The following is a 55260-nucleotide window of genomic DNA, read 5'->3' as shown; positions in this document are numbered from 1 at the left end:
TGGTAGCGCAACGGGCGCATACTTCGGAAATTCCGCGGAGTACTTCGGAGCCATCTCAAGTGGGCCAGAAGCTGTCCTCGGACAGGCACTGTTCCTGCTGATCTGTGTCGGTATCGTCGCAGTGGGTGTCGAGGACGGTATCGAGAAAGCGACAAAGGTGATGGTCCCCAGTATCGTGATTCTCATGCTCGGGATGGCGGCCTGGGTCACCACGCTTGAGGGAGCTGGGGCTGGCTACAGCTACTTCCTCTCACCGGACTTCTCCACGCTGGCGGCGAACGCTGGCGACCTGATTCCGTTCGCAGTTGGCCAGGCGTTCTTCACCCTCTCGCTGGGGATGGCGGCCATGATTACCTACTCCTCGTACATCGGTGACGACGAGAGCCTCCCGGTTGATGGTGGCATCATCGTCGTGACGAACACGATGGTCGGTGTGCTGGCCGGGCTAGTCGTGTTCCCGATTCTCTTCGCTATCAACGTCAGCCCCGACACCAGCGGTCCGTCGGCCATCTTCGTCGCGATGGCGTCGGCGTTCCCACAGCTCCCCGGAGGGCGACTCCTCGGCGTCGTGTTCTTCGGCGTTGTCCTCATCGCCGCGATCTCCTCTGCCATCAGCCTCCTTGAGGTGGCAGTCTCCTACGGCGTCGACAACACGTCATACTCACGGGTGTCACTGTCGGCGATGCTCGGGGTTGGACTGTTCATTCTGGGCCTGCCGTCGGCCTGGGACCTGGCGTGGTTCGGCTGGTTCGACACGCTCGCGTACAAGCTGTTCCTCCCGCTGTCAGTGCTGCTCATCCTAGTGTTCGTCGGCTGGGTGCTCTCCTCCAACGCAGTTGCCGAGCTCCGACAGGGGACGGGTGGGCTCCGGGCATTCGGTCCGACCTGGCTCTGGATGGTCCGAACGGTGGTCATCCTCGGCGTCGTCCTGACGCTGGCCCTCGGCCTGCAGACGCTGTTCCTCGCTGAGGACCCCGCGATCATCCCGCCAATATAAACGACGAACAGGGTCGGTTTCCCGCGGACCTTCTTCTCAGCAGTTCGCAGTGACCGCCCGGTGTGGGCGGTCGTCGCGGGATGTTTTTTCAGCCGTGGCAGACTAGACGGACGTAGAGGAGGGCTGCATGTCTCTCACGAATCGTGGAGGCGTAGATACACGCCACCAAAGAGACAGACCGTTGCTACCAGCAATAGACCACCGCTCAGCACGTCTCTGAGGAGCCCGGAAACACCGGGACGCTCCACGAGTCCGAAGGTACCCTCAAACGCTATCGACTGAAGCACTAGCGCCAGTCCGCCTATCGGTATCAATAGTCGCCGAATGCGTGTATTTTCGCCGATACTCATGTCCTTGGGGATACATAACGGTGGGCTGAATACTTTACTGAACCTCTGTGGCCGGCGGGCTCAGTGTACTATCCAGTCTAAATGGGGGTGATAGCAAGTATATGATGCCCTACGTCCATCTCAGTCAGACTCGAACCCGCGCGGCTCGTCCGCCATCCCGAGGCTTTCAGACACAGTGTCAGACTCGTCAGTAGTACCCGGGAACAGTGCCCGGATGTTGACCGACTCGCTTCCGAGTACCACGAACCCCGTGAAGATAGTCAGGAAGCCCGCCACTGCGGTCGGGGTGATCGCCTCGCCAAGCAGGGCCCACCCGCCGAGCGTCGACACGACGGGGACCACGTAGAAGATGAGGTTGGCCTGAATTGCACCGGTAATATCGAGCAGGCCGAAGTAGGCAATGTAGGCGATTGCCCCGGCGAAGATGCCGACGTACAGCAGGGCCGCGATCGCAGTCGGCGACCAGACCGCCGTGGCCGCCGATTCGCCCATGCCGATGCTCAGTGAGTGACAGAGCGCGGCGGCGACGGGGAGTGCCCACGCGGTCCGGACCGTGCTCGACAGGCCGCCACCGGACCACCGGATGAGGACGCTACCCAGCGCCGCGCTGGTCGCGCCGGCGAACAGGATGAGCTTGCCGATGCCCCCGCTCAGGAGCATCGCCGGATCGGGACTGACGACGAGACCGACGCCGAGCAGGCCGATAACCATCCCAAGACCGCCGCGGGCCGAAAGTCGTTCGTCGGAGAGCAAGAGAGCGGCGAACACCGGCGTCAGTATCGGGTTGAGACTGAAGATGATAGCGGCAACCGCACTGGTGGCGGACTGCTGACCCACGAATATCAGTGCGTTCGCGAGACCGAGCGCGAACAGGCCCGTCGAGAGAATCCCCAGCACGTCGCCGCGGGTCTGTGGGAGCAGTTCGTCTCGGGACCGCGTCACGACAACGTAGCCGAGGAGCACGACGGCGGCGATATCGAACCGTAGGGCGACGAACAGAAGTGGCGGGAGATACGACAGACCGGCCTTCGCGCCGACGAAGGTCCCACCAAGCAGAACACTGGCAACAGCAGCAAGGGCGAGCGTCCGGCGCGAAATCATACCGCCACCTCGTATCTTGTTTCTGATACGACTGCACAGCCGACAGAGAGAGCACGTGAAGAAACCTGAGTCATCGTACTCTACGGTACGGTATCGAGGCTTATAGGCCCGTTTAGAAAATATTACATAACGCGAAACGGCCGAACACCCGTGGCGGACATTCACGGTGTGAAATAATTTCACACTGCGAAAGCGCTTTAGGACGGACTCCCCAACGTGGCGGTATGGAATCGGCGCTCGAAGAGATCGAGTTCCTCGCACTCTCCTCGAACCGGGTCGAGGTGTTACGGCTCCTCGCATCGGAACCGCACTCACGCGGGGAACTGGCGGCAGAAACCGGCGCATCACAGGCGACGCTCGGGCGAATCATCGCTGACTTTGAGGAGCGGTCGTGGATTCGTCGAACAGGGGGCGAATACGTCGCCACGGCGACGGGTCGTATCGTCGCTGACGGGTTCACCGACCTGCTCGGCAGCCTCGAAACCGAGCGGCGGCTGCGCGACATCATCCAGTATCTCCCTACCGATGCGATGGACTTCGACCTGCAACACCTAGCCGACGCGAGAATAACCGTCCCGAGCCAGACGCGTCCGAACGCGCCGGTCCAGCGACTGCTCGACCTGCTTCGAGACGCCGAGGAAGTCCGGACGTTCTCCCATGCGTTCAACAATCAGGCGATTCGGGTCGTTCAGGAGCGGGTCAGCGCGGGTGAGCAGCGGTTCTCGGGCGTGTTCTCGCCCGGCGCAATCGACGCGCTGGCGGCAGATGACCGGCTCCGGAATCGGCTCGAATCGCTGCGTTCCGAATCGGACGCGTCGGTCCGGGTACGAAACAACGGTGTGCCGCTCGCCGTGATGATCGCCGACGACGTGGTGCATCTGCTGTTGCGGGACGACAACGGCGTCCTGCAGGCGTCTATCGATACGACCGCGCCGGCCGTCCGCGAGTGGGCTATCGAGACGTTCGACACATACTGGGCGTCCGCGGAGCCGCTTTCGGACGAGTGGTCGCTGTAACTGCTGTTTCGGCTCACTAGACTAGTACTGCAAGAAAACCAGTTGCGACGCAGCTACCGGACCAGATACGGGTCCTCGCCAGGCATGAACCGTCCGAGGTCCGCCTCGCGGCGATAGTCCGTTTCCAGTAGCGCCGTCAGCGCATCGATAAGGACATCCTCGTCGTTGTCGGTCCACTCCGCTGGCTCTTTGATCGGGTAGACAAGCCAGCCACTGCCAAGAACTTCATCTGCGTGCAGCGCGTCCATGTCGATCGACTCGGTTGGCTCCGATGTCGTGTTCGCGAACACGTGTCGCGTGGCGCGCTCGCCGACGGGCAGGAGGACGTGGGCGGTGATGGCCCGGAGTTCCGTGTCGAACAGCGGCTCCAGAGCCTCGTAGTCCGTGTCTGTCGGCGGATCGCCGCCGCACATGTATAGATACGACAGATACGTCTTTTCCACAGTCGGCGGAGTGCCAGTCTCAGCGAGCAGTCCGGCCTCGACAAGCACCCGCTGGAGGCGTTCACCCGCAGCGTTGTCGGTAAATGGGATGCCTGAGGTCGCGCCACCGTGGACGCCGGGGTGGTCACCGATGACGTGGAAGTGGGCGTTGGCGTCGCCGTACCCCGGCACAAACGGCTCACACGGTGCGTCGAAGCCAAAGGGGTTGTGCTGGCGGGCCGTGACGTTCTTCACGCGCGAATGCAACGGGCCATCGCTCAAAACTCCGCCGGTTTCGGTTATCGAATACGAGAAATAATGGTTAAGTTTGATAACGCTTTTCTCGGATGCCCGCAAGGAGTCGGATATGCTCCGGTCCGGGAGAAGTGATATCGCGTGAGCCACGATGACCGTGTCGAGGACCTTCGGGAACGAAAAGCCGAGGCCGAACGTGGCGGTGGTGAGGAACGAATCGAGGCGCAACACGACCGCGGGAAACTCACCGCGCGTGAGCGCATCGATTACTTCCTCGACGACGGCACCTTCGTCGAGATTGACTCGCTCCGTGAACACCGCTCGACGAACTTCGACATGGCCGACAAGAAAGTACCGGGAGACGGCGTCGTCGTCGGCTACGGCCAGGTCGACGGTCGGCGTGTCTACGTCTTTGCCCACGATTTCACCGTCTTTGGCGGGTCGCTGGGCGAGGCGTTCGCACAGAAAGTCTGCAAGGTGATGGACAAGGCCATCGAGACGGGCGCACCGATCATCGGCCTGAATGACTCCGCCGGCGCGCGGATTCAGGAGGGGATCGACTCGCTGGCGGGCTATGCCGATATCTTCCACCGCAATCAGCAAGCCAGCGGTGTCGTCCCGCAGATCTCGGCCATCATGGGGCCGTGTGCCGGTGGCGCGGTGTACTCCCCGTCCATTACGGACTTCGTCTACATGGTCGAGGAGACCAGCCACATGTTCATTACCGGGCCGGACGTCATCGAAACGGTGACCGGCGAGGAGGTTGGCTTCGACGAACTCGGCGGGGCGAAGACCCACGCCTCCGAGTCCGGGGTGGCCCACTTCACGGCCGCCGACGAGAAGGACGCGATGGACGACATCCGCTACCTCCTCTCGTATCTCCCGCAGAACAACGTCGAGGATCCGCCGCGGGTCAAACCCTGGGACGACCCCGAGCGCCGGGACGAGGCACTAAAGACCGCAGTTCCCGACGCGCCACAGAAACCCTACGACATGACGGATGTTGTCGGGCGTATCGTCGACGAGGACTCGTTCTTCGAGGTCGCCGAGGACTTCGCGCGCAACATCGTCATCGGGTTCGCCCGCATGGACGGCCACAGCGTCGGCGTCGTCGGCAACCAGCCGCGGGTCAACGCCGGCACGCTCGACATCAACGCCTCGCGGAAGGGCGCGCGCTTCGTCCGGTTCTGTGACGCGTTCAACATCCCGATTCTCACGTTCGTCGATGTGCCCGGGTTCATGCCCGGCAAGGATCAGGAACGCAACGCCATCATCAACCACGGCGCGAAGCTCCTGTACGCCTACTCCGAGGCCACTGTGCCGCTGGTGACCGTCATCACGCGGAAGGCCTACGGGGGAGCCTACGACGTGATGGCCTCAAAGCACATCGGCGCAGACATGAACTACGCCTGGCCGACCGCCGAAATCGCCGTGATGGGGCCGAAGGGCGCAGTCAACGTCCTCTACGACGACGAACTGGAGGACGCCGACGACGTGGAGGCCCGCCGGCAGCAACTCATCGACGAGTACCGCGACGCCTTCGCGAACCCCTACACCGCGGCCAAGCGCGGCTTCGTCGACGATGTCATCGAGCCTCAGGAGACCCGCCCGCGGCTCATCGACGATCTGGACCTTCTCCGGGGGAAACGCAAGGACCAGCCCGACCGCAAGCACGGCAACATCCCACTGTAACGATGGCGGCTGACACTGACTCGGCTGTCGATGCGGATTTAGTCGCGGAGATCGCTGCCCAACTCGACGACGCGTCGGCGGACGAGGCGGCTGCTATCGCCGTTGCTATCGGCGCACACCTCACGGACCGCCAGCGCGCGGCAGCGGCGGCCGCGGCGGCTGCGGCGGCAGACGACGGTGACTCCTGGGACGGCAAGCAGTGGTCGTTCTCCGGGCGCGTGGAAGCCACGCAGAAGCGTTCTGTTCGGGTCCGTGCTGACGCTCCAACCGATCCCTGGAGCGCCGCTGGCCGCGCCAAACGGTTCTAATCGCGGACAGTTTTTTCTCAGTTGATTGGCGACGCCGTGACTAGGTTTGTGGTCATGTTCCATACTAACATGATTATATATGTAAGTTTGGCCGCTATCTGCGCATAGTTTTATGAGGCGACTCTCAGTATGAGGGCGTATGTTCGATAAGGTGCTCGTCGCTAATCGCGGGGAGATAGCGGTGCGCGTGATGCGCGCATGCGAGGAGTTGGGCATCGGCACAGTGGCCGTCTACTCTGACGCCGACAAGCACGCCGGGCACGTCCGGTATGCGGACGAGGCGTACAACGTCGGCCCGGCCCGTGCCGCAGACTCCTATCTCGATCAAGAAGCGATTATCGACGCGGCCAAGCAAGCCGGAGCTGACGCCATCCACCCGGGGTATGGCTTCCTCGCGGAGAACGCCGACTTCGCCGCGCGCGTCCAGGAGACGGACGGCGTCACCTGGGTCGGCCCCGAGAGCGAGTCGATGGAGGCACTGGGCGAGAAAACAAAGGCTCGCAAGATCATGCAGTCGGCCGACGTGCCCATCGTCCCGGGGACGACCGACCCCGTCGAGGACCCCGAGGAAGTCGTCGAGTTCGGCGAGGAGAACGGCTTCCCGGTTGCGATCAAGGCTGAAGGCGGTGGCGGCGGCCGCGGGATGAAAATCGTCCACGACCCCGAGGAAGCCGAGGAGCAACTCGAAAGCGCAAAGCGGGAGGGAGAAGCGTACTTCTCGAACGACTCTGTTTATCTCGAACGCTATCTGGAGAACCCCCGCCACATCGAGGTCCAGATCATCGCCGACCACCACGGCAACGTCCGGCATCTGGGCGAGCGTGACTGTTCGCTCCAGCGCCGCCATCAGAAGGTCATCGAGGAGGGGCCCTCGCCGGCCCTGAACGATGCGCTCCGCGAGAAAATCGGCGATGCTGCCCGCCGTGGCGTCCGCGAATCAGACTACTACAACGCCGGGACTGTCGAGTTCCTCGTCGAAGAGGACACCGACCGCGAGCAGGGTGAACTACTCGGCGAGGAGGCAAACTTCTACTTCCTCGAAGTCAACACCCGTATTCAGGTCGAACACTGCGTCACCGAGGAGATCACCGACATCGACATCGTCAAGTGGCAACTGCGGGTGGCGATGGACGAGGAGATCACCTTCGATCAGGACGACGTGGAAATCGAGGGTCACGCGATGGAGTTCCGCATCAACGCCGAGAACGCCGCCGACGACTTCGCGCCCGCAACCGGCGGCAGCCTCGACACATACGACCCGCCGGGCGGTATCGGCGTCCGCCTCGACGATGCGCTCCGGCAGGGCGACGACCTCGTCACCGACTACGACTCGATGATTGCGAAGCTCATCACCTACGGCGAGGACCGCGAGGAGTGTATCGAGCGCGGGAAACGGGCGCTCAAGGACTTCGACATCGAAGGCATCCCGACCGTCATTCCGTTCCACCGCCTGATGCTCACCGACGAGAAGTTCGTCACCGGGACACACACCACGAAGTACCTCGACGAGCACCTCGACCGCACGCGCATCGAAGAAGCGCAGGAGCAGTGGGGTACTGTCACTGAACCCGGCAGCGACGAAGACGAGGAGGTCGTCGAACGCGAATTTACTGTCGAGGTCAACGGCAAGCGCTTCCAGGTCGACCTCGAAGAGCGCGGCGCACCCCCAATCAACGTCGGCGATGTGGACGCCGACGGCGGGAATCAGCCACAGCGGCCACAGGGCGGCAGTAGCTCTGACAGCGGAGGTGGCAGTGCCACCACCGCCGAAGGGCAGGAGGTCGCCGCGGAGATGCAGGGAACGATTCTGGAGGTCAACGTCGAGGAAGGTGACGAGGTCGAGGCCGGCGACGTTCTCTGTGTGCTGGAGGCGATGAAGATGGAGAATGACATCGTCGCCGAACGCGGCGGCACTGTCAACGACGTGGCCGTCGGCGAGGGCGAATCCGTCGACATGGGCGACTTGCTCTTTGTGATCGGGTGAGCTAGCGGACTGCCCGCTGCGCGCTGCAGACGCCTTTTATTCCGGCCGGTCGAAGCCCCGCCTATGAACGACACACGTCACCGGGTACTCGATGCACTGGCCGACGGTCCTGTCTCGGGGCCGACTCTTGCCGACGAACTAGATATCTCCCGCTCCGCGGTCTGGAAGCACGTCGAAGCGCTCCGCGACGAGGGGTTCGAGATCCGCAGCGACGACGCGGGCTACGCCCTCGATTCGGTACCGGAGTTCGGGGCGAGCGCGGTCGAATACGGCCTCGACGCACCCTTCTCGGTCGAGTACCACGACAGTATCCCGAGCACGAACGCACGCGCCAGAGATCTGGCCGCGGAGGGGGCGTCGGACACTGTGGTGCTAGCCGACGAACAGACCGGTGGCCGGGGGCGACTCGACCGTGATTGGAATTCGCCCAGTGGTGGAATCTGGCTCTCCGTGCTGTTCCGGCCCGACGTGCCGATGGCCCACGCGCCGGTGTTCACGCTCGCGGCCGCTGTCGCGGTGACACGGGCGGCCCGTGAGGCCGGCGTCGAGGCCGGCATCAAGTGGCCCAACGACGTGCTGGTCCGTCACGGTGACGAGGAGCGTAAACTGGTCGGCATCCTCACCGAGATGGAGGGAGAGGCCGACCGCGTCTCCTGGGTCGTCGTCGGGATCGGTGTCAACGCGAACGTCGACCCCGCCGACTTGCCCGACGAAGCAAACCCGACGAGCCTCTCGGCCGAACAGGACGAACCGGTCGACAGACGGCTGTTCACGCAACGACTGCTAGAAGAATTCGACGCGTTGCGACAGGATACGGATCACGTCGTCGAGGCATGGCGGGAGTACGCGACGACGCTGGGCAAAAAAGTCCGGGTCGAGACACCCGGGGGCCCCATCGAGGGCGAAGCCGTGGATGTCCAGTTCCCGGGCGCGCTCGTCATCGAAACAGAATCAGGTACAGAGGTCGTTTCAGCGGGGGATTGTGAGCATCTCCGCCCAGTTACGGAGTGATCGCGACGACAGGAGAGACATCACTGTGGAACGCCGGCAGGCTGTTCGTCTTCCGAGACGTCTTGCATCGCTGTCTCCACCGGAACAGTGACGACTGGAACGGTGGCTGACCGGACGACCCGTTCGGCGACGCTGCCCAGCAACAAGCGGTCAATGCCGCCGCGTCCGTGGGTCCCCATCACGATGAGATCACAGCCGTGCTGGCTCGCATAGTCGACGATTTCCCGACTCGGGCTGCCCTCGGTCGTGGCTCGCGTGACAGCCACGTCGTCGGCAACGAGACGTTCCACCATGTCCAGCGCCATCTCGCCTTCGCGGTGGAGCGAGTCGGTGACGCCCTCCCACGTCGGTTCGTGGGGGAGCGTCGAGAACCGACCGATGTCGACGACGTACAGCCCATGAATCTCACTGTTGTGGGCCGTTGCAAGTGTTTTAGCGTGTCTGAGAACGTCTTTCGACCCCGCCGACCCGTCTGTTGGTACCAGTATTCTGTCGTACATACTGTACTATTGACTGGCTGAACGGATATAGTTTGGTAAGAGATAACATTCAACAATCAAGCCAGAGATGGTTCAGTTCAACTCTCGGTCCCGTTCGAACTCCGTTGTCCCGGAGTTATCCACGGACGGGCCGTCAAGGGCCTGTTCGAGCCGGCGTTCCAGTTCAGCCTCGGTAATCTCCCCGTTAGCGTAGCGCTCGGAGAGTCGGTCGACGGGGTCTGTCTCGCTGGCCTCGTCAGTCGTGTGTGCGGCCTGTGCTCGTGACGCGCCAGTCGTTGACGCCGTTGCCTCGTCCTGACCGAATACTTCCGACACGACCCAGTACACGGCATAGCCGACAGCCGCCAGAAACCCGATGGTAGCGGCCAGAGAGAGCAGCCCCAGTATGATGCCGATGAGACCGAAGAACAGTCCGAACGCAAGTCTCACAGCCGCGATGACGACAAACAACGAGACAAGCCCTAACACGCCATACAGGAGTATTTTCAGGGAGGTGCTCTGAGCGCGGTCGGTGGTGGAGGGCATTGCCCAAGTATACTATTTCCGCAGTGATAAGAATTATTCCGTCATCGGCTGGATGACTCGTCGAACGTCAGCCGTTCCCGCCCGGCGAACGACCGCCCGAACGGGGTTCTGTGCGCCGGCAAGGTTGTCCGAATCTCCATCGAGCACCAGCAGGCGTCCCGGCTGCCCGGTCTTGATGAGTCCGCCGCCAAGCCCCGCGATCTCGGCCCCGTTGACCGTGGCCATGCGCAGCACCTCGCGGGCCGAGAGGTCGTACAGCTTTGCGGTGAACTCCATCTCGCGGAACATCGACGGGCTGTTGAGCATGACGTTGTCCGTCCCAAGCGCGACTGTCGTCCGGTCAGCCAATTCCTCAACTGGCGGGCGGCCTACGTCGGTGACGATGTTCGACCGGGGACAGACCACTACTGGGATCTCGCTGTCAGCGACCCGTTCGAGATGCAGTGACTCGGCGTGAACCATGTGGACGAGGAAGTCCGGGTCGAGGTCGAGCGCGGGGTTGATATCGGAGCTATCGACCTCGCCGGCGTGGATGCCGAACAGCTTCCCGGCCTGCTTGGTCGCGCGCCGTTCCGCCCCAAATTCGCTGTCGTTGGCTCCGCTCGCGCCGAACCCATCAGCCAGCTCCATTGCATCGGTCGTCTCGCGTCCGAGAATCACGCTGTCGAGGTTTGACCCCGCTAGCGCGTCCTGTATCGCGCGGACGCCATCAACGCCGCCCTCCCGAAACTCGATAAACGCACCAGTCCCGGCCTGCTCCATGAACGACAGCGACCGCTCCATTGCGGCCACTAATTCGTCTCGACTCGCATCGCGGAGCAATCGGTGTTTCAGGCCGCCCGGTGGGGCAACGAGTTCTTCGAGCGAGAGCCCCTCCCCGGCCTCCTTGGCGATTGAATCGCCGATGTGGGTGTGAGCGTTGACGAACGCTGGCACCACGATGTCGTCGCTGTCGACCGCAGTTTCCTCGATAGCGACTATCTCCCCGTCTTCAACGACGACGCGGCCCTCGATAGCCTCGAACGACCGTCCCGTCAGAATCGTCCCTTCAAGAATCATGTTCCCTGTTCGCCCGCTCTCTCAGTTAAACTCATCGAGGGTCGCATGGATACCAGTCCGCACGTCCCGGACCCTAGCTCCGTCGAGGTCGAGTCCCAACTCGCGGATCGCCGCCGCACCGACCCGTTCGCTCTCAGATTCGGGGGCATAGACGCCGAGCCGCCACTGGTCGCGCTGGGCGGCGCGGATGGCGTTGACCAGCGTCGACTGTTCGCCGAGACGGCGGACCTCGCCGTTGACGAGGACGCGGCTGCTGGATTCGGTCATCGACGGTTCGGGCGGAATGTCGAGTACAACGGCGTCACTATCGACGTTCGCTTCGTCGGCGATAGCCTGCTCCATCGTCCCGACAGCGTTGTGATCGGCCGCCAGCACCTCATCGGGCACGGCCTGCCACTCCGCCCAGACGGCCCGCTTGTACAGGTCTCGCTGGGTCAGCCGCCGTGCGTACGCCGCCGTCGCCTCGCACTGCCTGAGCGCCACGAGCAGGTCGTTGTCGTCCCACCTGCGAAGCGTCTCGGCTGTCGTGTCAGTCGCAGCGAGTAATTCCTCGGTCCCGCGGCGCAGCATCGACTTGGCGATGCGGGCGACGTGGTGCTGGTAGACGGTGGGATTCATCAGTGCCCGCGCGAGCAGGAGCGATTCGGCCGTCTGGACATTGCCCTCATCGAGGACAAGTTCCCCGTCGACGAAACACAGCTCTCGGACCAGCCGCTCGTGGTCGATAGTACCGTAGGGAACGCCCGTGTGGTGGGCGTCGCGGACCAGATAGTCCATCCGGTCGACATCCAGTTCGCCGGAGACGAGCTGCCCCAGTTCGCCCTCGCCAGCAACGAGGTCAGCCACGCGGTCCGGGTTGAGGCCGTGCTCTGAGAGCACCCGCGCGACAGAGCCGTCACCGAGCAGTTCGTCCACGTCGTCGTGGTACTTCCCCGTCCGGCGGTGGATGAGCGCCTCGACGTTGTGGCTGTACGGTGAATGCCCCACGTCGTGGAGCAGCGCCGCGGCTCGGACCCGTTCGGCCTGCTGGCCCTCAATGCCAAGATGGGACAGTGCCCGGTCCGCGAGGTGATAGACGCCCAGCGAGTGCTCGAATCGAGTGTGGTTCGCCGAAGGGTAGACGAGCGTCACCGTGCCGAGCTGGGAGATGTGCCGAAGCCGCTGGACCGGTGGCGTGTCGAGCAACGCCGCCGCGACGCCCTGAACCTCAATGTGGTCGTGGACGCTGTCCTTGATTGTGGTCATTGCCGTGGCCTACGGCGGCGGCCGGCAAAATCGTTCGCCACCCGACACGCGAAACCCGATACTAGCGAGGGACCCAGCCGTAGATGTGGTTCAACATGACGTAGGTGACGAGCCCGAGGAACAGGCTCAGCCCCCAGGCGGAGACCGCGATACGACCCACACGGGCGTGGATTGTTTCTCTGAGTTCGGCGGGAGAGTGGGTCAGCCCGAGGACGACGGCGTGAACGACGACGGGCACGGACACCGCGGATAGCAGGATGTGGATAGCGAGCATCACGATGTATGCCGTCCAGACGAACCCGTCGACGTCGATTGCCTTCTCGAAGCCGCCGCCGACCTTGAGGATGTACAGGGCCAGAAACACCATGATGAGCGTGAACGCGGTCAGCATGGCCGCGCGGTGTTTCTGTACCTGATTGTTCTTGATGAAGTAGACGCCGACGATGATTGCGAGCAGGGCGATACTGTTGACGACGGCGATTGCATCACCTAGCAGAATAACGGTGTCATTCGAGAACTCTGGCAACGGTAAGACGCCACCAAACGCGCCGAACACGAGCGCGTAGCCAACGACCGAGACGACGGCGGTGACGAGCCGCGGACGAGCGCGGGCACGCGACTGGAGTGTGTCTGCGACGGCCATGCCCATGATTCAGGACCGGAATGGTAACTGTGTTCTGAAACGGGCGAGCACGACAGCGAAATTGCAGGTCGAAGCGGTGACTACGGACCTACAAAAGCGCGGAGAATCGGAGAGAAGCGCTACCGAAATCAGGCGAACGTCCGGGAAACGTCCTCGTCGTCGGTCTCTTCCTGCTGAATCTTCTCCCAAGCGTTGTGGAAGTCCGCCATCGTGACCTCGGTCCGGTCGTCGCGGATGGCGAACATCCCGGCCTCAGTACAGGTGGCTTTCACGTCAGCACCGGAGGCATCCTGAATGTCCTCGGCCAGCGTCTCGAAGTCCACGTCATCGGCGACGTTCATGCTTCGGGTGTGGATCTGGAAGATCTGCTTGCGCCCTTCGATGTCGGGGTTCGGGACTTCGATGAGCCGGTCGAAGCGGCCGGGGCGGAGAATGGCCCGATCAAGCATATCGAAGCGGTTCGTCGCGGCGATGATACGGATGTCGCCGCGGTCGTCGAAGCCGTCCATCTCCGAGAGCAGTTGCATCATCGTCCGCTGGACCTCGGCGTCGCCGGAGGTCTTCGACTCCGTTCGCTTGGCCGCGATGGCGTCGATCTCATCGATGAAGACGACGGCTGGCTCCTCCTGACGGGCCAGTTCGAACAGGTCGCGGACGAGCTTCGCGCCCTCGCCAATGAACTTGTGGACCAGTTCGGAGCCGGCCATCTTGATGAAGGTCGCGTCGGTCTCGTTGGCGACGGCCTTCGCCAGCATCGTTTTCCCGGTGCCGGGCGGGCCGTGTAGCAGGACACCGCTCGGTGGGTCAATGCCGACATCCTCGAACATTTCGGGGCTCTTCAGCGGCATCTCGACGGTCTCGCGGACCTCTTCCATCTGCTCCTCGATGCCACCGATGTCAGCAAAGGTGACATCCGGCGACTGGTCGACCTGCATCACGCGAGCGCGAACGTCAGTCTCGTCGTCGAGTTGCTTGACGATAGAGAGTGAGTTGTTGACGGCGACGCGGTCGTCGGGCTCAAGGTCCTCGCGCATCTCGTCAGTGACCTCTGTCAGGGCCTCCTGGTTGTTGCCGTGCTGCTTGATAATCACGCCATCACTGGAGAGCTCCTGAACGGTCGCGACAAACAGCGGTGACTGCTTGAGCTTCTTGTTCTCGTGCGTGAGCCGTTCGAGCTTCTGCTGGTACTTGTTGTTCTCCGCGTTCGCGTCCAGCAGTTTGTCGCGCATCTCCTCGTTCTGCGATTCGAGCACCTCTAGCCGCTCCTGCAGCGCCTCGATCTTCTGTTGCTGAGACGCGTCATCGTCGTACGGCATATCGACCTCGTCGACGGTGTCGGTCATTACGACGCCTTTAGTAGGTGTATCGTTATGAGGCTTCGGGTAGTCTCAGAAACTGTATCGCCCGGCATGTGCCTTGAGGGGGCCGTTACTGGCCGCTCTCCGTCTATAGGTATCAAACCGGCACGTTTCTTGGTCCCCGCTGGAAACATCCGTCCATGCCAACCGACCGCGAAGAAGTCATTATCGTGGGCGGCGGCGTCGCCGGACTGTCGGCGGCGATCTACACCGCTCGGGCCGACCTGTCGACACGCATCATCTCGACCGGTGAGTCGATACTAAACCGCAACGCACATCTCGAAAACTACCCCGGATTTCCAGCGGGAATCAACCCCCGGCTCCTGCTCGAACTCATGCGGGCACAGGCGCGGCGCGCCGGCGTCTGGTTCATCGACGGCGAGGCCGAACAGGTGACGGAAACTGAGGAGGGCTTCGAGGTAGCCTGTGCTGATGATGAGTCGTATGACGCGACGTACCTCATCGCCGCGTCCTGGTCGGACCCGTCGTATCTGGAGGGGCTGGATCTATCGTTCATCGACCGGGGGTCGAAACAGTTCATCTCGACCGACGAACAGGGTCGGACCGACGTCGAAGGGCTGTACGCGGCCGGCCGCCTGGCCGAGCAGCACCACCAGACTATCGTCGCTGCGGGCCACGGCGCACAGGTCGGGCTCACGCTGCTCGAAGACGCCGACATCGACTTCTATCACGACTGGACCGCGCCAGAGGGGTATTTCACCGATCGGGACCGCCCGGTTCCGCCGGGCTGTGAGGAAATCGACGAGGCGGAGCGCAAGAAACGCGAACAAGAATCGCTTGAGGTCATGCGGCGGTACTTCGAAGAGCCGATGCCGGGCGAGCCGACGATGCATCCGAGCGTCGATCAGGATTCAGACTGATAGGGATTGCTGTAACAGTTTCCCGGGTCGACCGTACGGCGGTCGATGCCGAAACGGCTTAGAGCAGTCGCTATGGCCCGGTTTCGAGCGAGCGTGCGACTGACTGCAGTCGCTCGATCCGCTCGGCTGTCGGTGGATGGGACCGCGTTTCGATAGACAGCGAATCGCTCGACGCCTCTGTATCGAACCCGTAAGGAAGGAAGCACAGTCCACGGACGCCCGCGTACGCGGAGCGTTTGTCTGTTCCCGGACGACCGTGGCCCCCGCCGTCGAGTGTCTCTAACGCCTCGACGAGCGCGGCAGGGTCTCCGGTCAACTGGGCCGCGCTCCGGTCAGCGGCAAACTCCCGAGCGCGTGAGAGCGACCGCCCGAGGACGACAACGGGGGCAGTAAACACACCCAGCGCGACGCTACCCAGCAGGACAGTCACCGCAAACAGAAACAGGAACCCCAGCGTGAACGAGAGGCTTCCGAAAGGGGCTGCAAGCACCCGGGCGCTGAACACGTACGCGAAACCAAGCGCGACCAGTCCGAGCGCGTATCGGCTTCCGCCCGGGAGCAGGTCTGCAAGCGGGTCATACTCCCCGTTGGTCAGCGACGGAAGGAAGCTGGCCAGCGTCATGACAGTCGCGTCGCGGTTGGCGACGTGCATGAGTTCGTGGGCCAGTACGGCGTCAAGTTCGTCGCCGTCGAGCGTTGAGAGGAGCCCCTCGCTGACAACCACCGTCGCGCCGCCAAGCGTCCCGATAGCGAAGCTGTTCGGTACGTCGGTATCCGTGACGGCAATCCGTGGTGGCGTGAGGTCAGCCAGTTGTGCGAGCCGCTGGACTCGTTCGTAGAGTTCGGGGTACTCCTCGGGACCGACGATACGAGCGTCAACCTCGGCCATCGTCTGGGCGCTGGTGTACCGGAGCTGTGCCCAGACAAACGCCACGAGGGCGGGGGCAAGAACGGCCACCCACCAGGCGATACGTGCCGATGCTCCACCGAACGGGAGGTGAGACGCGACAACATCCCGCACCGGCGCAAGCCAGGGCGTCAGGAGCACCGCTGCGGTCGCGACCACAGCGATGTCGACGGCGAGGAGGAGCAGGAGGGTCCACAGCATACGGCGGGTCAGTGTCCGCATAGCGGTGGTTCTGCTATACCCACAGCGAATGAAAGGTTTTCTGCTCGGACAGTCCGGTAGTGAGGGAAAATATTTACTCTACCGCCGGAAACGGTGCCGTAGTGTCAACAAAGCTGGTGCGTGCCGCCCTCGCCCTCCTCTGTGCAGTCGCTGTGCTGTTCGGCACGGCGCTGTTTCCCGGCGCAATCGGCGTCAAGTTCGAGTCGAGCGGCCCCCTCGACAGCCGAGCGAGCGGGCCAGCCACACCCGACGGAACAGCGCCCGACGAAATCGACGGTGGGCCGACGCCGGTAGCGACAAGCGATGGGGTAGAGACGACACCACGGGTAACGAGCGATGAGCCGGCGGCGACAGCGACGCCAACACCGACAGAGACGGCGACAGAAACGCCGGCAGCCGGCGACGGCGAAGATAGTGGGTCCCCTATTCTGGTGAAACTGTTCGGGCTGGCGCTGATCGGCGGGTTCGGCGTTGTCGCAGTCGGTGTCATCCGGGCCGCATCGAACGCGGAGAGTGATGGGTCAACAGACGCTGGACTCCAACTGCACCCGATTCTGGATGAGCTGGTCGGGACGGTCGTCTCGGCGATTTCGAACGGGACGATCGGGCGGACCATCGGCCGGATTCCGCAGGTAACAACCGCCGCGTTGCTCTCGGGGTCGTCGGCGCTCTCACGAGTCGGGGCCGGTATCAGTGCCGTCTCAGGCGGTATCCTGACCGGATTGGCGACAGGAGTCGGATCGGTCGGCACAATGTCACTGCGGGGCGTCGCCGGCCTGCCGAGTGCGCTCGGATCGCTCTCAGTCGCGCCGTTCAAAGCCCTCAGCGGCTTCGGCGGGACTGGCGGCTTCCTTACCTCCGTTCGGAGTGGTGTCGACAGCCCGTCGCTGTTTGGCTCATCAGATTCGAAGGCCAGCGGGTCAGCGGCCGCCGAATCGACAGCCGAGGCAGACGACGGGCCGGACATCGATTCATTATCGGTGCAAGAGGCCTGGGCGCTGCTAGCTGACCGCGTGTCAGTGTCAGACCCCGAGACGGCGACGCCCGGGGAGTACGCTCGCCGGGCTATCGACAGCGGGCTCCCGGCCGAGCCCGTGCGCCGGCTAACTGTCCGCTTTCGGGAGGTCGAATACGGCGGGAGACCGGCGACCGGTGACCGAGTCGAATCGGCTCGGACCGCCCTCAGACAGCTCCTCAACGGGGGTGACGACTGATGACTGACGCAGAGTCACGACAGGGAGAAACTGCCAGCGCAACCATCGATGTCAGTGTCGACCGCCCAACACCGGGGCGCAGGTTCGTTCGGTACACCCTGCTGGGACTCGCCGCGCTTGCCGGGGCAGTGTTCGTCGTTACTTTCCCCTCGGTCCTTCCGGATGTCGGGAGCAGAACGGCCAAGCAACTACAGCTTGTTGCAAGCGTCAGCGCCGCCGTTGTCGGCCTTTTCGGCCTGTATTCTGTCGTTCGGACACAGGACTCCGCTCTGCCGCCGGTAAAGGGGCGTCAGCCGCGTGACCCGTATCATGACGACGAGACAGGCGACAAGTCGACGGAACTGCTCGATGAACTGCTAGAACCGGAAGCAACCCAGACAGAATCCGACGATATAGTCGGTGACGATATCGACGAGTTGCTCAGAAAAATCGACGGGCGCGTCGACCCATACAACGGCCTCGAAGCGAGCTATGCGTCGGAAATCAGGAACAGGCTCCGTGAGGCCGCGCGACAGATGCTGGTCGAAACAGCAGATCTGTCGGTGGAGGCGGCGGCCCGGGAAGTCCGAACTGGTTCGTGGACAGACAACCGCCGGGCAGCCACCTTCCTTGGCGGCCCGGACGCGCCCGACCCGCCAATCGAGATGCAGCTACGGGACTGGGCCAGCGGCGAAGGGTTCGACCGAAAGGTCGAGGCGGCGACGGCCGAGATACGCCGCCTCCAGCGGGGTGAGCACGCGTGAGAACACGCGAGACCACACAGCGCAACGTCGGCGTCTCGGCCGCGCTAGTGGCCGGCGGGGCCGGTATTGTCACCGGGAACCCGGCGGTTTTCATGGTCGCAGCGGTGGCGCTGGTGTACGCAGCCTATCAGGCGGCCATCGGTGACCCAGAGCCGACGCTCACGGTCGAGCGCCACGTCGAACCGACCGACCCGCTCCCCGGCGCAGAGGTGACAGTGACGCTGACGCTCACGAACGACGGGGACGCGACGTTACCCGACGTTCGCGTCCTCGACGGCGTTCCGGAGCGGCTGGAAGTCATCGACGGCACCCCGCGGTTTGGAACCCATCTTGAAGCCGGGGCATCGGATTCGGTCACCTACACCGTCGAAGCCCGGCGCGGTGACCACGCCTTCACCGACGTGGCAATCGTCTGCCGAAACCTAACCGGGACCGTCGAATTCGCCGAGCAAGTCAGCGTCGAGACGACGCTCTCGTGCAGTGCCAGTGTTGACACTGTCCCACTCTCGGGCCAGACATTGGCACAGTCCGGGCGTGTCCCGACGGATGCCGGCGGGAACGGGCTCGCTTTCTACGCTATCCGCGAGCACCAGTCCTCGGACCCGATGAGTCGCGTCGACTGGAACCGCCTCGCGAAGACAAACGAGCTTGCAACAGTCGAGTTCAAGGAGACGCGAGCGGCCACCGTCATCACGCTGGTAGATTCCCGACACTCCATTGCGGGCGAGGTAAACGCGCCCACAGCGGTCCAGTTCTGTGCCTACGCGGCCCAGCAGGTCGGGTCGGCGCTTCTGGGGATGGACAACCGCGTGGGTGCCGCCGTCTACGACAGTTGCGAGACGCTACAGCCGTCGGCCAACCGGGCACAGGAACAGCGATTGGAGGCGTTCCTGAGAGAGGTTGTGAGTGGGTCGTCAGGGACCCGTGGTTCATCGCTGCTCGACACCAGCACCCGAAGCCGGCGAATGCAGTCGCCGACCAAGATGGCAGATCGGTACGGCATCGCCGACGGCGGCGACGCGGTGGCGACGCTCGACCGATCGATACCGAGCGAGTCACAGGTCGTGTTCTGTACGCCCCTGCTCGATGACCGGGCAGCCGATGCGGCGAAACGGCTCGCCGCGTACGGACACGCGGTCACGGTCGTCAGCCCAGATATGACGACCGGTGACAGCCCGGGACGTACCGTCGAGCAAATCGACCGGACGGCCCGCCTCGACACCCTGCGAGGGACAGTTCGAGTCGTCGACTGGACGCCTACGGAACCGCTTGCTAAGGCCCTCATTCGCGCAACGGAGCGGTGGGCATGACGGAACTCGACAGCCGACCGGCGGCATCGAGCGCAGCACTGGCTGGAACGGTCGCGGTGCTTGTCTCACTCGTCCTTGGCCTCGCTGTCGTGGACCCAATACCGGTGCTGGCCGGCTTCGTCGGCGGGCTCTGTATCGCGGCCGGGGTCTGGGCGCTCCGCAGCGATACTCACGAACGCATCGCCGGCGGCAGCCTTGCTATCGTTATCGGCGCGGGCGTGTTCTGTGGGACCGTGCTAGTGGCGACTGACTACTGGTCGCTCATTGTGGCGCTCGGGTTCCCGCTGGCTGCCACACTTGTTGTCATCGACGCGAGTAGTGGGCTGGTGCCACCGGCCGATGCGACGAATGAACTCTCGGCGATGCTCAATGAGAGTTTCGTGGTACTGGTCGTCGGCATCATCATCACAATCGTCTGTGCCGTTGCCGCTGCCATCAGGTTGCCCTGGGTACTCGTCCGTGTCGTCGTCGGCTTCTCGCTCCATCCGCTCGTGGGCTTCGTGACGCTACAGGTCGGGGTCCTCCTTGCCCTGCTGTTGCTGGACCGAGCCACAAAGACGCTGGAGTCGTGGATTCCAGAACCCACGACGACGACTGACCGGGCGCTCGGGCGGCTGGAACTGCTGGGGACGAGTTGGTGTGACATCAACACACCGTTCAAGGCCGCCATTGGCCTGCAGTTGCTCGTGGCGTTTGTTCCGACGGCACAGCAACTGTTCGACCGCTTCCTCAACAGCCTCCCGGTGCTCGGGTCGGCTCTTCGGGTCGCCTTCAGTGGCCCGCTCCATCTCCCCCTTGCGGCCGGGAGCATTGCGTTACTGGCTATCCTCATCGTCGAACGGCTCCGCCAGTGGCTGCTACAGTGGCTTGGGGACGATCCCGGACGGTCACTGGCACGGCAGACTGGCAGTATCGTGGCCTCTGTGGGACTGCTGCTGGGCGGGCTGATCCTTACTGCCGCCGGCGTGACCCGGCGAGTAGCGCCCACATTCACCGGGGGCGGCCATTACGGCTCGGCTACCGTATTGCTCATAGGCGTCTTGATTTCGGTCGTCGTCCTCCGCGGGCTCGTTGCGCTGCTGACCGAACTAGTCGGCGCGGAGGTGCTGTCCCGGCAGGTGGCAGGGTTCGCGGCCGGAAGCGGGCTCCTGTTTGTCATGACCTTGGTCGGGGCTGAGCGCGGACTCGCACCGATACTCGTCCTCGTCGGGTGCGCGGCGGCGCTACTGGTCTGGGATGCCGGCGCGCACGCCAGCAGTATCGGGCAACAGCTGGGCCGGGACGCCAAAACGACGGATAGCGAGTTCGTCCATGTCACCGGAACTGCGGCCGTCCTCGCCGGGGCTATCCTCCTCGTGCTGTTCGTTCGATACGCGCTTATTCCGGTCGCGATTCCGACCACGTCGGCCGGGCTCTCATTCAGTTCAGTACTCGCGCTTGGACTGGTTCTGCTGGCAATAGCCGCGTTCGCCCTAGCACTGAACGCACACGACGGGGCACCACATACCAGCAGTGACACGGGCAGTAGACGGAGTGAGCGGACAGCCGACGATAGCGACTAACGCCGCCGGAGAGACAGGGGCTTTTACCCACGGACCGCGAACCGGCGGGTATGCTGACCGGAGTCAACGTCGTTCTGGGGATTTCGGGGTCTATCGCGGCCGTCAAGACGGTGGAACTCGCACACGAACTCCGACGACAGGGGGCGTCCGTCCGAGCCGTGATGACCGACAGCGCGACCGGCATCATCCACCCGTGGGCACTTGAGTTCGCAACGGACAATGAGGTAGTTACCGAAATCACAGGCAGTGTCGAGCACGTCGACCTCTGCGGGCGCTCGGGCTGGGGGGACGTGCTCTTGCTCGCACCGGCAACGGCAAACACCGTCGGCAAGGTCGCAGCGGCAATCGACGACACGCCGGTGACGACGTGTGTGACGACTGCCCTCGGTGCTGACGTGCCTGTCGTCGTCGCGCCGGCGATGCACGAACCGATGTACGACCACCCCGGTGTATTGGACGCTATTGACCGCGTCGAGTCCTGGGGCGTCGAGTTCGTCGACCCGCGAATCGAGGAGGGGAAAGCCAAGATCGCAACTGAGGAGGCCATCGTCACAGCGACCGCCCGGGCCGCGGGCGACCGGCCACTGGCCGACAAGCACGTCGTTGTGACCGCGGGCGCGACCACGGAATCAGTCGACCCCGTTCGGACGCTCTCGAACCGATCCTCGGGGCGGACCGGACGGGCGGTCGCGCGGGCCTGTTACGTCCGCGGGGCCGACGTGACGCTGGTCCACGATGGACCGGACGTTCCTTACGCGACTGTCGAGCGGGTCGAGTCCGCCGCGGAGATGACAGAGGCCACCCGTCGGGTCGCCGACTCGGCCGATGCGCTGGTCTCAGCGGCCGCCATCTCAGATTACACCGTCGAGCAGGCTCCGGAGAAGATCAAGAGCGGACGGGCGGAACTGGCGCTGACACTCGAACCGACGCCGAAGCTCATCGACACCGTTCGGGCGGACCACCCGGACCTCCCTATCGTCGGGTTCAAAGTCGAAACCGAAGGCGACGACGAGACGTTAGTCGAGCGCGCCCGCGAGATACGCGAGCGGACCGGGCTAGCCTTCGTGGTCGCCAACGACGCGAGCGTGATGGGCGACGACGAGACGCGCGCCCTGCTTGTCGGCGCAGACGCGGCCACAGAGTACGTCGGGGAAAAACAGGGGCTGGGCGCTCGTGTCGCCGCTGAGCTCGGTGACCATCTGTCCAGTCGTGACTGAGCGCGTATCCGATTACGAAATAGTTTTGCGTGTTCCGTTGCTCCGGTCCGATAACGACAGTACTGCCCGACGAACCGCCTATTCGGAGTTTCTAAAGAGACTGTGACTGTACCACCACCCCGTCGCCTGCTCGTGCCAGTAGCCGATTCGGTGACGGTCCGGAACACCGTCGCCTACGCCGTTGAACAGGCCGAATCGGCGGCCAGAGAGGGACAGCAACAGATATCGCTGCACCTCGTCGCCGTCGCAAGCACACGCGCCGTTGACCCCGACGCACAGACAGAACTCGGCCGGGCCAAGGACCTCCTCGACCGCATTGAGGTCTGGCTCGACGAAGATATGGGTACTTCCCCACCGTCGAACCTTGAGGTTGAACTGGGCGTCATCGGTGCCGACCGCTACCTGTTCAGTCCCGGCGATTACGCCGACGTGATACTGGCCTACGCCGATGAACACAGCATCGAACGAGTCGTCCTCGATCCGGAGTTCAACCCGGGCGGCACGACGCCGATGCTTCGGCCGCTCGAAGTCGAACTCGTCCGGGGCGATATCGAGGTCGAGACCGCGCCTGTCGAGCGGCCGGCACGGTCGACCGCGCTCGCTCGCGCCGCGACGCTCCAGAAGTATCTCAGCATTTTCGGGGCGTCGTACCTGTTTTATCTGCTGTTGAGTTCGTACAAGCCGCTGGATTTCCTCACTGGCGCGATAACGGCGACGATCGTCACGGCGTTGCTTGCGCCAATCGCGTTCAGTCGCCAGCCGTCGCTGACTCGGATTCCGAGACAGCTCGCTCGGTTCGCGATTTACGTCCCGTATCTGCTCAAGGAAATCGCCATCGCCAACCTCGAAATCGCGTACGTCGTCTTGCACCCGTCACTGCCTATCGACCCGCAGATGGTCGAACTGGAGGCCGCCATCTGGGGTGACGGCGCGGTGACGACGCTGGCAAACAGCATCACGCTGACGCCCGGGACGCTCACCGTCAGCGTCTCCGAGCGGGCGTTCGATATCCATTCACTCACCGGTAGTGCGCGCGAGGACCTGTTGGACGGTGGCCTCGAACGGGCCGTCCGGTTCGTCTTCTACGGCCGGGAGGCCGCGGCGATCCCTTCGCCGCGCGAACGGGGGCAGGGGGACGACGATGGCACAATCGAGAGCGACATCGGCGACCCGGAGGTGGCCGACGATGATTGAGTTCGAAGCGGCGCTGCTGGCAATCGCTAGCGCGTTCGTCCTGTTCGCTATCGTATCGCTGTACCGCGTGTTCGCCGGACCGACGGACCACGACAGGGTCATCGCGGTCAACGTGATGGGGACGAACACTGTCATCGCTATCGCGCTCGTCTCCGGTGCGCTCGATAAGCCGCTGTTCCTGGACATCGCGCTCGTGTACGCCCTGCTGAACTTCCTGCTCTCGATAGCGTTCTCGAAGTTCAACGTCGAGCACGGGGGTGTGCTATGACGCCAACGGAGTGGGCCATTGTCGTACTCGCACTGGTCGGTGCCTTCTTTGCTGGCGTCGCCTCGATCGGCATTGTCCGACTTCCCGACGTGTATACGCGCGCTCACGCAGCGTCGAAAAGCGATACGCTGGGAGCTGTTCTCGGTATCGCTGCCGCTGCACTCGCGATTCAGACCGACCTCGCGACAATCAAAGCCGTCTTCCTGCTGACGTTCATGTTTCTGACGAACCCAACCGCCGCCCACGCCATCGCCCGGGCAGCACAAGACCAGGGTATCGAGCCGTGGACTGCCGGCGATGAGGAGGGCGAGTCATGACGCTCTCGCTCATCGAAGGAGTGTTGCTGGTGTTTGTGCTGGGCTGTGCTATCGGCGCGGCCGTACTCCGTGACGTGCTGGCGTCGCTCATGGCGTTTGCCGCCTACAGCCTCGGCATCTCCATCATCTGGGTGATGCTCGAAGCCCCCGACGTGGGGCTGACCGAAGCGGCTGTCGGGGCCGGCATCATGACGATACTGTTCATTCTGGCGCTGGCAAACACCGTTCGGCCACAGGAAAACGGCCTGTTCGAGTCGATCAGCGTCCGGACCGTCGTGCTGGTCGGCGCGTTCGTCGTCGTCATGATTGCGACCGTTCCGTCGCTGCCTGCTGTTGGGGCGGAGGGGGCGGCAAACCCCGTCGTCAGCGGCGAGATAACGCAGCACTACATCGACAACGCGTACGCGGACACGGAAGTCCACAATGCAGTGACGGCGGTGCTCGCGGCCTACCGTGGATTCGACACGCTGGGTGAGGCTGTCGTGGTCTTCTCGGCCGGCGTCGCGGCGCTGACCGTCCTCAGACAGGAGGTCTTCGCATGAGTAGTAACGAGCGAACTGGACTGTACGTCGAGAGCACCATCATCATGACGACGGTGCGGGTTGTCGCGCCGTTCGTCCTCACCTTCGCCCTGTTCGTGATGTTCCACGGGGCAGACTCTCCGGGCGGTGGATTCCAGGGCGGGGTCATCGCCGGCTCAGTCGTGATGATGCTTGCCTTCGCCTACGGGATTGATGCCGCGCGCGAGTGGCTCGATGTCCGTGTCGTCGCCACGCTCGCATCCGGCGGCGTGCTGACGTTCGCAGCCATCGGGCTGGGAACGATAGTTCTGGGCGGGAACTTCCTCGAGTATCACCTGTACGAACAGTACATCTCGCATGTGGTCGCCTACGCTATCGAGCTCGTCGAACTGGCCATCGGTGGCATCGTCGCCAGTGTTGCCATCGGCCTCTTTTTCCTGCTCGCAGCGGGGTTCGGCCACGCTGTCGACGCACCGGAGGATGAGAGCTAATGTTTGAACTGCTGAACTCACACTACAACTACTTCGCGGTGATGCTCCTGCTGGGTATTGGCCTGTATATGCTCATCGAGTCCCGGAACCTCGTAAAGAAAGTCATCGGGATGAATATCTTCCAGACTGGCATCTTCCTGTTTTTCATCACGCTCGCGTTCCGGGCCGGGGGGAACCCCCCGATAATCAAGGAGGGTGGCGGCCCCTACGTCAGCCCGCTGCCACACGTCCTCATCCTGACCGCTATCGTCGTCGGGGTGAGCCTGACCGCCGTGGCGCTGGCGCTGATCATCCGCATCTACACCGAGTACGGCACGCTGGACGAAGACAAACTCAAACAGCTCTACTATGATTGAACACCTCCCTGTATTGTTGGTCGTCCTGCCGATTATCGGCGGTGCAATACCGCTGGCCGCAAGTCTCGTCAGCGACCGGGCCGGGTGGCCCGTCGCGACGGTGACACTCATCGGGCAGGCCGGCCTGGCCGGACTGCTCGCGTGGACCGTCGGCACAAATGGGACTGTTTCCTACGCGGTCGGTGGTTTCGCCGCCCCGTACGGTATCGAACTCGTCGTCGACGGGCTCTCCGGGGCCGTTGCGCTGCTCGTGGCCGTCGTGTCACTGGGCGTGCTTGCGTATTCTCGCCAAGCCGGCCCGCACTCGGGTCCCTTCTACGGCCTGTACCTGCTGCTGGTCGCCGGCCTGACGGGGATGACGATCACTGGCGACGTGTTCAATCTCTACGTGTTCCTTGAAATCACGGGGCTTGCAGCGTACGGCCTCGTAGCGAGTGGCCGGGACGCAAGCGCCGCCGTCGCGGCGCTGAAGTACCTCATCATCGGGACCGTCGGGGCCTCGCTGTACCTGCTCGGCATCGGCTACCTGCTTGCGGCGACGGGCACGCTCAACATGGCCGACCTGGCGACCAAACTCGGGGAGATGGCGGCCTACGACTCGACGCTCGTCCTGACCGCGTTCGGCCTGATGGTCGGCGGGCTGACGGTGAAAGTCGCTCTGTTCCCCTTGCACACCTGGCAGCCCGACGCCTACGCGAACGCCCCGGATACGGTGAGCGCGTTCATTTCAGCGCTTGTCTCGACGGTTTCGGCGTACGCGCTCGCCCGCCTGCTGTTTTCTGTGTTCACCGTGGAGTTCCTGACAGCAGTACCTGTCGCGCGCTGGGCGCTGGTCGGTCTGGCGTGCGTGAGTATCATCGCGGGAAGTGCGCTCGCCGTCTCACAGGACAGCGTCCAGCGGATGCTAGCCTACTCCTCAGTGTCACAGTTCGGCCTCGTCATCGCCGGATTCGCCATTGCAACCCCGCTGGCCGTCATCGGCGCGACCGTCCACCTGCTTGGCCACGCAGTGATGAAGGGCGGGCTATTCGCTGCGACGGGCGTTATCGAGCGCAAGACGGGTGCAACAACTGTGAGCGGCTACGCTGGGATGGGGAGCCGCGTCCCGATCTCGGCGTTTGCCTTTGCCGTGCTCTCGCTGGCGATGGTCGGTGTTCCACCGGCGGTCGGCTTCGTCGGCAAGTGGTACATCGTCCTCGGCGCGGTCAATGCCGAGAACTGGCCCGTCGTGGCTGTGTTGCTCGCGAGTACCCTGCTGACCCTTGCGTACTTCGCCCGCCTCGTCGAGCGGCTATACTTCGCCGAGGCAACCATCCACACGGAGCATGACGAGGCTCCCGTGACAGACGGGAGCGGACAGGCGATCTCGTTCGGGATGATCGCTGTCGTCGTTATCGCGGCCGCACTCGCGGTCGCGCTGACCGCAGCCGTCCCGATGCTTGAACAGGTGCTTCGAGAGACGCTTCCACCCCTGCTAAACCAATGACTGATATCACATCACTTCGACCGCTGTTTGCAATCCTCGTCTCCGCGGTGGCCATCCCCGTGATTCTCTCGCTCAAACGCCGTCCGAACGTGCGGGAAGGAGTGACCATCACGGTGGCAGTCGCGAAGTTCGCTATCGTCGCGAGCATGGTCCCCGGCGTCCTCTCGGGGACGCGGTACGTCTTCTCGTTCGGCCAGTTGGCAACCGGGATCGAACTAGCGTTCCGTGTCGACCCGCTGGGACTCCTATTTGGCCTGCTTGCAAGCCTGCTGTGGATCGTCACTAGTTTCTACAGCATCGGCTACATGCGCGGGCTGGACGAACACGCACAGACGAGGTATTTCGCCTCCTTCGCCGCCAGTCTCGCGTCGGCCATCGGCGTCGCCTTTGCGTCGAACCTGCTGACACTGTTCGTCTGCTACGAACTGCTGACAGTGTCGACATACCCGCTCGTTACCCACGACGAAACCGACGAAGCCCGCGCCGCCGGCCGGAAGTACCTCGCATACACCTTCGGCGGTGGGGTTGCCGTGCTAGGTGGCACAGTTCTGGTGTTCGTCCTCGCTGGGACGACCGCGTTTACTCCCGGCGGGCTCGAAGGTCTCGCGACGGCCGACCCGACGCTGGCACGAGCCGCATTCGCCCTGCTTGCTGCCGGCTTCGGCGTCAAGGCCGCGCTGATGCCGATGCACTCCTGGCTTCCGGATGCCATGGTCGCGCCGACGCCGGTGTCGGGCCTGCTGCACGCCGTCGCAGTCGTCAAAAGCGGCGTGTTCGGCATCGCCAGAGTCGTCCTCGACGTGTACGGCCCTGTGACGATGGAGCAACTCGGCGTCGCCCTCCCACTGGCTGCGATTGCGACCTTCACCCTGCTGACCGCGAGTGTCATCGCGCTCAGACAGGACAACCTCAAGCGGCGGCTGGCGTATTCGACGATAAGCCAACTCTCCTATATCGTGCTCGGGCTAGCACTGCTCAAGGAGAGCGCTCTAACCGGCGGCCTGCTCCACATTCCTGCCCACGCGTTCATGAAACTCACCCTGTTCTTCTGTGCCGGTGCAATCCACGTCGAAACTCACACCGACGACATCAGCGACATGGCCGGCATCGGGAAACGGATGCCGCTAACGATGGCCGCCTTTGCTGTCGCTGCGGCTGGGATGGCCGGGATTCCGCTGGTCGCCGGGTTTGTCAGCAAGTGGTATCTCGTCATCGGCGCGCTGGACCTCGGAAGCGGCGGGCTCGTATTCGCTGCCGCGTTGCTAGTCTCCGGCGTCCTCAACATTGCGTACTTCTGGCCTATCGTCTACCAGGCGTACTTCGAATCGCCGGAGGGCCACGACGAGAAACCACTCATCGAGGGGCCATTCGGCGGCCGGAGTGAATTGCGTGCTGACGGTGGTGACAGTGACGAGACACACGCCGCCAGCGACGAGGGCGAGGTGCCGGAGCCTGAGCACGTCGACCACCTCGGGAAACACGATGAGGAGCACGAGCACCACGGCGGCCCGCCCGCAGGAGGCTGGGACGACCGCGGCTGGCGCGGCGGCGAAAGCACGTGGTTCATGCTCGGGCCGATACTCACCGCGGCTACGCTGTCGCTTTTGCTGGGAACAGTGCCGTACACGGCTGTCTTCCTGCGAATCGTTGACACCATCGTCAGTAATCTGCCGGGGGTGATGGCCTAATGTCGATGCTTACAGCGGTTCCGCCAGTCGTCGTACTGCTCGCGCTGGCAATCGTCGTCTCGCGGCTCCCGCGGCGTGCCGGACACGCGGTCGGTGCACTCGTCCCGGCGCTGGCGGTGCCGTGGGCCGTCATGGTGCCCGAAGGCGCACATCTCCAGACCCAGTTCCTCGGGTTCGACGCCGTCCTGCTGAACGTCGACCCGTTCTCGCGACTGATGGGTATCATCTTCGGGCTCATCGCCGCGGTCGCCGTGCTCTATTCCTATGCCAGCGAGGCCGACACGACACAGACCGGATACGCTCTCTCGTACGTCGCGACCAGCTTCGGGGCTGTGTTCGCCGGTGACTGGCTGACGCTCATCTTCTTCTGGGAGCTGATGGCCGTTACCAGCACGCTGCTTGTGTGGCACTACGGCGGCAAGGCGGTCCGGGCCGGGTTCCGGTATGCCCTGCTACACGGACTGGGCGGTACGCTGTTGATGGCCGCTATCCTCCGGCACTACGTCGAGGTGGAGACGTTCCTGTTTGCGTCAGTGCCGGGCGGTCCGGAAACGGCTGGAATCACGTCCGGGCTGGCCGCTGCGCTGGCCGCGATCGGTATCGGCGTCAACGTTGGCTTCATCGGCCTGCACGCGTGGCTACCCGATACCTATCCGCGTCCACACATCGCCGCCAGCGTCTTCCTCTGTGTGTTCACGACCAAGACTGGCGTTTACGGGATGTACCGCGCATTCCCCAACGGCCACGAGGCCATCGCGTACATGGGCGGCGGGATGGCAGTCTTCGGCGCGCTGTTCGCGCTGTTCCAGAACGATATGCGGCGACTCCTCTCGTATCACATTCAGTCCCAAGTCGGGTACATGGTCGCTGGCGTCGGTATCGGGAGCGCCCTCTCACAGGCCGGCGCGTTCGCTCACGTGTTCAACCACATTCTCTATAAGGGTCTACTGTTCATGACTGCCGGTGTCGTTATCTATCGGACCGGGACGGAGAGCCTGAAGAAACTCGGCGGTCTCTGGCGAGAGATGCCGATCACGGCGGGGGCGTTCTCCGTCGCTGCGCTGTCTATCGCCGGCTTCCCCGGCTTCAACGGGTTCGTCAGCAAGGGGATCATCATCTCCGGGAGCCACTATACTTTCGGCAAGGGACCGCTCCCGCTCGGTGAGTTCTATACGCTCGAGTGGCTGCTGCTACTGGGCGGTGTCGGCACGTTCATGTCGTTCATCAAGTTCGGCTACTACGCGTTCTTCCACGGCGAGTACGACAGCAGCGTCCCGGACGCGAACCGTTTGCAGAGCGTGGCAATGGTGTCCGTGGCTGCGCTGTGTGTCATCTACGGTGTGTACGACACGGCACTGTTCGCCATCCTTCCGTTCGACGTTACGAGCGAGGCTGCCGTTCACCACGTCTACAAGACCTACACTATTCCCCACGTCATCGAGGGAGTGGTTCTGGCCATCCTCGGGCTGATTGGCTTCGCGGTGACTAAGAAGCCCCTCTCGAAGCTCGGCCGCGTCCCGGACATCGATTCGCTGTACAACCCCACCGTCTTCTATGGCTCCCGCGGGCTCGTTGTCGGTGTGACCGAACTGTACGCCGCCGTTGACCGCGCAGTGGTTCAGGCTACGAGCGTCGTCACACGGACCGTTACATCCCCGAACGACGTGATTGCGCGGCTCCGCGACGACGACACCCTCGTACATCCGATGCGGGCCGGCATCGGACTTAGCATCCTCATTCTCGCAGTGTTCGTTACAGTGGCGCTCTTGGCCCTTTCATAAAGTCATAAAAGCATATTTTGTGATAATTGTGGACCTTATCAGTCACAGTTGGGTTCAAACATCCCAGAATAGCTGTTAACAGATTAAGTGATTACAGTCTCTGATAATACAGGTGCAGACTTATATATCTCCATAGCTACGATTCGATAAGCACGGCATAACAGGGAGACCTGTTGATGCGTGCGGACACAACAATGGAACTCAAACGATTCTTCAACGACGACGATGCTGTGTCGCCGGTCATCGGGGTCATCCTGATGGTCGCAATCACGGTCATCCTCGCAGCCGTTATCGCAACATTCGTCCTCGGTCTGGGCGACCAGGTCAGTAACACGGCTCCACAGGCTAGCTTCAGTACGGAGTACGAGGATGCAAACGACTGGGTTGAATTCACACATGACGGTGGTGACTCAATTAAAGCGAGTAACTTGTATCTCAGAGGCGATATCGCCAGTGGTTCCGACGGCGATACCCCGGATATAACCTCGGACAACACACAGTGGAACGGAGAGGCCAGCGGGAGTAATAGTAAGGTCGTCGCAGGTAATAGCGTCACCGTCGGGGTTGATACGGAAAGTTTCACTATCAACCTAGTCTACCAGTCGGCTACTGGTGACAACTCCGCGACGCTCGCTACCGCATCCGGACCGAGCGCATAAACTCGCAACATCTCGTTTTTTCCGGCACCAAAACCCATGAGTTTATAACCGATGAACGCCCTGATGTTCGCTGTATTCCCTGCGATGGGTGGGGGTAATTGGAGAGTATGACATGAGCAAGCAGGTAGAACGGTCGGACTCCGCTGCGGACGATGACCTTTCAAAAGGCGAGATATTCGACGTTCTGCAGAACGAACGGCGTCGGTACACGCTTCAGTATCTACGGGAACACGACGGGCCGGTACAGCTCGGCGACCTTGCATCACACGTCGCAGCACAGGAGTACGACTGCCCGAACACCGCAGTCACGAGCGCGCAACGGAAGCGCGTGTACACCACGTTACAGCAGTCACATCTCCCGCGGATGGATGAGACGGGTATCATCGACTACGACGACGAGAACGGGACGATTTCCAAGACTGCACACACGGAAGAACTCACTGTCTATCTCGAAATCGTGCCGGGAAGCGAGTTCCCCTGGCGCGAGTACTACCTCTCGCTCGGCGCGGTCAGTCTAGCAATCGTAACAATCCTCTGGGTTGGCGTCTATCCCTTCACGGCAATTCCGCCGCTGGTCTGGGCCACGCTGATCGCGGTTGTACTCAGTATCTCCGCGGGCTATCATACCTACGCCGGTCGTGAGATGACACTGACCGAGTATGTGGCACAGGAAGCCGAGCCCGACGACTGAAGCACACAGTTTGTTTCACGGCTTGTACCGTTTCGTTTGCCGCTAAACTATCGAAATGCCGCTGTATCGAATTCTGGCGGTACAGCCAGCCTTGAAGGCTTTCAAGGCAACGTTGAACGGCTAAAACGTATTGTGAGTATAAGTGGGTCCCTCCCATGTGCTTGAATCAGCACACCCCGCGAGCCGGTAAGGAAATCCTTCGATCTATAGGGGGTTCCTACTCGGGTCACACTCGCGGTGTGCGTCGAGCAAACCATGGATATCAAACAACTCATCCACGACGACGACGCTGTGTCGCCGGTCATCGGGGTCATCCTGATGGTCGCAATCACGGTCATTCTGGCCGCAGTAATCGCCTCCTTTGTGCTTGGTCTCGGTGACCAAGCGCAGCAGGCAACTCCACAGGCTAGCTTCTCATGGGACTTCGATGAGAGCGTCGGAAATCCTGACTACGGTGTTGTAACGATAACTCACGACGGTGGGGATACTATTAGCGGGAACGAACTGTATGTGCGCGGAAGTAATATTATTGATGGGTCTTCAAATGGTATGAGTTCTGGTGATTATGATCTTGATTCAACTACAACCGGAGAACAAACATTCGGAAACAGTAAGACGATAGGAGCAACTGAAGTGTCGGCAGGCACATCAATGAACGTCGCTGTGTCGGACGCATACGACCTCAGAGTTGTCTATGAAACTCAGGAAGGCGACTCCTCTGCAACGCTTGCACAAGACTCTGGTCCCGAAGCGTAATCCAGCTTCACGTTTTATTTTTTGACTGAGAAGTCCGGTACTCTCTCCACGACACTTTTATCGCCAGATATCTAGTAACTGGTAACAATGGAAAGAACGCGGGCCGTTATCACCAGTGTGGTCGCCATAATCCTCGGCGTTACACTGCTTTCTGGCCCGCTGGTTCCCGGCGTGACACTGGCGACGGAACCAGAGCCGGTCGCACTTGAAACGGGCAATGTCACAGTTTCAGCTGTTGAAATGCCGGAAGACGTAACGCTTGAAAAGGGATCCTACGGCGCGGCAAGCTACTACCTCAATGCACCGCCGGTCCGCGTACACTTCGCGAATCGTACCGGACGGCCAACGCTCGTCTACGAACTCACAATCGAGGAACTGGGCTATACGCGGACAACGAATCATTTTCTGGATGACTCGACCGGAGGCACGTACACGCTGACGCTGGCGTCCGATACGTTCACCGACGGGGAGATAGAACGCAAGCAGTACAACGGCACAGTGACGGTGAGCAAGCGCGACGGGGCAGGCCACGGCGTAGTGGCGGCGCGCAACGTCACGATATCGGTGGTCGAATGACGGCGACGGAGTTCGTCGGGCGTCTCCGACGGCGGACGCCTGTATTGTCGAACACCCGTGAGACGGCGTATTCGGTGCTGTTTGGCGATCGGCTCGGCCTGACCGTATTTCTCGCGACGGTCGTGTTGTTCGGGCTGCTGTGGCGGACGGCGTTCCTGATAAACGATTCCTACACGCTGGCGAATGGGCTGTACAGCCTCTCGAACGGACAGATAGCGATGACTGAAGCTGCCTACGGCCCCGGACTAGACACGCCGGGGGCGAGCAGATACGGCGGCCAGTGGTACGCACGCAACTACGGCGTCATCGTCCTCTCGCTGCCGCTCGTGCTCATGCTTGACCTGCTCACCGCCATCGTCGAACTCCGCATTGCGCTGGTTGCGCTCTGGTCGCTCGCGCTGTTAGCGCTGGTGGTTCAGTGCAGTTACTACACCGACGGTGACTGGGTCCTCTACGGCGGCACCGCCGCCGTCCTGGGACTGTTCGGGCTGAACGTGGCGCTGGCGCAGCCACTCGATGCCGGTCGAATCCATCTGTACGCGCTGCAACTGACCCATCTCCTCATCGCGGCGTTCACGCTGGTGGTTCTCTACCGACTCCTCAGCCGGATGCAAACGCGTCGGCTGGGGCTCCTGAGCGTCGTGTTGCTCACAGCCGGGACGCCACTGGCCTTCTGGGCGTCGGTACCGAAGCGCCACGCCATCACCGGGACGGTGGTCATCTGCATCGCGTACTGCCTCTATCGGAGCCGGAAGCCAGCGGACGGGGCGGTTATCACGCAGCGGCAGACCTTCCGCGCACTCGCCTACGCGCTGGTGGGACTATATGCGTGGATACACGCTCCGGAAGCGCTCCTGCTCTGTGTCGCCCTGGCGCTGGTCGATATCCCGACAGCCCCGGACAACAGCCCACGAACGCTCGCTCGTATCGGTTTCGTCTTCGCCCTTTCCCTGCTGCCGTTCATTATCACTAATATCGCCATCTCCGGCTCCCCGATTAAGCCGCCAAGACTGGTTTCCGGCGGCGGTACCCTGGGTAACGATGCTGCAAGCAGTACCGGCGGGAGCGGGGGTAGTTCCGGGGGTGGCGAGTCCGGAGGAGCGCTCAGGCTACTGGAACCTCTACTCGGGACCATCGAAAGCGGGATACAGCCACTGTTGCTGCTCGGTAGGGAACTCGTTTCGGGACTCGAAACGCTCCACCAGCAGCCAGCCGACGTGTATCACGCGTTCGTCCGGTCGGGAAGCGCGACCAGCGCACTGGACAACGCCGGCGAAGAATCCGTCAACCTCTCACTTCTGGAATCCGCGCCAGTGCTTGTCGCCATGCTTGGAGCGCTCCCAGTCGTCCGACGGCTGCGTTTGCCATCGTCGATGGCTGGCCGGACACTCAGTGCCGACCGTGTCACAGACGCGTTCGCAATAACGGCGTTCGTCGGCATCGTCCTGCTGTACAACAGTCGCTTGCCACTGCACGCACAGGTGACCGCCCGGTATCTGTTCCCGCTCTATCCACTCGGTGTGTATCTGCTCGTGCGGCCCCCAGTGGTACGCCAGAGCCTCGCGAATCACTGGCACATATTCCTCTGGACAGTTGCGGGAACAGTGTTGATCGGCGGGCAAATGACCATGATGTTCGTCGCGCTGACGGTAAACGGCATCGGCGAAGCGTTCCAGTTGCACGCGCTGCTCGCGCTTGGGAGCGCTGTTCCACTCGGTATCTGGGCACTGTGTGGTCGCTCGAAAGGAGTGGCTGGGCAGGCAGGGGCAGTGCTTCTCGGGGCTGCAACGGGTGTGGCGGCTGTGTTTCTACTGCTGACGACCGTCGAGTACTATGCGCTGGGTGATGCGCACCTCCTCCCGATGATGCGAGCACTCGGTGAGTTGCTGGCGCTCTACTGAGTCGGTGACGGAGAATTTTAGTACGGGCTTGTAGTACCGCCAGCATGGACCGACTCAAGAAGTCCCTACTCGAGGCGCCAATTATCGAGAAGGAAGGCTATCACTACTTCGTTCACCCCATCAGCGACGGGGTGCCGATGCTTCGACCAGAACTTCTGCGCGAAATCGTCATCAAGATCATTCGAAAGGCAGAGCTCGACGACGTCGACAAGATCGTCACACCGGCGGCGATGGGTATCCACATTTCCACAGCCGTCTCGCTGATGACCGATATCCCCCTTGTCGTCGTCCGCAAGCGTCAGTACGGGCTCGACGGGGAAGTGTCGCTGTCTCAGGTGACTGGCTACTCCGAGAGCGAGATGTACGTCAACGACGTGTACGAGGGCGACCAGGTGCTCGTCCTCGACGACGTGCTCTCGACCGGCGGGACGCTGGCCGGACTCACGGGCGCGCTCGAAGACATCGGCGCGGACATCCGCGACATCGTCTGTGTCATCAAGAAAGCTGACGGGACCAACAAGCTCGACGAAGCGGGGTACGACGCGAAGACGCTGATCAACGTCCAGGTCATCGACGGCGAGGTCACCATCGTCGACGAGCACGGCGACGACTAAGACGGCTATTGATACGGTTTCCGTAGCGATTTGAAAGCGGGCCACCAGCAGTTACCAGTAGGCTTACAAAAGATTGAATCGACACTAGCTGCTGTGTCTCCCTCCATTCGATCCCTTGCAGGGGATTTCGCCGCCGTGTTCAGTTCGCTTGTACTGCTTGGGCCGCTGACGCTCGGGTTGCTCGTCGGTGCGAGCAGGATTATCGGCGGGCTAACGGAGCTCGCGCTTCCGGACCCACTCGGAACCGTCGGATTCGGTGTGGCCGCACTGCTAGCGCTCTGGCTGGCACTGGAAGGAGCGATGGTACAGCGACACGGGCTCGAGACGATGGACCGCGGCGGCCCATTTCAGTGTGTTGCCCGGTATCTGTTGGTCGCCGTTACGACCTTCGCCGGACTCATCGTCTCCGTTCGGTTTGTAGCGCTGTCGCTCCCATGGGCATTCGAGACGCAAAACACGCCTGCACAGGTCCTTGGCGTGTTCCTCGTTGTTGCGCTGGTTGCCACGCTGTACCGGATACTGACGGCGGCCAAAGAGGGGTACCTCCATAGCAATGAGCAATAGCGGTGAACAGGCTGAAAGCAGTCTACAACGCGAGAAATGTCCCATGAGGTAGATTTGAACAACGCGAACACCTCGCTATCACTCGGTGTTCTCTCGTTCAATTCTTCTCAGCTATAATTGTCGAATGCAGCGTCGTTCGACGGTGAAATGCCTCACTGGAAGAGTGAGTTCGGCAAAATGATAGCGGGAGGTAGATTTGAACTACCGATCTGCGGGTTATGAGCCCGCCGGAATCTCCTGGCTATCCCATCCCGCTACTATCTCGTAGTCCGGTCCCCTCATTAAGGGTTGTGATTCGAGTGCCGTCCGTGAGTTAGTAACGCGCTATGGTCACTCGTCCGCATGGACCTGCCAAGTGAAGATACTCTCAGCGACGTAGTTGACCAGCATCGCAACGCCAATGGCGAGTGGGCTCGCGGCAATGAACCACAGATCAGTTCCGGCAACGAGAAGCTCAACCGTCAACCACTGCGTGAGCAGCCAGTAGATAGCAAGCTGGACCGCGACGCCGCCGGACCGGACGAGGTGTGATTTCCCGAGTCGCTTGGCGAACGAACGACGACCGGTGGCACCCTGACTGGAGAACGTCCAATGTTCGTTGACCAGAAACATCACGAGAATCGCCGTTTCGACGCCAGCGGCTTTCGCCCACATGTCGCTCACACCGAAAGCCAGACCGAGCACAGCGAGAACCGTATTGTCGCTGATCGCACCCACAACACCGACAGAGACGAACTGGCCGAAACGAACGCCCGACACAAGTGACTCGAACCGGTCGGGAACGATGCGTCGAACCTGCTGTTCGATGTCTATCATCGGTTCTTCTCGATAAGGGCGGTTGGTTCGTCGAGATGCTCAGCCAGAGCCGTATGAAGGCGATCATCGCGCAGTTGCTTCGATCGGTGGCGAGCCGTCAACAGCGCCTCGAGCAGGTCTATCGACGTTCGTATTGGCGACACCGTCGAGCCGGGCTTGTCCTCCCACTCGATGGGGACTTCCTCAATACGCAAGTCCAGCGCCGCGGTGATAGCGATCAGTTCGACGTCCCACGCGAAGCCGGGCTCGTATAGGTGGTCACGGACCCGGTTCCAGGCGGCTGCGTCGATGGCTTTCGCACCGCACTGGTAGTCATACAGCCGCGCGTCGAGCAGCTGGCCGGCGAGCCACGCGAAGCCGTCACCGAGGAACCGGCGAGCGAACGTCTGATGGGTGGCGACCGTCGCGTCCGGGTGACGACGGGAGCCCACAGCGAGGTCCGTTTGGCCGTCGGTGACCGGGTCCAGTATCCGTTCGAGCGAGCGGACCGGTGTCGACCCATCGGCGTCGACAAACGCCAGCACATCGGTCTCCAACCGTTCGAACCCAGCGGTGATTGCTGCGCCTTTCCCACGGCGATAGGGCACGGTGTGCACCTCGGCTGGGAGCGAACGGAGCTGTGCAGGGACGCCGTCTCGTGGCGCATCAAGCTCGACAACAATTGTCTGCGGGGCAAGGGCATCGTCGATGGCGGCGATATAGGTCCCGAGCTGATCCATGTCGGGACGGTAGGCTGGAAGGACAACCCCGACGGAACGCGACATTGCCGAGTAGTCGGACAGGCGGAAGTAAAAACAGTTCGAAGCTACCGGTCCCTAGTCAGTTGATAACCGCGGGAGCAACGAAAAAGCGTATAGGCCAGCGAACCGGTCCCTTCACTGATGGAATACGGGCTCCTCGCCATCTGGCTCGCCCTCTACCTTCTATTACTGTACGCCGGCGGGACCGTCGCCAGACTATTGTTCCCACGCTTTGCCGACCACGGACTCGCCTTCGGCGTCCCGGTCGCCGTCTCGATACTGTGGCTGATCACCTATTTCCTCGGCCGCCTCTCGCTGACGCTTGGCATCTGGCTCGGCGTTGCCGTGCTCGCTGTGAGTACACTGGCTGTCTGGCGGAGCGACAGTGGACCGAACGCCCGAATGTACGCGGAGACGGCCGGCGTGTTCACGGTCGCGTTCCTGTTCGTCGTCGGCATCCGAGCGCTTGACCCAGCAATTGTCCCAATCGGCGGCGAGAAGTTCCTCGATTTCGGCCTGTTGCAGTCGCTCGTACGGGCTGACAGCCTCCCGCTAGAGGACATGTGGTTCGCCGGCGAGTCGGTCGCGTACTACTACGGTGGGCATCTCATTGCGGCGATTCTCACCAGAATAACGGGCACCGCCGGACAGTTCGCGTACAATCTCGCGCTGGCGGGCTTTTATGCGACGCTGGTCACGGCGGCGTACGGACTGGCGGGCGCTGTCGCGAGCGAGCGCGGCCTCCCGCGACAGCTGGCCGCCGGCCTCACGGCGTTTTGTGTCGGCATCGCGAGCAATCTGTCGACGCCCGCCAGGTTCGTCGTCTGGCTCCTGCCGGGTGGGCTGCGCCAGACAGTCGCCGAGCGGGCGGGTTACGAACTGAAGGGGCTTGCAGCAGGGCCGGATTCGTTCAGCTACTGGGACGCGAGCCGTGTCATCGAGGACACGGCATCTGATTTCGGTACGTACGAACCCGGTGCTGCGCTGGTCATCGATGAGTTCCCACTGTTCTCCTGGCTCAACGGAGATATGCACGCCCATATGATGAGCACGGGTTTCCTATTGCTCGCTGCCGCGCTCTGTTTCAGCTACTACCAGACACCGGCCGCCGAGCGTCGACGGCGGCTGGCACTGCTTTTCGGTGCACTCCCGGCCATCGCGGGCATCATGGCCGTGACGAACACGTGGTCGTTCCCGTCGATGGGCGGGCTGGCCCTGCTGACTGTCACCGTCGCACCGGCCGATCCGACGACGCTCCTCCCGGATGCTATCGGACAGCGACTCCGACTGAACGGACCGGGCCAGGAGGGTATCCGAATCGGGATGGGACTGGCCGTCGCTGGCGGCGTCCTCGCGCTGGGACTGCTCTGGTCGCTCCCGTTCTGGCTCGGCCCGGCGAGCGGCCGCGAGATTGCGGTCCTGCCCGACCGGACCTCGTTGCTTGAGCTCCTGGCCGTCCACGGCCTGTTCGTCGTCCCGTTCTGGCTGTACCTGTATGCACAGACCGGCCGTGCCGTCGGGCGGAGTACAGCCCGCATCGTCGGCCTCGTGACCGTCGGAACGGCGGCGCTCGCCGCGACACTTGACATCGCAGCGGTCGGCTTGCTTACCCCGTTACTGGTCGGCGCGTGGCTGTTCGCGCGCTCGCCGACACTTGACCGCACCGTCGACGCGGTCCCGGCGCTCGCTGACGGCGGCGACCGGCCCGTTGGCTTCGAAGCCGTGCTGATTCTCGCCGGCGCAGGCCTCGTTTTCCTCGTCGAATTCGTCTTCGTCAGGGAGAACATCGGCCGGATGAACACCGTGTTCAAGACGTATATGCAGGTGTGGGTGCTCTGGGGAGCCGCCGCCGGCCCCGTGCTGGCGTGGCTGCTCACTCGTTGGCGGCCGACCGGCGACCGCGCGCGAGCGTGGGCAGGCATCGGCGTCCGCGCGTTCGTCGCCCTGCTGGTCTGTTCAGCGTCCCTGTACGGTGTGTTCGCACTCTCGAACCACGTTGCTGCCGCTGACGACCCAACGCTGGACGGGCTGGCGTACCTCGACGACGACCATCCCGAAGAAGCCGAAGCGATTCGATGGCTCGATGCGACAACGGAGGGCCGGCCAACCATTGTCACAGCCGCCCCTGCTGACTATGAGTGGAATGCCAACGAGGGCAAGGGCGCAAGCGCGCCGTCGAGCCTGACCGGACTACCGACCGTCGCGGGCTGGACCCACGAGGCCCAGTACCGCAATGACACGGTGTACAACCGTCGTGTCGACGACGTGGAGACGATTTACACCGGGGACGCCACAGAGCAACGCCGACTCCTCGAAGCGTATGACGTGCGCTACGTCTACGTCGGCCCGGCCGAACGAGCCCGCTACGGCGAGGTGACTGTCGACCAGCTACAGGGCGTCACCGTAGCAAAGCGAACCGACGGCGTCACGATCTATCAGGTCCGACCGAAGTACTTCTGAAAAAGGAACGGGTTACTGTGGGCGAACGGCGATTTCAGGTACGATACGGGCCGCTCAGGACTCAGCGTTCGGCGGCGCGCGCTCGCGGTGGACGGTGACGGCCTCGGCCTCGATGTCGTCTGTATCCAGGTGCATCGGGATGTACTCCTGCCGTTTGAACGTCTCCTCCTCGTCTTCCGAGCCGATAGTACACCAGAGCTGTGGCCGGTCCGGGCCGTGCCAGTCACCCTGCCGCGAGACCGAGAACACCTCGTACTCCTCGTCCTCGTATTCGATGCGGCCGCCCTTTCGCAGCCCCGGGTCGCCGTGGATAATGAGCTTCTTCATGCCCGTTTCTTTGCCAACAGCGTACTTAGTGACTTCGAAGGCGATTGCGACACAGCGCACCAATCGACAGGGAGTACCTGTAACTAGAATGTCCTTATATTGTTACTGGTCGTGTCTAGATGCTTAACAGCCTGATAGCCGAGGTTTATATATCCGGAATCGCGACAGTCGTGTATGTTGAAACAACAGCAGCGGTCGTGCGAGCGGGCCTCAGTCGTTGTCAGCCCGATGGACGATGACGGACGGATGGAACTCCGGGACGTCGAAGCCGACGAAACCTACGAGATTGTGGACTACATCGACGACGAACTGGCGACGAAGCTGGATTCATTCTCTGCTGGTGAAGCGGTGAATCTCGAACTGCTCTCGGGTTCGGAGTCAGGTGTGTATGGAGCTGTCCGAATCGAATCAAGTGGGCCGTCAGCCCGGTTCCAGTAGCCAGCGCTGTGGCAGAGCGCGGACGGACCGAATGTTGCGGATAGTCACGCGGCAGGGACGGTACTGTGGGGCACACAGCAGGTGCGAACCAAACGGGTTTTAAGCGGCCACGTCAAATCGCTCGGTAAGGCCGATATCTATGCAGATGCCACGACGATTCAATACGTACTGTCCGCACTGTAACGAGCATCAGGAACACGAGGTCGAGAAAGTCCGCAGCGGCCGCCAGACGGGCATGAAGTGGATCGACCGCCAGCGCGAGCGTAATTCCGGTATCGGGAACGACGGGAAGTTCTCGAAGGTCCCGGGTGGCGACAAGCCCACCAAGAAGACGGACCTCAAGTACCGCTGTGGCGAGTGTGGGAAGGCCCACCTCCGCGAAGGATGGCGCGCCGGCCGACTGGAGTTCCAGGAGTAACAATGGCAGGAAGCTTCATCACCGTCGAATGTCCCGACTGCGAGAACGAACAGAGTCTCTTCGAGAAGGCCGCGAGCGAAGTTTCGTGTGCCGTTTGTGGCCACACTATCGCCCGCCCGACGGGCGGCAAGGCCGACATCGAAGGCGAAGTGACCGCCGTCGTCGAGGCCCGATAGGATGAAATACAGCGGCTGGCCCGAACCGGGCGAACTCGTCGTCGGCAAGATCGACGAGATCGAGGACTTCGGCGTCTTCGTCGACCTCGACGAGTACGAAGGCAAGCGCGGCCTCTGTCACATCTCCGAGGTCGCCAGCGGATGGATCAAGAACGTCCGCGACCACGTCAACGAAGGGCAGACAGTCGTTGCCAAGGTGCTTGACGTCGACGAGAGCGCCCAGCAGATCGACCTCTCAATCAAGGACGTCAACGACCACCAGCGAAAAGAGAAGATCCAGGAGTGGAAAAATGAGCAGAAGGCCGACAACTGGATGGAACTGGCCTTCGGCGAGGATCTGGACGACGAGACCTATGCTGCCATCGCCAACGAGCTGTTGGCGGAGTTCGGCTCGATGTACGACGGGTTCGAGTCAGCGGCGATCCACGGCAAGGACGCCCTCGAAGACGTTGACCTCTCCGAAGAGGAGATTGACGCCATCGTCCAGACGGCCCGGAACAACGTCTCCGTGCCGTACGTACAGGTCACCGGCTACGTTGACCTGTCCTGTCCCGAAAGCGACGGCGTCGACATCATCAAGGAAGCGCTCCAAGCTGCGGAGGGCAACGGCAAGATTCCCGAAGAGATTGAGCTCGAAGTGACCTACGTCGGCTCGCCCGAGTACCGGGTTCAGGTGCAAGCGCCCGACTACAAGACCGCCGAGGACGCGCTCGAAGAGAGCGCGGACCGCGCCGCGACGGTCGTTGAGCAACACGGTGGGTCAGGGCAGTTCCACCGCGAACGCAGCGAAGACGACGAGTAAGCCGGTTATCGCTCCAGTGATTCACCACCGATGAAATCGGATATCCACGTCTGTGCCATCTGGGAGTCCGAACACGACCGGCCGGTGTACACGCTGGATGATACCTGTCCCGAATGCGGGGCCGGAGCGGTCAACAGCGCACCCGCACCGTTCTCTCCTGAAGATAGCTACGGCGAGTATCGACGTTCTCTTAAGCGCCGCAGCCGCGAATAAGCCGTATGGACGAATTCGACATCGAGCGCGTAGCGGACCCCGACCTCAACGAACCAGTACTGGTCGAGGGCTTGCCCGGCGTCGGCCACGTCGGGAAACTTGCCGCAGAGCATCTACTGGAGGAGCTCGAAAGCGAGCTTGTCCGCCGCGTCTACTCGACGCATTTCCCACCGCAGGTCAGTATCGATGACGGACAGGCACAGCTCGCCTGCGCTGAATTCCACGCCGTCACCCCCGACGAGGGGCAGGACCTGCTCGTACTCTCCGGGGACCACCAGGCACAGGACAACCAGGGCCACTACGGCCTGACCGACACGTTCCTCGACATCGCTGACGAGTTCGGCGTCCAGCGGGTGTTCGCTCTCGGCGGCGTCCCAACTGGCGAACTCATCGAGGAGTACGACGTGCTCGGTGCGACGACGACCGAGGATTTCAAGGAAACGCTGGAGGACGCTGGTGTGGCCTTCCGCGAGGACGAACCGGCCGGCGGCATCGTCGGCGTCTCCGGCCTGCTGCTGGGCCTGAGCAAACGACGGGACGTGCCGGCCAGTTGCCTCATGGGCGAGACGTCGGGCTATCTGGTCGACCCCAAGAGCGCGCAGGCCGTCCTCGAAATCCTGCAGGAAGTCATCGGGTTCGAAGTCGACTACAGTTCCCTGGAAGACCGTGCCGACGAGATGGAGGAGGTCGTCCGGAAGATCCAGGAGATGGAACAGCAGAACTCCCCGTCACCCGCCGACGAAGACCTCAGATACATCGGCTGAGACGGATTGTTACCCCTTGGTCACAGTACTCGCTGGCTACAGAGTTGGTGCTGGTCGGAAATGACATACAGCAGTCCGCCTGACGCAGTCACGTGTTACCGGAGAGCGGGAATTTCTTTACCACTGGAGCCTAACAGATGGTCGTGCAGACAGAACCGGGCGTCCTACCGGAGTGGCTGCTCCTCGGGCTCGTCCTCGGTGTCGCCGGAACCCTAGTCGTCGCTGGACTGTTCGTCCTCGCGAACCGTGTGTTTCCGGCCGAGCGGCCGAACCGGCAGGCGACAGACGGCGGGGAAATGCGACGCCGGGCGGAGCTCCGTGAGTACCTCACAGCCATCGACGAGCAGTTCGCCGAGAACCACTTCGTCGAGGGCCAACACGTCGCCTTCTATCTCCCCAAGCGGGACGTGGCCATCACGTTCGACGCCCGAGCGTATTACCGAATCGAGCGATCACCAACCATCCCTGTACTGGTCGAACACGAGATGCCTGGCGTCTACCTCGGCGCACGCCTTCCCTTTGAGACGCCTGAAGTCAACCTCGGCCCGGACCCCGAGGAGGAACCACACCCGACAGTGCAGGCATTCAGCGAACTGGGCCTGACCCAGAGCGCGTCGCTGGACGACGTGAAATCTGCCTACCGTGAGCGCGTCAAGGAGGTCCACCCAGACCACGGCGGCAACGAGGACGAGTTCAAGCGCGTCCGGGAAGCGTACACCACTGCAAAACAGCACGCGTCTGGCGCATCAAGACAGCGGGCATCGTAGAAGGGACCGAAGGCCTGTCACTGCATCGGGACACAACAGACCGGGATAGCCGAATTACGTACCACCGTCTCAGTGACGCTCCCGGTAAGGTATCGAGTGAGGCCGGATCGGCCGTGCGTTCCCATCACGGTGAGGTCGATATCGTGCTCCTCGCTGTAGGAGAGAATCGTGCGTGCAGCCGGGCCGCTTGCGATATTGCCTGCGACACTGACATCCGCTTCGCTGGCACGCTCATGGACCGTCTCAAGTGCTTTCTGACCAGTTTGCTCAAGCGCATCGTGAATCTCTGCTGATCCCTCAACGCCGCCGAATCGGCTCGTGTCAACAGAATAGAGCGTGTGTATCGTTGCGTCAAACACCTCAGCTAGCGTGATTCCCCACTCGACCGCGAGTTCTGCCCCCTCGCTGCCGTCAGTCGGGAGTAGAACGTTCTCGTACTGCTGGTCGCCGATTTCGACGATGTCCCCGTCCGGAGTTACTGTGACGATCGGGACATCAGCGGTGCGGAGCGTCTTTTCTGCAACGCTCCCGAGTACAACCCGTTCGAACCCGGTCCGTCCTTGCGTCCCCATAACGATGAGATCGATGTCGTGGGTATCGACGTAGTCGTTGATCGTCTGGAACGGGATTCCCGACTCGACAGCGGTGGTGATTCGCCCAGAGAGGTGCGTCCCGGCAAGTCTTGCGATGGAATCCACCGCCTGTTCAGCCTCCGTTTCGAGGAGCCGCTCCCGCTCGGTCTGCCCATCAGCGTTCAGATCCGGTTCGATGTCACGGGCGTCAACCGCTGATAGGACGTGGAGGTCGGCATCGATTGTGGCAGCGAGGTTGATACCTCGCCGGGCCCCTATCCGTGCCCCGTCACTGCCGTCGGTCGGGACGAGAATCGAGTCGATTGTTTGGCTCATAGCCACGGTTTGACAGGCTGTTGATTTAACACTACGTTCGATGCCCACCACGCTGTTGCAGAGTGAATCTGAGACCTCTCTGTGCTGCGTACGTGTACTGCATCTTGCACGCCTCGTCCAACGGATATCGCACCTTCAGAAGCCACTGGCGAGGTAGCGGGTCCTTCAGAGCCGGTGGTAATAGGTCGCGTCTCTGAAGCAAGCGCACCACCATTTTATCCACAGTCTGGCCGTAGTCGCGATATGATCGCACAGATTCTCGTTCCAATGGACGACTCGGAGATGGCCCAACAAGCGCTCAAGTACACCCTTGAAAACCATCCCGACGCGGAGATTACTGTCTTACACGTCGTGGGCGGACCCTCACCGTTGGGGGGAGCAGCCACCGCACTTGCTCTTGCGGATGACGTCGAAGCGGCTGCCGAGGAGCGTGCGGAAGAGGTATTCGATGGCGCTCGGGAGACCGCCGCGGAATACGATGTCGAAATCACCACCGAAGTGCAACTGGGACACCCCGCTCGGGCGATTTTGAACAGAGCCGACGACTTCGATGCGGTCGTGCTCGGAACGCACGGCGGCTCGTTAGCCGATCGACTGGTTGTCGGGAACGTCGCCCAGAAAGTCTTCCGTAACTCACCCGTTCCCGTCATCGTCGCCCGATGAGTGGCAGCGGCTGTGGTCACGAAACACCGTAGGCACAGGAGTGACTACGGCGTCACGACGAGCTTCCCGACGCTGTCGCGGTCCTGCATCGCCGCAAACGCCGCACCGGTCTCTTCGAGCGAGTACGTCTCCTCGATTTCCGGGGTGAGTTCGCCGTCGGCGACGAGTCCGACGAGCCGCTCTAAGTCGCCCTGTGTCCCCATCGTACTCCCGATGACGCGTTTGTGACCGAGGAACAGGTCGGGAATATTGATCTCGGATGTGCCGCCGGCGGTCCGACCACAGACAGCCATCCGGCCACCGCGTCGCAGAACGCCCAGACCGGTCTGCGTGTACTCGCCACCGAGGTGGTTGAGGACGCCGTCGACCGTCCCGATATCGGCGACTGCCGCCCGAATCTCGTCCGGATCGGTGCTCTCGATGGCGTAGTCAAGACCGAGCGATTCGACGCGGTTTAGCTTCGCCGCTGAAGAAGAAGTTCCGACGCTACGGGCGCCGAGAACGGACGCGAGTTGCACACCCGCGACGCCGACGCCGCCGGTGACGCCCGGGATGAACACCAGATCGCCCGGTCCAGCGTCGATCCGGCGGAGCATATGGAAGGCGGTCATGTAGGCCGTCGGAAGCGCGGCCGCGTCGACCGTCTCCACGCTGTCGGGGAGCCTGACAAGGCGGTCGGCCTGCACGCGGGCCGCCTCGGCGAGGCCACCGTGATACAGCGAAAAGTTCTCACAGAGGTTCTCCGGCCCCTCACGACAGTAGCGACACGTCCCGCAGGTTTCGTTCGGGCAGAGGACCACGCGGTCCCCGGGTTCGACAGCCGTGACGCCATCGCCGACGGCGTCGACGGTCCCGGCAACGTCGAGGCCGCTGACAAACGGCAAGTCGTCCGTGTCGACCATCGCGGAGTCCCCTTCGAGAACCCAGAGGTCGTGGCGGTTGATCGCACACGCTTCGACGGAGACCACCGCCTCGCTGCGTTCGGGCGCAGGGGTTGTTTGGTTGATAACCGATACGCCGTCCGGGCCAGTGAGTTCGCTAAACGCTGCAACGCGCATTAGGTTCGTGGATGGGCCAGAAGCGTATAAACAACACCGAAGTGTGGGATACCTGCCTGCTTGACGGCAGTAGCGGTTCCCGCTCCCCGGTCAGACGACCGATCTCTCAGATACCCTGGCTCATGAGGTGACTGCGTAGCAGGTCTGCCTCCTTGCTCCCGGCGACGGGGTTCACAAGGACCACGACATCGTCATCATCGAAGGCCCCGTCGTCGGCCAGCGCCCGCGCGCCAGCGATTGCCGTCCCGCCGGTCGCACCGGTTTCCGGACCCATCTCACAGCCGTCGACCGCGCCGGCCAGAATGTCCTTGTCAGAGACAGCGACGCCGTCGCCGCCCGAGCGGTCGAGCGAGTCAAGTGCCGCAACGCCAGCGGCAGGGTCGGGGACCTCAAGCGGGCCGACGATGGTGTCGGGGTGTTCGATGGACACCGGTTCGCTCACACCCTCACTTGCGGCATCAGCGATGGCGGCCGTCGAATCCGGCTGAGCAGCGTAGATTCGTGGTACTGAGTCCGTCAGGCCACTATCAGTGGCCGCCCGGAAGCCGTGTTCGAGACCGACGAGTGTCTCGCCATGGCCGGTGGGGTGGACTACCGCGTCGGGGGCCGTCCAGTCGAGGTCATCGGCCGTCTCGAACGCGACGGATCTGGCTCCCTCGATGCGGAACGGATGGCCGGGCGCGACCGGAACCCAGCCATCGGAGGCGTCGGTCAGTTCATCCTCGAACACTGAGACAGCGTCGTCGTACCGGCCCTCAACGACACGCATGTCGCCGCCATGGACGTTCACCATCGCCTTGTTGAGGAATGGGCAGCGTGAAGGGACGAACCCCTTTGATTCGATGCCGGCGCGAGCCGCGTAGGCGGCGCTGGACTGTGCGCCGTTCCCCGTCGATGGCGTCGCGACGCGCTCGGCTCCGCGCTGAGCGGCAGCGGTGACAGCGAGCGAGAGCTTGCGGTCGCCCAGCGAGGCCGTCGGATTACGCCCCTCGTCTTTGACGTACACCGAGTCGACGCCAAGTTCCTCGGCCAAGTCCGGCACCGGGACTAGCGGCGTCGCCCCTTCGCTGAGCGAGACCGTCGCGTCTCCCGGGAACGGCCGAAGCGGCTCGTACCGGCCCGGTCCCGTCGCATCGGGCAGCGCCTCTGGCGTCAAGTCCGGAACGTCGTAGTCACCGACGAGAACCCCGCCACAGTCGGGACAGCGGTCGGCCGTGCTGTCGGTTTCCGCGCCACACGCCGTGCAGATGAGGCCGCGAAACGCCGCAGTCGTCTCCATGGCTTTCCCTGTGGACGGGACAACCAAGTGTGGTCCGGTCCCGCTTCAGCACGCTCTTGTCCCGGGCGGCCAAAGGAGCGGACATGACAGATGTCGTCGTCGCCGGCGGGGGACTCGCCGGGCTGGTCGCCGCTCGCCACTTGGCGGAGTCGGGTCAGGACGTGACCGTCTTCGAACAGGCGTCCGAGGTCGGGGGTCGAGTCCAGACAGCCCACGAGGACGGCTACACGTTCGACCGCGGATTTCAGGTCATGTTCACCGCCTACCCTGCGGCGAAGCGGGAACTCGATATTGAGGCGCTGGCTCCACGAACGTTCACGCCGGGGGCCACTATCGCCAGCCCGAACCACCGTTCGGTGCTGTCGGACCCGCTCCGCAATCCCTCGGCAGCACCACAGACGCTGCTCAACACGGACGTTCGCACGGCCGACAAGCTCAGGCTGTTCCGGCTCCAGCGCGAATTGGCCGGCATCGAGCCCGTCGAACTGCTCTCTCGGGGGGGAACGACTATCCGGGAATACCTCGCCGACTACGGATTCTCGAAGCGGTTCGTCGAGCGGTTCGCCGCGCCGTTCTACGGCGGCATCACGCTCGACCGCTCGCTGGGAACGGACAGCAGCATCTTCGAGTACACCTACAAGATGCTGAGCGAGGGCGAGATATTCGTCCCCGCCGACGGGATGCAGGCGATGCCGCGACAGCTCGCCGACCGCGCTCGCTCGGCGGGCGCGACCATCGAAACCGACGCGGCCGTGACAGACTTGGAGACCCATGAGGGGGAGGTCACTGCCGAGGTAGGCAGCGAGACAGTGACAGCTGAAAGCGCCGTCGTCGCGACGGACCCGCAGACTGCGGCGGAGCTGACGAACATCGACGCGATTCCAACCGAGCCCGTCGGCTGTGTCACCCAGTACTTTGCGCTCCCGACCAACCGTGCGCCGACGACCGGACAGCGCATTATCCTCAACGCGGCGGACGACCGACCGAACACCGTCGCGCCGCTGTCGGCCGTTGCCAGTGAGTACGCGCCCGCCGGCATGGAGTTATACAGCGCCACGTTCCTCGGAACGCCGGAAGAAGACGACGCGGAACTGGCCGCTGAAGTCCGGGCGGCGCTGCAGTCGTGGTATCCGAACGCGAGCTTCGAGGCGATGGAACTGCTCCGGACCGACCGCGTCCCGCTCTCACAGTTCGCCCAGCCGCCGGGGTATCGGGGCTCGCTCCCGGACCCGACAGCGCCGGAGGGCAACGCCGTCTTGGCCGGCGACTACACCCGCTGGTCGGCGATACAGGGTGCGCTGGAAAGCGGCAAGGTCGCCGCTGATCTGCTGCGATAACAGGCCTGCCGATACAGATACAGCGCTCAAATGGACGGCGGTCTATGCGGCTGGACCGCCGCTATTCGTGTTTCCCTCGTTGTCGTCGTGCCCCTCCCCCTTGAGGACTTCAGAGACGTACTTTATTGTCGCGAAGTACAGCAGCAGTAGCGAGAGCAGCGTAATCGCGATGAGACCCAGCGCGATTTCTGTCTGAACCATATTCCAGCGTCCACCGTCGTCGCTCAAATACTTACCGTTATAGCATGCGCCGGAACTCACCCAGCGGCGGGAACGACAGGGTCTCGCGCCCGCTCTCGTCCCAAACCACTGGCTCCAGTCGGTCAGAATCGGTGACGAGCGGGGACTGAAAGTCGCCGGCCCGCATCTCGTTGACCTCGACGCCGGCGTTCAGCCTGTTGAATGACGGGAGCATCACGACGTCGCTGCCACGGTATTGACCGCTCCCGACAAGGTAGCAGGGTTGGCGTTGCCCCTCGATGTTGATTGTCGGATGGTCATGCCCGACGATGTAGCGGTCGGCGTCGACTTCAGGGGCCTCGTGGCCGTGGCAAACGACGGTGTCGCTGATCCGGTATGCCGTCTCAGTCGGGCCATCCCACACGCTGTCGAGCATCGTGTCGTGGTTACCCGGCGTCACAAGCAGGCGTGCCCCGACCGCCTGACAGGCGCTTTTGAGCCCCGCCACGGTACTCTCGACCGAGCGGGGGATTGTCTGGAACGAGTGGAGGAGGTCGCCGGCGATAACGACCTCCGCTGGGTCGTGGCGCTCAACGAGTGACTGGAACCGCTGGACCATGTCCGAGCCGGACCCGACCGGAAGTTCGAGGTTCCCGCCAGTACCCCGGCCGACGTGGAGGTCGGCGACGACGAGCGTGTCCCTGAGCAGGAGCGCCCGGTCGTCGTAGCTGGCTGTCATCGCCGTCCAGTCGGCGCTGGCGAGGCTTATATTGTCGGTCATGGCGATGAGCCACATCGCAGGTGTCTGGACCACAGCCGAATAGCTTGGCCTGACAGTGTCGGTGGTATTTTTACCTGCGACTCCCGTGACTCCTGTATGGTCGACGTCCTGGAGAACAAGCGGGCCGCGACGCGGTTTCGGGTCCTCGTGGAGATTGCCGAGCGCCAGCCCGCAGTGAGTCAGGGCGAAATCGCCGACGCTGTCGGCGTGACGAGCCAGGCCGTCAGCGAGTACATCCGCGAACTCGTCGACGATGGCCTCGTCGAGAAGGAAGGGCGGTCGCGCTACCGCGTCACCAAAGAGGGCGTCGACTGGGTGTTCCAGTCCGCCACCGACGTGCGCCGGTTCGCCGACCACGTCACCGACGACGTGCTCGGCAGTGTCCAGGAGGACGCCGCCATCGCCACGGCGGATCTGGAAGAAGGAGAGACGGTGACACTCTCGCTGTCGGACGGCCTGTTGCACGCCGACCCCGGCGGCGGCGACGCGACGGGCGTGACGACAACCAGCGCCGCGGAGGGCGAGGTCGTCGGCGTCACCGGCTTCGAGGGCGTCATCGATCTTAACCCGGGTCACGTTAGCGTCATCCAGGTCCCGCCGGTACGGTCGGGGCCGGTCGAGAACATCGACGAGATCGCTGTGGCCTGTGCGGACGTCCCCATCGTCACCGCAGCGGGCGTCGAGTCCGTCGTTGCGCTCCGCGATGCCGACATCGAACCGACAACGCATTTCGCGGCGGGAGAGGTGGCCGCCGCCGCCGCATCGCGGGGACTTGATGCTGTCGTCGTCGCGACACAGGACACCGTTGGGCGTGTGACCGACGCGCTTCGCGACGCGAGCGTCGACTACGACGTGACGCAGTGACCCGCGAGTAGCGGGACTTTTCCGGTCGGCTGCCGTCGGGACAGCCATGAGCGACAACGAGATCCGTGACGCTGTCGAGGCGTTCCTGAACGAAGCCGACGACGCCTACGGTGAGTACGAGCAGGGGTATACCGACGCTGATGCGACACTCAGGCGACTGGAGACAGCTATCGAGGAACTGCGGACAGCGAGTGAGGAGTAGGACGCCGTCCATCGTCGGGCGAACAATATTGTAGGATTAGGTTCATGTAGCTCGTATGACTGATGTGGTTCTGGTCGACGGCGCACGCACTGCACACGGTGAACTGCTGGGAGGGCTTGCAGACCGAAGCGCGATAGCGCTTGGCAGTGCAGCTGTCGAGGGACTGCTCAACCGGACCAGCGTCGATGAAGACAGTGTCGACTGGGTTGGCCTTGGAAACGCGGTGCAGGCCGGCGTCGGTCAGGTCCCGGCCAGACAGGTCGTCGTCGAATCGCCGCTCCCTGACGATGTCGCCGCGACGACACTGAACGAGGCGTCGGGGTCGGGACTGCGAGCAATCACGACCGCCGCCGACCGTATTGAGGCCGGTCGGGCATCGGTGTGTCTCGCCGGCGGCATGGAGTCGATGTCGAACGCGCCGTATCTCGTCCCGGACATGCGTGGCGGTCGCCGCCACGGAAACAGCGAACTCGTCGATGCGATGATCTGGGACTCGCTGTGGGACAAACACTACGACGCGCATATGGGCATGCTGACAGAGGAACTCGCCGCCGAGCACGGCATCAGTCGCGAGGCCCAGGACGAGTACGCTCGGCGGAGCAATCATCGAGCCGGTGAGGCTATCCGGTCCGCGAAGTTCACCGAGGAACTCGTTCCCGTAGAAACAGCGGCCGGGCTTGTAACCGAGGACGAAGGGCCGCATCCAGACACGACGATGGATAAGCTGGCGGCGCTCCCACCGGCTTTTGCGGACGATGGGACAATCACCGCCGGCAACGCCTCGAAGCTTTCTGACGGGGCAGGTGCGGTGGTACTGGCCGATGCTGAGACAGTTGAGCGCGAGGGACTGGGGCCGATGGCCCACGTCGAGGACTACGCGGTTGCCTACCGCGACCCGTCGGAGTTCTCTATCGCCGTCCGCGACGTCGTTGCAAAGCTGCTGGAGCGCAACGACCTCACCGTGGCCGACGTGGACCACTTCGAACTCAACGAGGCCTTCGCCGCGCAGATGGTATACGTCGCCGACGAACTCGATATCCCCGCCGAGAAGCACAACCCGCTCGGCGGCGCGGTGGCGCTCGGCCACCCAATCGGGGCCAGCGGTGGGATCCTCACGACCACGATGCTGTATGCGATGGAGCGAGCGGACCATCACCGCGGCATCGTGGGGATGAGTGTCGGCGGTGGCGGGGCGATTGCGATGTCTGTGGTGCGCTGAGGAGCCGCCAACGACGAGGCGGATGACCGTCTCCCCGCCACGGCGTGGTGACGCTGGAGGCACCGAGAGTTGAGCGCGGCCGGGGAATCGGGAAGAATTATCGGGCCGGCCGCCCCCAGAGAAAGTATGACTGGATTCTCCCGGCGGGTAGAGCAGGTATCGATCTCGGGCATCCGCGAAGTGTTCGAGGCGGCGGGCGAGGACGCTATCAACCTCGGCCTGGGTCAGCCGGACTTCCCGACGCCGCAGCATGCCCGCGAAGCGGCTGTCGAGGCAATTCAGGCGGGAGAGGTCGACGCTTACACGTCGAACAAGGGGACTGAGGAACTCCGAGAAGCCATCGCCGCCAAACACGAGCGGGATAACGACCTCGACGTCGACCCCGGAGACATCATTGCCACGTCGGGTGGGAGCGAGGCGCTGCATATCGCGCTGGAAGCCCACGTTGATGCGGGACAGGAGGTTATCTTCCCAGACCCGGGATTCGTCTCCTACGACGCCCTGACACACCTCTCAGGCGGGACGCCGCGGCCCGTCCCACTGCGCGAGGATCTCACGATGGCCCCCGAGATAGTCGAGGAGGCCATCACCGACGACACGGCGGCGTTCGTCGTGAACTCGCCCGCGAACCCGACCGGGGCAGTGCAGTCCCCCGAGGACATGCGAGAGTTCGCCCGTATCGCCGATGAGCACGACGTACTGTGTATCTCCGACGAGGTGTACGAACACCAGGTGTTCGAGGGCGAGCACCGCTCGCCGGCGGAGTTCAGTGACACGGGCAACGTCGTCATCGTCAACGCCTGCTCGAAGGCGTACTCGATGACTGGCTGGCGGCTCGGCTGGGTCACCGGGGCGACGGACCGCATCGAGCGGATGCTGCGGGTCCACCAGTACGCACAGGCCTGTGCGTCGGCCCCGGCACAGTACGCCGCCGAGGCGGCGCTGACCGGGCCACAGGAGCCCGTCGCGGAGATGCGCGAGGCGTTCCAAGAGCGCCGCGACGTGCTGCTGGATGGCCTCGACGAGATGGGACTGGACTGTCCCACGCCCAAGGGCGCGTTCTACGCGATGCCGAAGGTTCCCGACGGCTGGGTGGACGAGGTCATCGACCGCGGGGTCGTGGTCGTACCCGGCGACGCCTTCGGCGAACACGGCGCTGGCTACGCCCGCATCTCCTACGCGACGGACATGGAGACGCTGAAGGAGGCCATCGACATCATGGCCGACGCGACGGCGGCGGTCCGCTGAGCGCTCGCAAGCGAGTGGGCCCGCGGACAGTCGTCCCGAAATTGGAACAGTCTCGGAAGAGAGTGCGAAGAAACGCTTTATTTGCCGCCTGTCTTGACTCGCGTATCCCATCGTGGTATATGAATCAAAGTCCAGCGCACTGTTCGACGGGGAGAGACAGGACTATACGACGGGCAGACACAGTTCCCGGGAGGACAGTGGGATGGAGAAAGCGCTCTGGTATCTGCTGACGGCGACACGCGGCGGTGCCAACCGGGCGCGTATCATCGATGCTCTCTCGGACCGACCGATGAACGCCAACGAACTCGCCGACGAACTCGACGTGGGCTACAAGACGATCAGACATCACATGGAACAGCTAGAGGACCACGACGTGGTCGAATCCGGCGACGAAGAGTACGCCAAACTCTACTTCCTGACCGACCGGTTCGACAACTACCGTGACACCTTCGAAGAAATCGTGGAGAAGATGGACGAATGAGGGGACAAACCACCATCCGGACCGTGGCCAGCCAACAGGAGCGGTGGTGCTGATGGCGATGGGACCGCTCATCACCGCCGCAGCCATCGTTGGCGGGCTTAACGTCCTATTGTTGCTCCCACTGCTGGGCGTCTGGGTCCGCAACTACGCGACGTTCCGGACGGGACTCGTCGCCGGCCTCATCGCTTTCGCCGTCGCGATGCTCGCCGAGAACGCCATCGCTGTCTACTTTTTCTTCTCGATGCAGAGCTTCTACGCCGGCGACCCACACGTCCAGCAAGCTGTACTGGTCCTGCGCTCGTTACAGTTCGTCGCGATTGCTGGACTGAGCTACACCACGCTTCGGTAGCGCGATACCATAGCAGTATGCTAGGGCTTTCAGCCTCCGATCACAGTGCTGTACCGCTACAGAGGCGAACACGTTCGGGGCAAGCGCCTGACTGGCGGAGACCGTTGTCGGACGTATGAGCACAGATCACCAAGAATCGGTACAGGAACTCGACGTCCGAGATGTCGACGGGGAACCGTTCGAACAGATTATGAGCGCCCTCGACGCTGTCAGCGAAAGCGAGGCGCTCCGGTTGGTGAACAGTTTCGAACCGGTGCCGCTGTACGACGTCCTCATAAAAAAAGGGTACCAGTACGACACGGAACAAATCGCCGACGAAGAGTGGCACGTCACGATCAGGCCGGAGTGAGATGCGACCCGAGCGTGCCTCGCGGTGGTTCGTCAC

General features: G+C 62.8%; 63 protein-coding genes and 1 tRNA gene (2 of these 64 only partly in view). 46 read left to right on the top strand and 18 right to left on the bottom strand.

All coding sequences use genetic code 11. The annotated features are described in order from the left end of the window. Nucleotides 1–997 carry the 3' portion of a sodium-dependent transporter gene (locus RBH20_RS02655; RefSeq protein WP_306705235.1) on the top strand. It extends 341 nt beyond the left edge of the window, so 997 of the gene's 1338 nt are visible here — the last part of the coding sequence; its start codon lies off the left edge, out of view; the stop codon is at nt 995–997. A 470-nt stretch (nt 998–1467) separates the two neighbouring features. On the opposite strand, the gene RBH20_RS02650 is transcribed toward RBH20_RS02655, so the two are convergent. Further along, a complete protein-coding gene (locus RBH20_RS02650) occupies nt 1468–2448 on the bottom strand; it encodes a DMT family transporter (protein WP_306705233.1) in 981 nt (326 codons plus the stop codon). A gap of 224 nt (nt 2449–2672) precedes the next feature. On the opposite strand from RBH20_RS02650, the gene RBH20_RS02645 reads away from it, so the two are divergent. Then, entirely contained in the window at nt 2673–3464 is a 792-nt protein-coding gene (locus RBH20_RS02645) for a winged helix-turn-helix domain-containing protein (RefSeq protein ID WP_306705231.1), read from the top strand. 53 nt (nt 3465–3517) lie between these two features. Here RBH20_RS02645 and RBH20_RS02640 read toward each other — a convergent pair whose 3' ends face one another. Continuing rightward, a complete protein-coding gene (locus tag RBH20_RS02640) occupies nt 3518–4141 on the bottom strand; it encodes a uracil-DNA glycosylase family protein (protein WP_306705229.1) in 624 nt (207 codons plus the stop codon). A 141-nt stretch (nt 4142–4282) separates the two neighbouring features. On the opposite strand from RBH20_RS02640, the gene RBH20_RS02635 reads away from it, so the two are divergent. From RBH20_RS02635 to RBH20_RS02620, 4 genes are all read left to right on the top strand, one after another. Further along, nucleotides 4283–5833 (top strand): acyl-CoA carboxylase subunit beta, encoded by a 1551-nt coding sequence (locus RBH20_RS02635; protein ID WP_306705227.1) that lies wholly within the window; start codon nt 4283–4285, stop codon nt 5831–5833. A gap of 2 nt (nt 5834–5835) precedes the next feature. Beyond that, the gene (locus RBH20_RS02630; protein ID WP_306705225.1) at nt 5836–6141 is read left to right on the top strand and encodes an acc operon protein; all 306 of its coding nucleotides are present in this window, start codon (nt 5836–5838) and stop codon (nt 6139–6141) included. Nucleotides 6142–6280: 139 nt separating this feature from the next. Continuing rightward, the gene (locus RBH20_RS02625; RefSeq protein ID WP_306705223.1) at nt 6281–8125 is read left to right on the top strand and encodes an acetyl-CoA carboxylase biotin carboxylase subunit; all 1845 of its coding nucleotides are present in this window, start codon (nt 6281–6283) and stop codon (nt 8123–8125) included. A 63-nt stretch (nt 8126–8188) separates the two neighbouring features. After that, complete coding sequence (locus RBH20_RS02620) at nt 8189–9136, top strand: biotin--[acetyl-CoA-carboxylase] ligase (RefSeq protein ID WP_306705221.1); 948 nt, start codon at nt 8189–8191, stop codon at nt 9134–9136. Nucleotides 9137–9156: 20 nt separating this feature from the next. On the opposite strand, the gene RBH20_RS02615 is transcribed toward RBH20_RS02620, so the two are convergent. From RBH20_RS02615 to RBH20_RS02590, 6 genes are all read right to left on the bottom strand, one after another. Beyond that, complete coding sequence (locus RBH20_RS02615) at nt 9157–9636, bottom strand: universal stress protein (protein WP_306705218.1); 480 nt, start codon at nt 9634–9636, stop codon at nt 9157–9159. 72 nt (nt 9637–9708) lie between these two features. Then, nucleotides 9709–10161, bottom strand: coding sequence for an SHOCT domain-containing protein (locus RBH20_RS02610; RefSeq protein ID WP_306705216.1), 453 nt, complete (start codon nt 10159–10161; stop codon nt 9709–9711). A gap of 33 nt (nt 10162–10194) precedes the next feature. Next, nucleotides 10195–11220: an amidohydrolase family protein gene (locus tag RBH20_RS02605; protein WP_306705214.1), complete on the bottom strand. Its 1026-nt coding sequence runs from the start codon at nt 11218–11220 to the stop codon at nt 10195–10197. A 21-nt stretch (nt 11221–11241) separates the two neighbouring features. Then, a complete protein-coding gene (locus RBH20_RS02600; RefSeq protein ID WP_306705212.1) occupies nt 11242–12465 on the bottom strand; it encodes an HD domain-containing protein in 1224 nt (407 codons plus the stop codon). A gap of 61 nt (nt 12466–12526) precedes the next feature. After that, complete coding sequence (locus RBH20_RS02595) at nt 12527–13108, bottom strand: DUF420 domain-containing protein (protein ID WP_306705210.1); 582 nt, start codon at nt 13106–13108, stop codon at nt 12527–12529. A gap of 128 nt (nt 13109–13236) precedes the next feature. Then, on the bottom strand, nt 13237–14451 hold the full coding sequence (locus tag RBH20_RS02590) for a proteasome-activating nucleotidase (RefSeq protein WP_306705208.1): 1215 nt from the start codon (nt 14449–14451) through the stop codon (nt 13237–13239). 155 nt (nt 14452–14606) lie between these two features. On the opposite strand from RBH20_RS02590, the gene RBH20_RS02585 reads away from it, so the two are divergent. Further along, nucleotides 14607–15347, top strand: coding sequence for an NAD(P)/FAD-dependent oxidoreductase (locus tag RBH20_RS02585; RefSeq protein WP_306705206.1), 741 nt, complete (start codon nt 14607–14609; stop codon nt 15345–15347). A 70-nt stretch (nt 15348–15417) separates the two neighbouring features. On the opposite strand, the gene RBH20_RS02580 is transcribed toward RBH20_RS02585, so the two are convergent. Next, nucleotides 15418–16476, bottom strand: coding sequence for a M48 family metalloprotease (locus tag RBH20_RS02580; protein ID WP_306705204.1), 1059 nt, complete (start codon nt 16474–16476; stop codon nt 15418–15420). Nucleotides 16477–16577: 101 nt separating this feature from the next. Between RBH20_RS02580 and RBH20_RS02575 the strand changes: the two genes are divergently transcribed. From RBH20_RS02575 to RBH20_RS02475, 21 genes are all read left to right on the top strand, one after another. After that, nucleotides 16578–17690 carry a DUF4129 domain-containing protein gene (locus RBH20_RS02575; RefSeq protein ID WP_306705200.1) on the top strand — a complete coding sequence of 371 codons (1113 nt, stop codon included), beginning with the start codon at nt 16578–16580 and terminating at the stop codon, nt 17688–17690. Then, the gene (locus tag RBH20_RS02570) at nt 17690–18433 is read left to right on the top strand and encodes a hypothetical protein (protein WP_306705198.1); all 744 of its coding nucleotides are present in this window, start codon (nt 17690–17692) and stop codon (nt 18431–18433) included. The genes RBH20_RS02575 and RBH20_RS02570 overlap by 1 nt, the downstream gene beginning before the upstream one ends. Further along, a complete protein-coding gene (locus RBH20_RS02565; RefSeq protein ID WP_306705197.1) occupies nt 18430–19743 on the top strand; it encodes a DUF58 domain-containing protein in 1314 nt (437 codons plus the stop codon). The genes RBH20_RS02570 and RBH20_RS02565 overlap by 4 nt, the downstream gene beginning before the upstream one ends. Next, entirely contained in the window at nt 19740–21305 is a 1566-nt protein-coding gene (locus RBH20_RS02560) for a hypothetical protein (RefSeq protein ID WP_306705195.1), read from the top strand. Before RBH20_RS02565 ends, RBH20_RS02560 begins: the two co-directional genes overlap by 4 nt. A 50-nt stretch (nt 21306–21355) precedes the next feature. Beyond that, the gene (gene coaBC, locus RBH20_RS02555) at nt 21356–22522 is read left to right on the top strand and encodes a bifunctional phosphopantothenoylcysteine decarboxylase/phosphopantothenate--cysteine ligase CoaBC (RefSeq protein WP_306705193.1); all 1167 of its coding nucleotides are present in this window, start codon (nt 21356–21358) and stop codon (nt 22520–22522) included. 150 nt (nt 22523–22672) lie between these two features. Further along, nucleotides 22673–23716 (top strand): monovalent cation/H+ antiporter subunit E, encoded by a 1044-nt coding sequence (locus RBH20_RS02550; protein WP_306707453.1) that lies wholly within the window; start codon nt 22673–22675, stop codon nt 23714–23716. Continuing rightward, nucleotides 23709–23984: a cation:proton antiporter gene (locus tag RBH20_RS02545; RefSeq protein WP_005535719.1), complete on the top strand. Its 276-nt coding sequence runs from the start codon at nt 23709–23711 to the stop codon at nt 23982–23984. The genes RBH20_RS02550 and RBH20_RS02545 overlap by 8 nt, the downstream gene beginning before the upstream one ends. Continuing rightward, the gene (gene mnhG, locus RBH20_RS02540) at nt 23981–24301 is read left to right on the top strand and encodes a monovalent cation/H(+) antiporter subunit G (protein WP_306705188.1); all 321 of its coding nucleotides are present in this window, start codon (nt 23981–23983) and stop codon (nt 24299–24301) included. Before RBH20_RS02545 ends, mnhG begins: the two co-directional genes overlap by 4 nt. Further along, nucleotides 24298–24843 carry a DUF4040 domain-containing protein gene (locus RBH20_RS02535; RefSeq protein WP_306705186.1) on the top strand — a complete coding sequence of 182 codons (546 nt, stop codon included), beginning with the start codon at nt 24298–24300 and terminating at the stop codon, nt 24841–24843. Before mnhG ends, RBH20_RS02535 begins: the two co-directional genes overlap by 4 nt. Beyond that, nucleotides 24840–25313 carry a Na(+)/H(+) antiporter subunit B gene (locus tag RBH20_RS02530; RefSeq protein WP_306705184.1) on the top strand — a complete coding sequence of 158 codons (474 nt, stop codon included), beginning with the start codon at nt 24840–24842 and terminating at the stop codon, nt 25311–25313. The genes RBH20_RS02535 and RBH20_RS02530 overlap by 4 nt, the downstream gene beginning before the upstream one ends. Then, nucleotides 25313–25669, top strand: a complete 357-nt coding sequence (locus RBH20_RS02525; RefSeq protein ID WP_306705182.1) for a cation:proton antiporter subunit C — start codon at nt 25313–25315, stop codon at nt 25667–25669. The genes RBH20_RS02530 and RBH20_RS02525 overlap by 1 nt, the downstream gene beginning before the upstream one ends. Further along, nucleotides 25662–27155: a monovalent cation/H+ antiporter subunit D family protein gene (locus tag RBH20_RS02520; RefSeq protein ID WP_306705180.1), complete on the top strand. Its 1494-nt coding sequence runs from the start codon at nt 25662–25664 to the stop codon at nt 27153–27155. The genes RBH20_RS02525 and RBH20_RS02520 overlap by 8 nt, the downstream gene beginning before the upstream one ends. After that, a complete protein-coding gene (locus tag RBH20_RS02515) occupies nt 27152–28843 on the top strand; it encodes a cation:proton antiporter (RefSeq protein ID WP_306705177.1) in 1692 nt (563 codons plus the stop codon). Before RBH20_RS02520 ends, RBH20_RS02515 begins: the two co-directional genes overlap by 4 nt. Further along, a complete protein-coding gene (locus RBH20_RS02510) occupies nt 28843–30624 on the top strand; it encodes a Na(+)/H(+) antiporter subunit D (RefSeq protein WP_306705176.1) in 1782 nt (593 codons plus the stop codon). Before RBH20_RS02515 ends, RBH20_RS02510 begins: the two co-directional genes overlap by 1 nt. A 194-nt stretch (nt 30625–30818) precedes the next feature. Beyond that, nucleotides 30819–31283, top strand: coding sequence for a type IV pilin N-terminal domain-containing protein (locus tag RBH20_RS02505; protein ID WP_306707451.1), 465 nt, complete (start codon nt 30819–30821; stop codon nt 31281–31283). A 112-nt stretch (nt 31284–31395) separates the two neighbouring features. Beyond that, the gene (locus RBH20_RS02500; RefSeq protein ID WP_306705174.1) at nt 31396–31974 is read left to right on the top strand and encodes a hypothetical protein; all 579 of its coding nucleotides are present in this window, start codon (nt 31396–31398) and stop codon (nt 31972–31974) included. Between the two features lie 255 nt (nt 31975–32229). Then, nucleotides 32230–32730: a type IV pilin N-terminal domain-containing protein gene (locus RBH20_RS02495; RefSeq protein WP_306705172.1), complete on the top strand. Its 501-nt coding sequence runs from the start codon at nt 32230–32232 to the stop codon at nt 32728–32730. An 87-nt stretch (nt 32731–32817) separates the two neighbouring features. Then, nucleotides 32818–33306 carry a hypothetical protein gene (locus RBH20_RS02490; RefSeq protein ID WP_306705170.1) on the top strand — a complete coding sequence of 163 codons (489 nt, stop codon included), beginning with the start codon at nt 32818–32820 and terminating at the stop codon, nt 33304–33306. Continuing rightward, nucleotides 33303–35207: a hypothetical protein gene (locus RBH20_RS02485; RefSeq protein ID WP_306705168.1), complete on the top strand. Its 1905-nt coding sequence runs from the start codon at nt 33303–33305 to the stop codon at nt 35205–35207. The genes RBH20_RS02490 and RBH20_RS02485 overlap by 4 nt, the downstream gene beginning before the upstream one ends. Before the next feature lie 44 nt (nt 35208–35251). Next, nucleotides 35252–35821 (top strand): hypoxanthine/guanine phosphoribosyltransferase, encoded by a 570-nt coding sequence (gene hpt, locus RBH20_RS02480; protein ID WP_004518711.1) that lies wholly within the window; start codon nt 35252–35254, stop codon nt 35819–35821. A gap of 93 nt (nt 35822–35914) precedes the next feature. Further along, on the top strand, nt 35915–36385 hold the full coding sequence (locus RBH20_RS02475) for a hypothetical protein (protein ID WP_306705167.1): 471 nt from the start codon (nt 35915–35917) through the stop codon (nt 36383–36385). Between the two features lie 181 nt (nt 36386–36566). Here the strand turns inward: RBH20_RS02475 and RBH20_RS02470 are convergent. From RBH20_RS02470 to RBH20_RS02460, 3 genes are all read right to left on the bottom strand, one after another. Continuing rightward, a tRNA-Met gene (locus RBH20_RS02470) sits at nt 36567–36641 on the bottom strand. A gap of 74 nt (nt 36642–36715) precedes the next feature. Further along, complete coding sequence (locus RBH20_RS02465; RefSeq protein ID WP_306705165.1) at nt 36716–37201, bottom strand: GtrA family protein; 486 nt, start codon at nt 37199–37201, stop codon at nt 36716–36718. Then, nucleotides 37198–37965, bottom strand: coding sequence for a glycosyltransferase (locus tag RBH20_RS02460; protein WP_306705163.1), 768 nt, complete (start codon nt 37963–37965; stop codon nt 37198–37200). The genes RBH20_RS02465 and RBH20_RS02460 overlap by 4 nt, the downstream gene beginning before the upstream one ends. 117 nt (nt 37966–38082) lie before the next feature. Between RBH20_RS02460 and RBH20_RS02455 the strand changes: the two genes are divergently transcribed. Beyond that, the gene (locus tag RBH20_RS02455; protein WP_306705161.1) at nt 38083–40401 is read left to right on the top strand and encodes a DUF2298 domain-containing protein; all 2319 of its coding nucleotides are present in this window, start codon (nt 38083–38085) and stop codon (nt 40399–40401) included. 54 nt (nt 40402–40455) lie between these two features. Here the strand turns inward: RBH20_RS02455 and RBH20_RS02450 are convergent, their stop codons facing one another. Beyond that, nucleotides 40456–40728 carry an HAH_0734 family protein gene (locus RBH20_RS02450; protein ID WP_306707449.1) on the bottom strand — a complete coding sequence of 91 codons (273 nt, stop codon included), beginning with the start codon at nt 40726–40728 and terminating at the stop codon, nt 40456–40458. Nucleotides 40729–40902: 174 nt separating this feature from the next. On the opposite strand from RBH20_RS02450, the gene RBH20_RS02445 reads away from it, so the two are divergent. The 7 genes from RBH20_RS02445 to RBH20_RS02415 all read left to right on the top strand — a co-directional run bounded on the left by RBH20_RS02445 (nt 40903) and on the right by RBH20_RS02415 (nt 44306). Further along, the gene (locus RBH20_RS02445) at nt 40903–41166 is read left to right on the top strand and encodes a hypothetical protein (protein ID WP_306705160.1); all 264 of its coding nucleotides are present in this window, start codon (nt 40903–40905) and stop codon (nt 41164–41166) included. A gap of 139 nt (nt 41167–41305) precedes the next feature. Next, the gene (locus RBH20_RS02440; protein WP_004593654.1) at nt 41306–41584 is read left to right on the top strand and encodes a 50S ribosomal protein L44e; all 279 of its coding nucleotides are present in this window, start codon (nt 41306–41308) and stop codon (nt 41582–41584) included. A 2-nt stretch (nt 41585–41586) separates the two neighbouring features. After that, a complete protein-coding gene (locus RBH20_RS02435; RefSeq protein ID WP_004963588.1) occupies nt 41587–41760 on the top strand; it encodes a 30S ribosomal protein S27e in 174 nt (57 codons plus the stop codon). 1 nt (nt 41761) lies between these two features. Continuing rightward, nucleotides 41762–42562 (top strand): translation initiation factor IF-2 subunit alpha, encoded by an 801-nt coding sequence (locus tag RBH20_RS02430; protein WP_306705150.1) that lies wholly within the window; start codon nt 41762–41764, stop codon nt 42560–42562. A 30-nt stretch (nt 42563–42592) separates the two neighbouring features. Next, nucleotides 42593–42775, top strand: a complete 183-nt coding sequence (locus RBH20_RS02425; RefSeq protein ID WP_306705148.1) for an RNA-protein complex protein Nop10 — start codon at nt 42593–42595, stop codon at nt 42773–42775. Nucleotides 42776–42780: 5 nt separating this feature from the next. Continuing rightward, the gene (locus RBH20_RS02420; protein WP_306705145.1) at nt 42781–43539 is read left to right on the top strand and encodes a proteasome assembly chaperone family protein; all 759 of its coding nucleotides are present in this window, start codon (nt 42781–42783) and stop codon (nt 43537–43539) included. A 143-nt stretch (nt 43540–43682) separates the two neighbouring features. Then, nucleotides 43683–44306: a J domain-containing protein gene (locus RBH20_RS02415; RefSeq protein ID WP_306707447.1), complete on the top strand. Its 624-nt coding sequence runs from the start codon at nt 43683–43685 to the stop codon at nt 44304–44306. Nucleotides 44307–44323: 17 nt separating this feature from the next. Here the strand turns inward: RBH20_RS02415 and RBH20_RS02410 are convergent, their stop codons facing one another. Continuing rightward, a complete protein-coding gene (locus RBH20_RS02410) occupies nt 44324–45214 on the bottom strand; it encodes a universal stress protein (protein WP_306705142.1) in 891 nt (296 codons plus the stop codon). Between the two features lie 243 nt (nt 45215–45457). On the opposite strand from RBH20_RS02410, the gene RBH20_RS02405 reads away from it, so the two are divergent. Then, the gene (locus RBH20_RS02405) at nt 45458–45877 is read left to right on the top strand and encodes a universal stress protein (RefSeq protein ID WP_306705139.1); all 420 of its coding nucleotides are present in this window, start codon (nt 45458–45460) and stop codon (nt 45875–45877) included. A gap of 44 nt (nt 45878–45921) precedes the next feature. Here the strand turns inward: RBH20_RS02405 and RBH20_RS02400 are convergent, their stop codons facing one another. Beyond that, the gene (locus RBH20_RS02400) at nt 45922–46935 is read right to left on the bottom strand and encodes an alcohol dehydrogenase catalytic domain-containing protein (protein WP_306705136.1); all 1014 of its coding nucleotides are present in this window, start codon (nt 46933–46935) and stop codon (nt 45922–45924) included. A 106-nt stretch (nt 46936–47041) separates the two neighbouring features. After that, nucleotides 47042–48214, bottom strand: a complete 1173-nt coding sequence (locus RBH20_RS02395) for a pyridoxal-phosphate dependent enzyme (protein WP_306705134.1) — start codon at nt 48212–48214, stop codon at nt 47042–47044. A gap of 83 nt (nt 48215–48297) precedes the next feature. On the opposite strand from RBH20_RS02395, the gene RBH20_RS02390 reads away from it, so the two are divergent. Beyond that, the gene (locus RBH20_RS02390) at nt 48298–49551 is read left to right on the top strand and encodes an NAD(P)/FAD-dependent oxidoreductase (RefSeq protein WP_306705132.1); all 1254 of its coding nucleotides are present in this window, start codon (nt 48298–48300) and stop codon (nt 49549–49551) included. A gap of 42 nt (nt 49552–49593) precedes the next feature. On the opposite strand, the gene RBH20_RS02385 is transcribed toward RBH20_RS02390, so the two are convergent. Both RBH20_RS02385 and RBH20_RS02380 read right to left on the bottom strand, forming a co-directional pair. Beyond that, complete coding sequence (locus RBH20_RS02385) at nt 49594–49752, bottom strand: hypothetical protein (protein ID WP_195156681.1); 159 nt, start codon at nt 49750–49752, stop codon at nt 49594–49596. 37 nt (nt 49753–49789) lie between these two features. Then, nucleotides 49790–50527, bottom strand: a complete 738-nt coding sequence (locus tag RBH20_RS02380) for a metallophosphoesterase (RefSeq protein WP_306707445.1) — start codon at nt 50525–50527, stop codon at nt 49790–49792. Between the two features lie 81 nt (nt 50528–50608). Here RBH20_RS02380 and RBH20_RS02375 point away from each other — a divergent pair, with 81 nt between their 5' ends. The 8 genes from RBH20_RS02375 to RBH20_RS02340 form a co-directional block, all read left to right on the top strand. Continuing rightward, entirely contained in the window at nt 50609–51376 is a 768-nt protein-coding gene (locus tag RBH20_RS02375; RefSeq protein WP_306705128.1) for a MarR family transcriptional regulator, read from the top strand. Nucleotides 51377–51422: 46 nt separating this feature from the next. Further along, nucleotides 51423–51578: a hypothetical protein gene (locus RBH20_RS02370; protein ID WP_306705126.1), complete on the top strand. Its 156-nt coding sequence runs from the start codon at nt 51423–51425 to the stop codon at nt 51576–51578. Between the two features lie 55 nt (nt 51579–51633). Further along, entirely contained in the window at nt 51634–52797 is a 1164-nt protein-coding gene (locus RBH20_RS02365; RefSeq protein WP_306705124.1) for a thiolase family protein, read from the top strand. 126 nt (nt 52798–52923) lie between these two features. Then, the gene (locus RBH20_RS02360; protein WP_306705122.1) at nt 52924–54045 is read left to right on the top strand and encodes a pyridoxal phosphate-dependent aminotransferase; all 1122 of its coding nucleotides are present in this window, start codon (nt 52924–52926) and stop codon (nt 54043–54045) included. 202 nt (nt 54046–54247) lie between these two features. Next, a complete protein-coding gene (locus RBH20_RS02355; RefSeq protein ID WP_004593670.1) occupies nt 54248–54526 on the top strand; it encodes a winged helix-turn-helix domain-containing protein in 279 nt (92 codons plus the stop codon). Between the two features lie 52 nt (nt 54527–54578). Further along, complete coding sequence (locus tag RBH20_RS02350; RefSeq protein WP_005535777.1) at nt 54579–54875, top strand: hypothetical protein; 297 nt, start codon at nt 54579–54581, stop codon at nt 54873–54875. A gap of 115 nt (nt 54876–54990) precedes the next feature. Next, entirely contained in the window at nt 54991–55224 is a 234-nt protein-coding gene (locus RBH20_RS02345; RefSeq protein ID WP_306705115.1) for a DUF2249 domain-containing protein, read from the top strand. Nucleotide 55225: 1 nt separating this feature from the next. Further along, nucleotides 55226–55260, top strand: partial view of a hypothetical protein gene (locus RBH20_RS02340; protein ID WP_306705113.1) — the start only. Its footprint extends 1126 nt past the window's final position; only the first 35 of its 1161 coding nucleotides appear in the window; the start codon lies at nt 55226–55228; the stop codon falls past the right edge of the window.

It is taken from the genome of Haloarcula sp. H-GB4 (assembly GCF_030848575.1).
GTDB lineage: Archaea > Halobacteriota > Halobacteria > Halobacteriales > Haloarculaceae > Haloarcula.
This window is presented reverse-complemented; position numbering and strand designations above follow the sequence as displayed.

Coding starts and splice junctions, on each gene's coding strand:
- RBH20_RS02650 (WP_306705233.1), bottom strand. CDS start 2,448: ATGATTTCGCGCCGGACGCTCGCCCTTGCTGCTGTTGCCAGTGTTCTG.
- RBH20_RS02645 (WP_306705231.1), top strand. CDS start 2,673: ATGGAATCGGCGCTCGAAGAGATCGAGTTCCTCGCACTCTCCTCGAAC.
- RBH20_RS02630 (WP_306705225.1), top strand. CDS start 5,836: ATGGCGGCTGACACTGACTCGGCTGTCGATGCGGATTTAGTCGCGGAG.
- RBH20_RS02625 (WP_306705223.1), top strand. CDS start 6,281: ATGTTCGATAAGGTGCTCGTCGCTAATCGCGGGGAGATAGCGGTGCGC.
- RBH20_RS02620 (WP_306705221.1), top strand. CDS start 8,189: ATGAACGACACACGTCACCGGGTACTCGATGCACTGGCCGACGGTCCT.
- RBH20_RS02615 (WP_306705218.1), bottom strand. CDS start 9,636: ATGTACGACAGAATACTGGTACCAACAGACGGGTCGGCGGGGTCGAAA.
- RBH20_RS02610 (WP_306705216.1), bottom strand. CDS start 10,161: ATGCCCTCCACCACCGACCGCGCTCAGAGCACCTCCCTGAAAATACTC.
- RBH20_RS02605 (WP_306705214.1), bottom strand. CDS start 11,220: ATGATTCTTGAAGGGACGATTCTGACGGGACGGTCGTTCGAGGCTATC.
- RBH20_RS02600 (WP_306705212.1), bottom strand. CDS start 12,465: ATGACCACAATCAAGGACAGCGTCCACGACCACATTGAGGTTCAGGGC.
- RBH20_RS02595 (WP_306705210.1), bottom strand. CDS start 13,108: ATGGCCGTCGCAGACACACTCCAGTCGCGTGCCCGCGCTCGTCCGCGG.
- RBH20_RS02590 (WP_306705208.1), bottom strand. CDS start 14,451: ATGACCGACACCGTCGACGAGGTCGATATGCCGTACGACGATGACGCG.
- RBH20_RS02585 (WP_306705206.1), top strand. CDS start 14,607: ATGCCAACCGACCGCGAAGAAGTCATTATCGTGGGCGGCGGCGTCGCC.
- RBH20_RS02580 (WP_306705204.1), bottom strand. CDS start 16,476: ATGCGGACACTGACCCGCCGTATGCTGTGGACCCTCCTGCTCCTCCTC.
- RBH20_RS02570 (WP_306705198.1), top strand. CDS start 17,690: ATGACTGACGCAGAGTCACGACAGGGAGAAACTGCCAGCGCAACCATC.
- RBH20_RS02560 (WP_306705195.1), top strand. CDS start 19,740: ATGACGGAACTCGACAGCCGACCGGCGGCATCGAGCGCAGCACTGGCT.
- coaBC (WP_306705193.1), top strand. CDS start 21,356: ATGCTGACCGGAGTCAACGTCGTTCTGGGGATTTCGGGGTCTATCGCG.
- RBH20_RS02545 (WP_005535719.1), top strand. CDS start 23,709: ATGATTGAGTTCGAAGCGGCGCTGCTGGCAATCGCTAGCGCGTTCGTC.
- mnhG (WP_306705188.1), top strand. CDS start 23,981: ATGACGCCAACGGAGTGGGCCATTGTCGTACTCGCACTGGTCGGTGCC.
- RBH20_RS02535 (WP_306705186.1), top strand. CDS start 24,298: ATGACGCTCTCGCTCATCGAAGGAGTGTTGCTGGTGTTTGTGCTGGGC.
- RBH20_RS02530 (WP_306705184.1), top strand. CDS start 24,840: ATGAGTAGTAACGAGCGAACTGGACTGTACGTCGAGAGCACCATCATC.
- RBH20_RS02525 (WP_306705182.1), top strand. CDS start 25,313: ATGTTTGAACTGCTGAACTCACACTACAACTACTTCGCGGTGATGCTC.
- RBH20_RS02520 (WP_306705180.1), top strand. CDS start 25,662: ATGATTGAACACCTCCCTGTATTGTTGGTCGTCCTGCCGATTATCGGC.
- RBH20_RS02515 (WP_306705177.1), top strand. CDS start 27,152: ATGACTGATATCACATCACTTCGACCGCTGTTTGCAATCCTCGTCTCC.
- RBH20_RS02510 (WP_306705176.1), top strand. CDS start 28,843: ATGTCGATGCTTACAGCGGTTCCGCCAGTCGTCGTACTGCTCGCGCTG.
- RBH20_RS02505 (WP_306707451.1), top strand. CDS start 30,819: ATGGAACTCAAACGATTCTTCAACGACGACGATGCTGTGTCGCCGGTC.
- RBH20_RS02500 (WP_306705174.1), top strand. CDS start 31,396: ATGAGCAAGCAGGTAGAACGGTCGGACTCCGCTGCGGACGATGACCTT.
- RBH20_RS02495 (WP_306705172.1), top strand. CDS start 32,230: ATGGATATCAAACAACTCATCCACGACGACGACGCTGTGTCGCCGGTC.
- RBH20_RS02490 (WP_306705170.1), top strand. CDS start 32,818: ATGGAAAGAACGCGGGCCGTTATCACCAGTGTGGTCGCCATAATCCTC.
- RBH20_RS02485 (WP_306705168.1), top strand. CDS start 33,303: ATGACGGCGACGGAGTTCGTCGGGCGTCTCCGACGGCGGACGCCTGTA.
- hpt (WP_004518711.1), top strand. CDS start 35,252: ATGGACCGACTCAAGAAGTCCCTACTCGAGGCGCCAATTATCGAGAAG.
- RBH20_RS02465 (WP_306705165.1), bottom strand. CDS start 37,201: ATGATAGACATCGAACAGCAGGTTCGACGCATCGTTCCCGACCGGTTC.
- RBH20_RS02460 (WP_306705163.1), bottom strand. CDS start 37,965: ATGTCGCGTTCCGTCGGGGTTGTCCTTCCAGCCTACCGTCCCGACATG.
- RBH20_RS02455 (WP_306705161.1), top strand. CDS start 38,083: ATGGAATACGGGCTCCTCGCCATCTGGCTCGCCCTCTACCTTCTATTA.
- RBH20_RS02450 (WP_306707449.1), bottom strand. CDS start 40,728: ATGAAGAAGCTCATTATCCACGGCGACCCGGGGCTGCGAAAGGGCGGC.
- RBH20_RS02445 (WP_306705160.1), top strand. CDS start 40,903: ATGTTGAAACAACAGCAGCGGTCGTGCGAGCGGGCCTCAGTCGTTGTC.
- RBH20_RS02440 (WP_004593654.1), top strand. CDS start 41,306: ATGCAGATGCCACGACGATTCAATACGTACTGTCCGCACTGTAACGAG.
- RBH20_RS02435 (WP_004963588.1), top strand. CDS start 41,587: ATGGCAGGAAGCTTCATCACCGTCGAATGTCCCGACTGCGAGAACGAA.
- RBH20_RS02430 (WP_306705150.1), top strand. CDS start 41,762: ATGAAATACAGCGGCTGGCCCGAACCGGGCGAACTCGTCGTCGGCAAG.
- RBH20_RS02425 (WP_306705148.1), top strand. CDS start 42,593: ATGAAATCGGATATCCACGTCTGTGCCATCTGGGAGTCCGAACACGAC.
- RBH20_RS02420 (WP_306705145.1), top strand. CDS start 42,781: ATGGACGAATTCGACATCGAGCGCGTAGCGGACCCCGACCTCAACGAA.
- RBH20_RS02410 (WP_306705142.1), bottom strand. CDS start 45,214: ATGAGCCAAACAATCGACTCGATTCTCGTCCCGACCGACGGCAGTGAC.
- RBH20_RS02405 (WP_306705139.1), top strand. CDS start 45,458: ATGATCGCACAGATTCTCGTTCCAATGGACGACTCGGAGATGGCCCAA.
- RBH20_RS02400 (WP_306705136.1), bottom strand. CDS start 46,935: ATGCGCGTTGCAGCGTTTAGCGAACTCACTGGCCCGGACGGCGTATCG.
- RBH20_RS02395 (WP_306705134.1), bottom strand. CDS start 48,214: ATGGAGACGACTGCGGCGTTTCGCGGCCTCATCTGCACGGCGTGTGGC.
- RBH20_RS02390 (WP_306705132.1), top strand. CDS start 48,298: ATGACAGATGTCGTCGTCGCCGGCGGGGGACTCGCCGGGCTGGTCGCC.
- RBH20_RS02385 (WP_195156681.1), bottom strand. CDS start 49,752: ATGGTTCAGACAGAAATCGCGCTGGGTCTCATCGCGATTACGCTGCTC.
- RBH20_RS02380 (WP_306707445.1), bottom strand. CDS start 50,527: ATGTGGCTCATCGCCATGACCGACAATATAAGCCTCGCCAGCGCCGAC.
- RBH20_RS02375 (WP_306705128.1), top strand. CDS start 50,609: ATGGTCGACGTCCTGGAGAACAAGCGGGCCGCGACGCGGTTTCGGGTC.
- RBH20_RS02370 (WP_306705126.1), top strand. CDS start 51,423: ATGAGCGACAACGAGATCCGTGACGCTGTCGAGGCGTTCCTGAACGAA.
- RBH20_RS02365 (WP_306705124.1), top strand. CDS start 51,634: ATGACTGATGTGGTTCTGGTCGACGGCGCACGCACTGCACACGGTGAA.
- RBH20_RS02360 (WP_306705122.1), top strand. CDS start 52,924: ATGACTGGATTCTCCCGGCGGGTAGAGCAGGTATCGATCTCGGGCATC.
- RBH20_RS02355 (WP_004593670.1), top strand. CDS start 54,248: ATGGAGAAAGCGCTCTGGTATCTGCTGACGGCGACACGCGGCGGTGCC.
- RBH20_RS02350 (WP_005535777.1), top strand. CDS start 54,579: ATGGCGATGGGACCGCTCATCACCGCCGCAGCCATCGTTGGCGGGCTT.
- RBH20_RS02345 (WP_306705115.1), top strand. CDS start 54,991: ATGAGCACAGATCACCAAGAATCGGTACAGGAACTCGACGTCCGAGAT.